Here is a 57,671-nt window from a genome sequence, read left to right as displayed (position 1 = left end):
GCCGCTCAGCACTGCGGGAAGTGGCCGGTTGAAGGGCGAAAGGATGAGCGGGTTAGCATATGAGCGCCGCCTAGCTCGAAAGATACTCCTGTGACTGTCAATGACGACTCGTTCACCAATTGGAAGAACCGCGAGGAGATCGCGGAGTCGATGATCCCGATCATCGGGAAGCTGCACCGCGAGCGGGACGTGACGGTCCTGCTGCACAGCCGCTCCTTGGTGAACAAGTCGGTGGTCAGCATTCTGAAGACCCACCGATTCGCCCGGCAGATCGCCGGCGAGGAGCTCTCGGTCACCGAGACGCTGCCGTTCCTGCGGGCTCTCACCACGCTCGACCTCGGCCCTTCGCAGATCGACATCGGCATGCTCGCCGCGACGTACCGGGCCGACGACCGCGGTCTGAGCGTCGAGGAGTTCACCGCCGAGGCCGTCGCCGGTGCCACGGGCGACAACAAGATCGAGTGCCGCGAGGGCCGCGACGTCGTCCTCTACGGCTTCGGCCGCATCGGCCGCCTCGTCGCCCGCCTGCTCATCGAGAAGTCCGGCTCGGGCAACGGCCTGCGGCTGCGTGCCGTCGTGGTCCGCGGGGGCGGGGGACGGGCCGCCGAGGATCTCGTGAAGCGCGCCTCGCTGCTGCGCCGCGACTCCATCCACGGCCAGTTCCAGGGCACGATCACCGTCGACGAGGCGAACAGCACGATCGTCGCCAACGGCAACGAGATCAAGGTGATCTACGCCAACGACCCCTCCGAGGTCGACTACACGGCGTACGGCATCAAGGACGCCATCCTCATCGACAACACCGGCAAGTGGCGCGACCGCGAGGGCCTCTCCCAGCACCTGCGCCCCGGTATCGACAAGGTCGTCCTGACCGCCCCGGGCAAGGGCGACGTCCCGAACATCGTGCACGGCGTCAACCACGACACGATCAAGCCGGACGAGCAGATCCTGTCCTGCGCCTCCTGCACCACGAACGCGATCGTCCCGCCCCTGAAGGCCATGGCCGACGAGTACGGCGTGCTGCGCGGCCATGTGGAGACCGTCCACTCGTTCACCAACGACCAGAACCTCCTGGACAACTTCCACAAGGCCGACCGCCGCGGCCGCTCCGCGCCGCTGAACATGGTCATCACCGAGACCGGCGCCGCCTCCGCCGTCGCCAAGGCGCTGCCCGACCTCAAGGCGCCCATCACCGGCAGCTCGATCCGCGTCCCCGTCCCGGACGTCTCGATCGCCATCCTGAGCCTGCGCCTGGGCCGTGAGACCACCCGCGAAGAGGTCCTCGAACACCTCCGCGACGTCTCGCTGAACTCGCCGCTGAAGCGCCAGATCGACTTCACGACCGCTCCCGACGCCGTCTCCATGGACTTCGTCGGCTCGCGCCACGCCTCGATCGTCGACGCCGGCGCCACCAAGGTCGACGGCGACAGCGCGATCCTCTACCTGTGGTACGACAACGAGTTCGGCTACTCGTGCCAGGTCATCCGGGTCGTCCAGTACGTCTCCGGAGTCGAGTACCCGACCTACCCGGTACCGGTGGTCTGATCTCCGGTGGATGCCCCGCACGGGAACGTGCGGGGCATCTCCGTACGCCGTACCGGCGCGCCCGGCGTCCTACCGGACCTACCGGACCTACCGGACCTACCGGACCGAGGCGACCCGGAACGAGAGCCCCGACGCCTGAAGCCGCGCGAGCAGCGCGTCGCCCATCGCCACGGCCGTGGTCACCTGCCCCGACGTCGGCGGCAGGGTGTCCAGCGCGAGGCACAGCGCCGACTCGGCCAGCATCCTGGCCGTCTCGTCGTATCCTGGGTCTCCGCCCGAGACCTCGGTGTAGACGCGCTTGCCGCCGCCCTCGCCGACGAACCGCACCGAGAACCACGTCCTGTCCCGCCGCTCCTGGCTCGGCCCGTCGCCGGGCTTCAGCCGGCCCGACAGCCACCGTCGCGCGGGCGGAAGCTGGGCGGCCGCCACCAGACCGCCGAGGGCGACGGTGCCGCCGAGGGCCATGGGCAGCGTCCGCACGGCCGCGTAGTGCCGGTAGCGGAAGTCGGGACCGTACCGCTCCAGGGCACGCGCCGAACGCTGCACCACCTGCGGGTCGATCGTCGGCAGGGGCAGCGCCCACGCGCCGACCTCGCCCGCGTACCTCGGCGCGCTCGGCGGCGCGTACGCCTTGCGGTCCGTCAGACGGGGTTCGCGGCGCCGCCGGTCCTTGGCGGCGGCCAGCATCTGCCGGCCGCGGCCGAACTGGTTGAGCGCGGAGGCGAAGGTGCCGCCGGAGAACTGCCCGTTGGTCCGTACGAAACCGTCGACCCGCAGCGGCACTCCCTCGGGCAGCTGCCGCACGGTGAAGTACGCCCCCAGGTCGTGCGGGATCGAGTCGAAGCCGCAGGCGTGCACGAGGCGCGCGCCGGTCTCCCGCGCGCGGGTGTCGTGCTTCACGTACATGAGGTCGACGAACTCCGGCTCACCCGTGAGGTCCACGTAGTCCGTGCCCGCCTCCGCGCACGCGGCGACCAGTTCCTGTCCGTACGTCAGGTAGGGGCCCACGGTCGTGGCGACCACGCGCGCGTGGTCGGCCATCTCGCGCAGCGAGCCGGCGTCGCCCACATCGGCACGCACCAGCGGGAGTTCGGCGCACGCCGGGTCGATCGAGGCCAGCCGTTCCCGCAGCCGTTCCAGTTTTCCGGTGTCGCGTCCCGCGATCGCCCACCGCAGCCCTTCCGGGGCGTGCGCGGCGAGGTACTCCGCGGTGAGCACCCCCACGAAGCCGGTCGCTCCGAAGAGCACGATGTCGTACGCGCGATCCGTCTTCGCGCCGGTCTCGTCGTTCCCGGCGCTCGCGCCGTGCTGACTGGTCATGGCACCTCTCCGCTGTACGCCCCCGTGCGGTCGTGGGTGGCCGAGGCTAGCGTGCGCGTCCGGCGGGCGCGCCTACACCCCCGGCGCGGACCGCACCACGATGCCGTTCCGCTCGAACAGGGCCGCGGTGACTCCGTCGCCGGCCACCAGCTCCCCGCCGAACGATCCGTCGTGGACCGCGCCGCGGCCGCACGAGGGGCTGCGCGGCATCAGCAGCGCCTCCGTGCACCCGGCGTGCCGCGCGGCCGCCAGCGCGCGCCTCGCGCCGTCCACGAACTGGGCCGTCACGTCGCGCCCGGTGTCCTCGACCACCCGCGCGGTGCCGTCCAGGACGTCGTGTCCGTCGCCGCCGACGAGCTCGGCGGGGCGGCGCGGCGTCGGCAGGCCGCCCGCGGCCTCGGGGCAGAACGACACGACCGTGCGGCCCGCCACCGCCTCGTCGAGTTCGGGTGAGGCCTTGTCGCGGCCGTCGTAGCGGCACGGCACTCCCCGCAGGCACGCGCTGACCAGTACGGAATCCATGCCTTCAGGCTAGGCGCCGCGCGCCCGGAGTCCGGCGGCGGCCCGAAATTGGCTAAGCGCTTGCTCGCCAGGGGCTTGTGCACGGTGGAACACGTTCTTAGCATCACTGGTGTTACATCAGTTGTGTCATAGCTGTGTCATAGCGCTGGGGGCTCAATGGCAGTGCCGGGCAAGGGCGTTCACGGACCGCTCGCCGGAGTACGCGTGGTGGAACTGGCGGGCATCGGGCCCGGCCCGTTCGCCGCCATGCTGCTGGCCGATCTCGGCGCCGACGTCGTGCGCGTCGACCGCCCGCGCGGTGGCGGCCTCGCGATCAACCCTGAGTACGACGTGACCAACCGCAACAAGCGCTCCGTCGTCATCGACCTCAAGGCCGATGACGGCGCGGACCGCGTCCTCGACCTGGTCGAGCGCGCCGACGTCCTCATCGAGGGCTACCGCCCCGGTGTGGCCGAGCGTCTCGGCGTCGGTCCCGAAGCCTGCCACGCCCGCAATCCGAGGCTGGTCTACGGCCGAATGACCGGCTGGGGCCAGGAAGGGCCGCTCGCCCGACGCGCCGGGCACGACATCGCGTACATCGCCATCACCGGCACCCTCGGCATGATCGGCAACCCCGACGAGCCACCCGCGATCCCCGCGAACCTCGTGGGTGACTACGCGGGCGGTTCGCTCTACCTCGTCGTCGGCATCCTCGCGGCGCTGAACCACGCGCGCGTGCACGGCGCCGGACAGGTCGTGGACGCCGCGATCGTCGACGGCGCGGCCCACCTCTCCGCGATGATCCACGGCATGCTCGCCGCCGGCGGCTGGCAGGACCGGCGAGGCGCCAACCTCCTCGACGGCGGCTGCCCCTTCTACGGCACCTACGAGACCGCGGACGGCGGCTACATGGCGGTCGGCTCCCTGGAGCAGCAGTTCTACGACGAGTTCATCACCCTGCTCGGCCTCGCCGACGTGGCACCCGCCCGCAAGGACCTGGCCCGCTGGGACGAGTTGCGTGAGGCGATCGCCGCCCGCTTCAGGGAACGTACGCGCGACGAATGGACGGCCGTCTTCGAGGAGTCCGACGCGTGCGTGGCGCCCGTGCTGTCCCTGCGCGAGGCCCCCGCCCACCCGCACCTCGCCGCGCGCGGCACGTTCGTCGACCACGGTGGCATCACCCAGCCCGCCCCCGCGCCCCGCTTCTCCGCGACCCCGACGCAGATCCGCACCGGCCCCGCGCAGCCCGGCGCCGATACCGCCGAAGTGGCCCACGACTGGGACATACCGGCCCTCGCGACAGAGCAGACAGAGCAGACAGAGAAGGAAGACGACTGATGGAGCTGTCCTCACCTCTCGCCTACGCGGGCGACCCGCGCGAGGCGGCCGACGCCGTCGCCGCCCTGGAGTCCGCGGGCCTGGACGCGGTGTGGGTCGCGGAGGCGTACGGCTTCGACTCGCCCACGATCATGGGCTACCTGGCGGCGCGCACGGAACGCATGAAGATCGGCGCCGCCATCCTCAACGTCTACTCCCGCACCCCCGCCCTGATCGCCCAGACCGCCGCCGGACTCGACGCGGTCTCCGGCGGGCGCGCGATCATCGGGCTCGGCGCCTCGGGCCCGCAGGTCGTCGAGGGCTGGCACGGCAAGGCGTACGACAAGCCGCTCGGCCGCACCCGCGAGACCATCGAGCTGACCCGCCGCATCCTGCGCCGCGAGGTCATCGACCACCACGGGATCACGGACATGCCGCTCCCTCCGGAGAAGGGCGGCAGGCTCGGCAAGCCCCTGAAGATCCTCACCAGGCCGGTGCGCCCCGAAGTCCCGCTGTACGTCGCCTCCCTGGGGCCCGCCAACGTCCGTATGACCGCCGAGATCGCCGACGGCTGGCTGCCCACTCTCTTCATTCCGGAGAAGGCCCACCAGGTGTGGGGTGCCGCGCTCGCCGACGGCAAGGAGAAGCGTGATCCGGCCCTCGGACCGCTGGAGACCGTCGCCGGGGGACTGCTGGCCATCGGTGACGACGCGGCGGCCGTACGGGACCTCGCCCGCCCCCAGATCGCCCTCTACGTAGGCGGCATGGGCGCCAAGGGGAAGAACTTCTACAACGACCTCGCGGTCGCGTACGGCTACGAGAAGGAGGCCGCACGCATCCAGGAGCTCTACCTGTCAGGGAAGAAGAAGGAGGCCGAGGCCGCCGTCCCGGACGAGTTCTGCGAGCTCATGTCGCTGTGCGGGCCCGCGGGTTACGTGCGCGAGCGCGTCGAGGCCTTCCGGGCGGCGGGCGTCACCATGCTCAACGTCATTCCCGTCGGCCCCGAGCCGGCCAAGTCGATCGAAACCGTCAAGGGCTGGCTCTAGGAGGCCGTACGTGAAGCGACAGATCTTCTCCGCGGAACACGAGGCGTTCCGCGAGACCGTCCGCACCTTCCTCGCCAAGGAGGTGCTGCCTCACTACGAGCAGTGGGAGAAGGACGGCATCGTCTCCCGCGACGCCTGGCTCGCCGCCGGCAAACAGGGGCTGCTCGGCCTCGCCGTCCCGGAGGAGTACGGCGGCGGCGGGAACGCCGACTTCCGCTACTCCGCGGTCCTCGCCGAGGAGTTCACCCGCGAGGGCGCCGCCGGACTCGCGCTCGGCCTCCACAACGACATCATCGGCCCCTACCTGACCTCGCTCGCCACCGAGGAGCAGAAGCGGCGATGGCTGCCCGGCTTCTGCAGCGGCGAGATCATCACGGCCATCGCGATGACCGAGCCCGGCGCGGGCTCCGACCTCCAGGGCGTCCGCACGAGCGCCGAGGACCGGGGCGACCACTGGGTGCTCAACGGTTCCAAGACGTTCATCTCGAACGGCATCCTCGCCGACCTCGTCATCGTCGTCGCCAAGACGGCCCCCGAGGGGGGCGCCCACGGCCTGTCCCTCCTTGTCGTCGAGCGCGGCATGGAGGGCTTCGAGCGGGGCCGCAACCTCGACAAGATCGGCCAGAAGGCCCAGGACACCGCCGAGCTCTTCTTCAACGACGTACGCGTCCCCAAGGAGAACCTGCTCGGCGAGCTCAACGGCGCCTTCATCCACCTGATGACGAACCTCGCGCAGGAGCGCATGGGCATCGCCGTCGCCGGGATCGCCGCCGCCGAGCACCTCCTGGACATCACCACGACGTACGTGAAGGAGCGCGAGGCGTTCGGACGGCCGCTGGCCAAGCTCCAGCACATCCGCTTCGAGATAGCGGAGATGGCCACGGAGTGCGCCGTCACCCGCACGTTCCTCGACCGGTGCATCGTCGATCACTCGAACGGGGAACTCGACGCCGTGCACGCGTCGATGGCGAAGTGGTGGGCCACCGAGCTGCAGAAGCGCGTCGCCGACCGCTGCCTGCAACTGCACGGCGGCTACGGCTACATGACCGAGTACCGCGTGGCCAAGGCCTTCACCGACGGACGCATCCAGACCATCTACGGCGGCACGACCGAGATCATGAAGGAGATCATCGGTCGCTCGCTCCTCGGCTGACCCTCATCCTCACCTCCCGGACATTCCCGAAAGGCTCACGCGTGACCACCGAAGCGTACGTATACGACGCGATCCGCACCCCGCGCGGACGCGGCAAGGCCGGCGGCGCCCTGCACGGCACCAAGCCGATCGACCTCGTCGTCGGCCTGATCCACGAGCTGCAGGCGCGGTTCCCCGGCCTCGACCCGGCCGCCATCGACGACATCGTCCTCGGCGTGGTGGGCCCGGTCGGCGACCAGGGCTCCGACATCGCGCGGATCGCCGCCATCGCCGCGGGGCTGCCCGACACGGTCGCCGGCGTCCAGGAGAACCGCTTCTGTGCCTCGGGTCTCGAGGCCGTCAATCTCGCCGCGATGAAGGTCCGTTCGGGCTGGGAGGACCTGGTGCTCGCGGGCGGCGTCGAGTCCATGTCACGCGTCCCGATGGCCTCCGACGGCGGCGCCTGGTTCAACGACCCGATGACCAACTTCGAGACCGGCTTCGCGCCGCAGGGCATCGGCGCCGACCTCATCGCCACCGTCGAGGGCTTCTCGCGGCGCGATGTCGACGAGTACGCGGCCCTCTCCCAGGAGCGCGCGGCCGCGGCCTGGAAGGACGGCCGCTTCGGGAAGTCCGTCGTGCCCGTGAAGGACCGCAACGGCCTCGTCGTCCTCGACCACGACGAGCACATGCGCCCCGGCACCACCGCCGACTCCCTCGCCAAGCTGAAGCCGTCCTTCAAGGACATCGGCGACCTGGGCGGCTTCGACGCGGTCGCGCTGCAGAAGTACCACTGGATCGAGCAGATCGACCACGTCCACCACGCGGGCAACTCCTCCGGAATCGTCGACGGCGCCTCACTCGTCGCCGTCGGCACGAAGGAGGTCGGTGAGCGCTACGGCCTCACCCCGCGCGCGCGGATCGTCTCCGCGGCTGTCTCCGGCTCCGAGCCGCTGATCATGCTGACCGGGCCCGCGCCCGCGACGCGCAAGGCGCTCGCCAAGGCGGGCCTCACCATCGACGACATCGACCTCGTCGAGATCAACGAGGCGTTCGCGGCGGTCGTGCTGCGCTTCGTCAAGGACATGGGGCTGTCGCTGGACAAGGTCAACGTCAACGGTGGTGCGATCGCGCTCGGTCACCCGCTTGGGGCGACCGGCGCGATGATCCTCGGGACGCTGGTGGATGAGCTGGAGCGGCGGGATCTCCGGTACGGATTGGCCACGTTGTGCGTGGGCGGCGGGATGGGCATCGCCACGATCGTGGAACGGCTCTAGGGCTACGCGCCGTTGGGGCTCGGGGTGCGTCGCCCACCGCGGGTGCGCCGTGGTTGCTCCCGCAGTTCCCCGCGCCCCTGAAGGCGCGACCAGCCCCCGCCGGTGGTCGGACGGCCATGGTCCCCGCCGCCCTCCCCGGATTCCGCCCCCCTCATCAGACTTCACGGAGAAACGAACATGACCACAAGCACGACCATCCGCTGGGAGCAGGACGACACCGGTGTCGTCACCCTCGTCCTCGACGACCCCAACCAGTCCGCGAACACCATGAACCAGGCGTTCAAGGACTCCATCGCGGCGATCGCCGACCGCGCGGAGGCCGCCGTCCAGGCCGACAAGGATGCCATCCGCGGGTTCATCTACACCTCCGCCAAGAAGACCTTCTTCGCGGGCGGCGACCTCAAGGACATGATCAAGGTCGGTCCGGAGAACGCGCAGCAGGCGTTCGAGACGGGCAACGCCATCAAGAACTCGCTGCGCCGCATCGAGACCCTCGGCAAGCCCGTCGTCGCCGCCATCAACGGCGCGGCGCTCGGCGGCGGGTACGAGATCGCCCTCGCCTCCCACCACCGCGTCGCCCTCGACGCCCCCGGCTCCAAGATCGGCCTGCCCGAGGTCACCCTCGGCCTGCTCCCGGCCGGCGGCGGCGTCACCCGCACCGTGCGCCTCATGGGCATCACCGACGCACTCCTGAAGGTGCTGCTCCAGGGCACCCAGTACAACCCGAAGCGCGCCCTGGAGAACGCCCTCGTCCATGAACTGGCGGCCACCCCCGAGGAGATGATCGAGAAGGCCCGCGCCTTCATCGACGCCAACCCCGAGTCGCAGCAGCCCTGGGACAAGCCCGGTTACCGCATCCCGGGCGGCACCCCGGCCCACCCGAAGTTCGCGGCGAACCTGCCGGCGTTCCCCGCCAACCTCAAGAAGCAGACGGCGGGCGCCAACTACCCGGCCCCGCGCAACATCCTCGCCGCGGCCGTCGAGGGCTCCCAGGTCGATTTCGAGACCGCGCTGACCATCGAGGCCCGGTACTTCACCGAGCTGGTCACGGGCCAGGTCGCCAAGAACATGATCCAGGCGTTCTTCTTCGACCTCCAGGCCGTCAACTCCGGCGCCAACCGCCCGAAGGACGTCGAACCGCGCCAGGTCCGCAAGGTCGCGGTGCTCGGCGCCGGGATGATGGGCGCGGGCATCGCGTACTCGTGCGCACGCGCGGGCATCGAGGTCGTCCTCAAGGACGTGTCGGCCGAGGCGGCGCAGAGGGGCAAGGGCTACTCAGAGAAGCTCTGCGCCAAGGCCGTCCAGCGGGGCCGTACGACCCAGGAGAAGGCGGACGCGCTGCTCGCCCGCATCACGCCGACCGCGGACCCGCAGGCCCTCGCGGGCTGTGACGCCGTGATCGAGGCGGTCTTCGAGGACACCTCGCTCAAGCACAAGGTGTTCCAGGAGATCCAGGACGTCGTCGAGCCGGACGCGCTGCTCTGCTCCAACACCTCCACCCTGCCGATCACCACGCTGGCGGAGGGCGTCTCGCGCCCCGTCGACTTCATCGGTCTGCACTTCTTCTCGCCCGTCGACAAGATGCCGCTCGTCGAGATCATCAAGGGCGAGCGCACCGGCGCCGAGGCGCTGGCCCGCGCCTTCGACCTCGTACGCCAGATCAACAAGACGCCGATCGTCGTCAACGACTCGCGCGGCTTCTTCACCTCGCGCGTCATCGGGCACTTCATCAACGAAGGCGTCGCGATGGTCGGCGAGGGCGTCGAGCCGGCCTCCGTCGAGCAGGCGGCGGCCCAGGCCGGGTATCCGGCGAAGGTCCTCTCCCTCATGGACGAGCTGACCCTCACCCTGCCCCGCAAGATCCGCAACGAGACCCGGCGGGCCGTCGAGGAGGCGGGCGGCACCTGGGCCACTCACCCCTCGGACACCGTCATCGACCGGATGGTCGACGAGTTCGGGCGCCCCGGAAGGAGCGGCGGAGCGGGCTTCTACGACTACGTGGACGGCAAGCGCGACCGTCTCTGGCCGGGCCTGCGCGAGCACTTCACCAAGCCGGGGTACGAGATCCCCTTCAGGGACATGCAAGAGCGGATGCTCTTCTCCGAAGCGCTCGACACCGTACGCCTGGTGGAGGAGGGCGTCCTGACGTCGGTCGCCGACGCCAACATCGGTTCCATCCTCGGCATCGGCTTCCCCGGGTGGACGGGCGGCGTACTGCAGTACATCAACGGCTACGAAGGCGGCCTGCCCGGCTTCGTAGCCCGCGCGCGTGAGCTCGCCGAGCGCTACGGAGAGCGGTTCGCGCCGCCCGCGCTGCTCGTCGAGAAGGCGGAGAAGGGGGAGAAGTTCAGCGACGGCTGATGTCGCGGGAGCCGCCGGTTCCGCCTGTTCGGCGGCGGCACCGGCGGCTCCTTCCGTGCGTCGTGTCCTGCCGTAGAGCATGATCACGACAAGCGAAGGGTGGCCGCTGTGCGGCGCGCACAGCCGCGCCAAGGCGCCCTCCGTGTGCAAGGACCCGGGAGCCAAGTGCAAGGGCACCGCGGCCACATCACGGTGCCGTAGGGGCAGGGGGGCGGTCAGCCCTCCAGAGGGGCGCTCAGCCTTCCTTGAGCCACTCCCGCAGCTCCTCCTTGAGGGAGCGCTGGAACGCGGTCACCAGCGCCTGCACCACCATCGGCTGCATGTGGGCGGAGAGCGACCGCATCGCCGCCACGTGCTCGGGGTCCGACCCGCGCTCGCGGCAGGGCCCCCGGACCTCGTCACGGAAGAGCCGGGACAACTCGTGCGCGGCCTCGCGGGTGTGCTCCATCAGGACCGTGCGCGCCGCCAGGATCGTCTCGTGCGCGATGGGCACGTCCAGGAGCTGCACCCCCAGGCGCAGCAGTCCCAGGTCCACGCGGTAGGTCCCCGGGGCCGGGGTCCGGGCGATCACGCCCATCGCCGCGAGCCGGTCCAGGTCCTCGTCGCCGAGCGGGCGGCCCGCCCTGCGCTCCAGCTCGGCGTGCGGGGCGTCCTCCGCCGAGTCGGGCGCCCAGGAGGCCACCACGGCACGGTGGATGGCCAGATCGTGCGCGTTCAGGTCGGCGGGCAACTGCTCCAGATACCGCTCGATCGCGGCGAGCGTCATGCCCTGGTGCTGCAACTCCTCGATGAGCGCGAGCCGGGACAGGTGCTCCTGGCCGTAGTGACCCACGCGACGCGGCCCGATCACCGGAGGCGGCAGCAGCCCCTTGGTGCTGTAGAAGCGGATGGTGCGGACCGTGACACCCGCGCGCGCGGCGAGTTCGTCGACCGTGAGCGTCGGCTCCTCGGCCCCGGTCGTGACGGCCTCGATGTCGGTTGCCATGGCGGCGCCATCCCTCCCCGGTCGGCTCGGGGGACGTCTCCCCGCTTCGTGCGTCAATCCGGTGCAACAGTATTGCTGGCACACCAGTGTTGTGAAACCCTCCGGCCCAACCGATGGCACCAGGAGGCGGTCATGACCACGATCCTGCGACTCCCCGGGAACCCTGCCGACATCACGCTCCCCGCCCTGCTGCTCCGCAACGCCGAGGACCACGGCGAACTTCCCGCGCTCTCCTGGCGCGTGGGGGAGGAGTGGTCGACGCTCACCTGGCGCGAGGCACGGCGCAAGGTCGCCGCCCTGGCCGCCGGTTACGCCGCACTCGGTGTCGAGCGCGGCGAACACGTCCTGATGATGATGGGGAACCGTCCCGAGCACTGGCTGAGCGACCTCGCCCTGGTGCACCTCGGCGCCGTCCCCGTCACCGTGTACGGCACCTCGGCCCCCGAGCAGGTCGCGCACATCGTCCGGCACAGCAGGGCCCGCTTCGCGATCGTCGAGGGCGCCCGCGAACTGCCGCGGTGGGAGCCCCTCCTGACCGACGACACCGCCCCGCTGGAGCGCCTCGTCGTCGTGGAGGCGGCCGAGGCGGGCGAGCACCGCACGTACGGCTCCCTGCACGCCACCGGCAGCCGCCTCTTCGACCCGGACGCGTTCGAGAAGGCATGGCGCGAGAACCGGCCGACCGACGCGCTCACCGTCGTCTACACCTCGGGCACCACCGGCGACCCCAAGGGCGTCCGCCTCACCCACCGCAACGTGCTCCTGGGCGGCATCGCCCTGGACGGCGTCATCGACTTCCCCGACCACGTCGGGCACATCTGCTACCTGCCCTTCGCCCACATCGCCGAGCGGCTGCTCGGCATCTACCTGCCGGTGCTGCGCGCCGCCCACGTCTACCTGTGCGCCGACCCCACGCACGTGGCCGCCACCGCGCGCGAGCTGCATCCCTTCCAGTTCTTCGGCGTGCCGCGCGTGTGGGAGAAGCTGGCCGCGTCCGTGCGGGCCGCGCTCGCCGGACTGCCCGAGGAGCAGCGCCGCGCCATCGAGGCGGCGAACGAGACGGCACGCGCACACGTCGCCTGCCGGGAGCGCGGGGAGGAGCCGTCGAAAGAGCTGCGAGCCGCGTACGAGCGGGCCAGGCTGGACGTCCTCGACCCGCTGCTCGCCCTGGCCGGATTCGACCGGCTGGTGTGGACCGCGAGCGCCTCCGCGCCGATGCCGCCGGACGTGACCCGGTTCTGGGCCGGCTTCGGCCTCGTGATCATGGACGCCTGGGGGCTCACCGAGACCTCCGGCGTGGTCACGACGAACACTCCCGACGGGTTCCGCCTCGGATCGGTGGGGCGGCCCCTCGAAGGGCTCGGCGTACGCATCGCCGACGACGGCGAGATCCTCGTGCGCGGGGCGACGGTCTTCGACGGCTATCTGCGTCCCGACGGCGGGCTCGACGACGCCAGGGACGCGGACGGATGGTTCGCCACCGGGGACATCGGGCGCCTCGACGAGGACGGCTACCTCTGGCTCACCGACCGCAAGAAGGAAATGATCGTGACCTCGACGGGCAAGAACGTCTCGCCCGCCCTCGTCGAGAGCACGCTCAAGGAGCACCCGCTGATCGGGCAGGCCCTCGTCCACGGAGACGGCCGCTCCTACCTGGTGGCGCTGCTCGTCCTCGACCCGGAGATGGCACCCGCCTGGGCCGCCGCCCGCGGGATCGAGGGGGACCTGGTCACCCACGAGGCCGTGCTGGCAGAGGTGGCCCGCGCGGTTCAGGCCGCCAACGCGCGCCTGAACCGCACGGAACAGATCAAGCGCTACAGGCTGCTCGCCGAGGAATGGGGACCCGAGACGGGTGAGCTGACGCCGTCCCTGAAGCTGCGCCGCCGGGTGATCCGTGACAAGTACATGCAGGTCATCGACGGTCTGTACACCCCCTGACCAGCATGTGAGAAGTGCCGCTATGTGACGTGTGCCACCGCGTGGAAGGCGATCTCTGGGGGAAGGTGTCCCGTCGGTTCGCGCGCGTCAGGGGTGTCGCGGGCCGGAGCACATCCGGACCCCGGAGCTCTTCCGGGCACCAGAGAGTAGATCCACCACGTGAGCAAGGAAGCCGTAGATTCGGCCGCCCTGGACGCATCCCGCACCGATGCGAACCAGGCCCCCGCGGACGCGGGCGACGCCGGATACAGCAAGGACCTCAAGGCCCGTCACGTCAACATGATCGCGATCGGTGGAGCGATCGGCACCGGCCTCTTCCTGGGGGCGGGCGGCCGCCTCCACTCGGCGGGCCCCGCGCTCGCCCTCGCGTACCTCGTGTGCGGCATCTTCGCGTTCTTCGTCGTCAGGGCGCTCGGCGAGATGGTCCTCTACCGGCCCTCGTCCGGTTCGTTCGTCTCGTACGCGCGTGAGTTCCTCGGCGAGAAGGGCGCCTTCTTCGCCGGTTGGATGTACTTCCTGAACTGGTCGACCACCTGCATCGCCGACATCACGGCGATCGCGCTCTACACGCACTACTGGAGCTTCTTCACCGACATACCCCAGTGGGTGCTCGCGCTGATCGCCCTCGCGGTCGTGCTGGCGGTGAACCTCGTCTCGGTGAAGTACTTCGGCGAGATGGAGTTCTGGTTCTCGATCATCAAGGTGGCCGCGCTGAGCGCCTTCATGATCATTGGCATCTGGCTGCTGGCCAGCCAGCACAAGGTGGGCGGCGAGACGCCCGGCCTCAACATGATCACCGACCACGGCGGCCTCATGCCGAACGGTCTGATGCCGGTCGTGATCGTGATGCAGGGCGTCGTCTTCGCGTACGCCTCGCTGGAGCTGGTCGGCGTCGCGGCGGGCGAGACCGCCGAGCCGCACAAGATCGTCCCGCGCGCGGTGAACTCGATCATGTGGCGCGTGGGCGTCTTCTACGTCGGTTCCGTGGTCCTGCTCGCGCTGCTGCTGCCGGGCGTCATGTACTCGGCCGACCAGAGCCCGTTCGTGACGGTCCTCTCCAAGATCGGTGTGCCGGCCGCCGGCGACGTGATGAACTTCGTGGTCCTCACCGCGGCCATGTCCTCGCTCAACTCCGGTCTCTACTCCACCGGCCGCATCCTGCGCTCGATGGCGATGGCGGGCTCCGCCCCGAGGTTCACGGCGAAGATGAACCGCAACCAGGTTCCCTACGGCGGCATCCTTCTCACCGCCTCCCTCGGCGTCGTCGGCGTCGGCCTCAACAAGGTGGTTCCGGGCAAGGCCTTCGAGATCGTCCTGAACGTGGCCTCGCTCGGCATCATCGGCACCTGGATCACGATCATGGTCTGCCACCTGGCCTTCGTGCGCAGCGCGAAGCGCGGCGAGATCACCCGGCCGCACTTCCGGCTGCCCTTCAGCGGTGTCACCGAGTACGTGACGATCGCGTTCCTGCTCGCCGTCCTCGGCCTGATGTGGAAGGACGCAGAGGTCGGCCGCAAGACGCTGTTCCTCATCCCGGTCGTGGGCGCGGCCCTGGTCGTGGGCTGGTTCGGCGTCCGGCGCCGGGTGGAGCGCGAGGCGCAGGGCCTCACGGTGCCGCAGGACCGATAGCAGCACAGCGGCCACTGTCAGTGGCGGCCCGTACGGTGGCGTCATGTCGGAGATCACGTATGTCCGGGGTGACGCCACCGCGCCGTTCGGCAAGGGCGTCAAGCTGATCGCCCACGTCTGCAACGACCTCGGGGGCTGGGGGAAGGGCTTCGTGCTCGCGCTGTCGCGCCGCTGGCCCGAGCCGGAGAAGGCGTACCGCGCCTGGCACAGACAGCGCGCCAAGAACGACTTCGGTCTCGGCGCCGTCCAGTTCGTCGACGTCGGCCGGGGCATCTGGGTGGCCAACATGGTGGGGCAGCGGGGCATGCGCACGGGCAGCAAGGGCGTCCCTGTGCGGTACGAAGCGATCGACACCGCCCTGGCCGCCCTGGCCGCCAAGGCCGAGGAACTCGGCGCCTCCGTGCACATGCCGCGCATCGGCTGCGGGCTCGCCGGAGGCAAGTGGTCCCGGATCGAGCCGCTGATAGCCGAGCGCCTGGTGGCGCGCGGGATCGCCGTGACGGTGTACGACTTCGGGGCGTGAGGGTGTACGGCTTCGGGGTGCGGGCGGTGGACGGCTGCGGGGCGTGATGGTGTACGGCTTCGGGGTGCGGGCGGTGTACGGCTTCGGGGTGTGATGGCGGATGGCTGCGGGGTGTGACGGCGGGCGGCTTCGGGGCGTGGCGGTGTACGACTTCGGGGTGTGACGGCGGGCGGCTTCGGGTGTGCGGCGGGCGACTGCGGGGCGTGACGGTGGACGGCTTCGGGGCGTGGCGGCGGACGGCTCCGGGGTGTGGCGGTGGACGGCTTCGGGGCGTGCCGGCGGGCGGCTGCGAGGCGTGATGGCGGACGGCTTCGGGGGCTGAGGCGTCGCTGGAGGGGCGTGTGGGCGGTGGTCTGGCCCGGTCGGTCAACTGCCCCGCATGTGTGCGTTGTTGCGCACGGATGAGCGGGTAGAGCTCCGGCATGCAGCTCATCTCCGTGCAGCTCGGCACCCTCCGCACCCTCGGCCTTCTCGCCCTCTGCCTCCTGCTCCTCGGCCTCCTCGCGCTCTGCTTCTTCGCGCTCTGCCTCTTCGCCGTGCGCTTCCGGCCGCTGGGCGGACGGGCCCTGGGCGGACGGGGCCTGGTGCTCGCGGAGGTGCCGTCTCCCGGCAGCCCGCGGGGGAGGCCGGGGCTGTTGCTCTCCGAGGTTGGTGCGGACGGCCCGTGGGAAGAGGACGGCCTCTGGGAAGAGGACGGACCCCTCGCCACCGGGCAGGCCAGGGAGGAGGCGGAGCGCGCCGAGGCGGAGGCCGAACTGCGCCGCCAGATCTCCGAGTGGGCGTCCGAGGTGGCGAGCCGTATCGCGGCCGCCCCGCTCACCGGCCCGTCCCCAGAGCCGCCCACCCCACCCGGCGCCGCCCCGCCCACGGACGCGCGGACCGATCCATGGACCGATCCATGGACCGATCCGACGGGTTCCGGTCGCTAGGCCTACGCATTCACGCCCTCGTCCGCCGCCCCCACTGGTGGCCCGGTCCCCACGACCGGAGACTCGGGGACATGGACGTCATGGTGTCGGTCAAGGACGGCGAACTGTGGTCGCACGACTCGGGTGACCCGAGCGGCACGGGCGGCGAAGGCCTCCCCCTGGTCCTGGTGCATCCGGGAGTCGGCGACTCCCGCATCTGGGACGGCATCCTGCCGCGCCTCACGGAGCGGCACCGGGTGATCCGCTACGACGCGCGGGGGTACGGCAGGTCGCCGGCCCCGACCACCTCGTACTCACTGGTCGAGGACCTGATCGCCGTCCTCGACCACTACGGGATCGCCCGCGCGGCCCTGGCCGGATCGAGCATGGGCGGCGCGACGGCCATCAGCCTCGCGCTCCGCGACCCCGCACGGGTGGCGAGCCTCGCCCTGGTGGTCCCGGGCGTCACCGGAGCCGACGACGAACTCGTCCCGGCGGAGTTCATGGCCGAGATGGGCCGCCTCGCCGAGGCGCACGACCTGGACGGCATCGTGGCCCTCCTGCGGCGCACCTCGGGCGCCGCGGGCACCGGGAAGGACGACCCCGAGGTCGAGGCGCACATCAGGGCGGTGATCCCGGCCTGGTTCGCCAACCACCCGCACAACGTGCCCGACCCGCCCGCCTACGACCGGCTCGGCGAGCTCGACGTCCCGTGCGTCCTGGCCCTCGGCGAGCTCGACCAGCCCGCGGTGGTCCGCGTGAACGAGACGATGGCGCGACGCATCCCGGGCTGCCGCCTGGTGCGCCTCGCACACAGCGACCACTTCCCGACCGTGCGGGAACCCGACGCGGTCCTCGACGTCATCCTGGAGGCGTACGCCCTGGCGCGCTGACGGCCACCACGCCCGCGGTCGCATGCTGGAACACGCACGCACCGGGGCACGGCCGAGGAGCACGTCACATGAACCACCCAGCCGCCGGCCGCGACCCGGAACCGCCCCCGCCCGGCGGCATCCTCTGGAGCATCGCGGGCGACATCCGCATGTTCCTCATGCTGCCGCCCGCGCTCACCATGCAGGTGGCACACCCGGCGGTCGGCGCGGGCGTCGACGAGCACTCGGTGTTCCGCACCGACCCGTGGGGGAGGGGCGAGCACTCGGTGCGCTCGGTCCTGCTGTGGGTGTACGGCGGGGACGAGGCCGCCGCGGAGGGCCGCAGGCTGCGCGTGCTGCACCGCACCATCCAGGGCACGGACACGCGGGGCCGCCGCTACCACGCGCTGACTCCCGCGAACTACGCGTGGGTCCACGCCACCGGCTTCCCCGTCTACCGGCACGCGCAGCAGTACCTCGGCCGCCCCTTCACCGAGGCGCAGGAACGACAGCTGTACGCGGAGTGGCTCCGGGTCGGGCGCGTCCTCGGCCTCCACGACCGGGACATGCCGCAGACGCTGGAGGAGTTCTGGCCCTACTACCGCAAGGTCCTCGCCGACGAGCTCGAACTGACCCCGGTCGCCGCGGAACTGACCGCCACCGGGCAGCCCGTACCGCCGCCGGACCGCGGCCCGCTCCCCGTACGCCTGCTGCTGCGCGCCCTGTGGCCCGTACTGCTGCCCCCGCTGGCCCGCTTCCGCCGCTTCGTCACGATCGGCCTGATGCCGCCGGACGCCCGCGAGGCGATCGGCCTGCCGTGGACCGCCGCGCAGGAGCGCAGGCTGCGCCGGTTCGGCCGGGTGGTCCGCACGGTGGTGCCGCTCCTGCCGGAGCGGCTGCACTACCTGCCCGTGGCCCGGCGGGCCCGCGCACGGCACCGCGCCGCCGGACGGTAGGCCCGGACGGCGCGGCGCACCCGGTCGTCAGTGACCGTGCTCGTGCTTGTCGTGCTTGTCGTGCTTGTCGTGCTTGTTGTTCTTCGCGTGCTCCTGGCCGTGTCCGTGGTCGTGCACCCCGTTCGTCGCGGCGATCTCCTTCCACGACTTCGGCTTGACCGGCGCGGCCTTCGAGCGGGCGATCCCGGCCTCCCGCACGGCGGGGGCGTCCGGGCGCGACGGCTGGTAGAGCCAGGTGTCGAACAGCTCGGCGAGCGGCTTGCCGGAGATCTTCTCGGCGTACTTCACGAAGTCGCCGACCTTGGCGTTGCCGTAGGCGTGCTTCTGCGGCCACCCCTTCAGGATCGCGAAGAACGCGTCGTCGCCGATCTCGTTGCGCAGCGCCTGCAGAGCCAGCGCGCCCCGGTCGTAGACCGCGCCGTGGAACTGGTTGTCGGGGCCCGGGTCGCCCGGCTTGACCTTCCAGAACGGGTCGTCCGCGGGGCGCAGGGAGTACACGTAGTCCGCCAGCTCCTGCGCGGTGCCCTCGCCCTCCTTCTCCGACCACAGCCACTGGCTGTAGCGGGCGAAGCCCTCGTTGACCCAGATGTCCTTCCAGCCGTCGACGGAGACGCTGTCGCCGTACCACTGGTGGGCGATCTCGTGGACGACGATCGACGCGTTGGAGCCGTTCGCGAACGCGGCGGGGCTGTAGAAGGGCCGGGTCTGGGTCTCCAGGGCGTAACTGCTCTTCACGTTCGGCACGTACCCGCCGAGCGCGTTGAAGGGGTACTTCCCGAAGACCGTCTCGAGCCACTCGGTGATCTCGGTGGTCCGCTCGATGCTCGCCCGCGCCGCACCGGCGTTGTCGCCCAGATCCTTGCTGTACGCGTTGAGGACGGGCAGACCGCTCTCGGTCTTGTCGGTCGTGATGTCGAACTTGCCGACCGCGAGCGTCGCGAGGTAGCTGGCCTGCGGCTTGTTCGACCGCCAGTTGTAGCGGGTCCAGCCGAGGCGCGAACTCTGCGACTGGAGCACGCCGTTGGAGATCGCCTGAGTGCCGTCGGGCACGGAGACGGACACGTCGTACGTGGCCTTGTCCAGCGGGTGGTCGTTGGAGGGGAACCACCACACGGCGGCCTCCGGCTCCTGCGCCGCGACACCGCCGTCCGGCGTCCGGTGCCAGGCCGTGTAGCCGTTGATCTTCAGCTCGGACGGCTTGCCCGCGTACCGTACGACGACCGTGATCGGCGTGCCCTTGGGCAGCCCGGCCGGCGGCGTGATCTCCAGCTCCTGGTCGCCGGTCTTCTTGAACTTCGCCTTCTTGCCGTTGACCCGCACCTCGGAGACCTTGAGCCCGAAGTCGAGGTTGAAGCGCGAGAGGTCCTGCGTGGTGCGGGCGTTGAGCGTCGCCGTGCCTTCGAGAAGGTCCGTCTTGGGCTGGTACTTCAGCCGCAGGTCGTAGTGCGAGACGTCGTATCCGCCGTTGCCGCTCGCCGGGTAGTAGGGGTCGCCGATGCCCGGCGCCCCGGGCGAGAAGTCCGCGGCCGATGCCGGGATCGCCAGCAGAAGAGAGGCCGCGAGCGCGCCCGGGGCGATGAGTCTGCGGTGCACAAGAGCTCCAAGTCGTAGGGGCAAAACATCTGTTCGTCTTGGTCGTGAAGCCTATTCAGCCCCGCCCGTACCCGTCATGTCCATGGCCCCGGACGTCACACGATCGCCATTCGGCCGACATGTGCCTGGATGTCCCACGCACCTGTCATTGCCGCGTGCGGCCCCCTGTCGCACGGGAGTTCACCGGTGTACCTTCCGCGCCATGCCGATACGTGCGCGACGCACCCGCGTCCTGTGGAGAACGCTGCTGACGGCGGCCCTGGCCGCCCTGATGGCCACCCTCATGTCCCCGGGCGCGGCGCAGGGGGCCGGTCCGGCCCCGCGCACACCGGGCGAGAGCAGACCCGTGTACTCGTACGAGGACGCGATACGCGAATCCGTATGGGTCGACACCAGGATCGACGGCGACGCGGACGGCAGGACCGACCGCGTCGCCGTCGACATCGTCAGACCCCGTGAACTCGACCGCACGGGCCGCCGCATACCCGTGATCATGGACGCGAGTCCGTACTACGCCTGCTGCGGACGAGGCAACGAGAGCCAGAAGAAGACGTACGACGAGAACGGGAACCCCGTCCGCTTCCCGCTGTACTACGACAACTACTTCGTGCCCCGGGGCTACGGCTATGTCGCCGTCGACCTCGCCGGCACCAACCGCTCCGACGGCTGCGTCGACGTAGGCGGCCGCTCCGACGTCCAGTCGGCCAAGGCCGTCGTCGACTGGCTGAACGGCCGCGCCCGCGGCTACACCACCCGCACCGGGAAGGAGCGCACGAACGCGTCCTGGTCCAACGGCGCCACCGGAATGATCGGCAAGAGCTACGACGGAACCGTCGCGCAGGGCGTGGCCGCCACCGGAGTGCCGGGGCTCAAGACCATCGTGCCGATCGGCGCCATCTCCTCCTGGTACGACTACTACTTCGCCAAGGGCGCCCCCCTCTACGACGGCGGCCCCGAGTGGCTCTCGGACTACGTGGAGAGCCCCGAGGCCCGCGCCCGCTGCGGCGCCGTGCAGCAGCGGCTGATCGACGGGGCGCCCCGCACCGGCGACTGGACCAGGCTGTGGAGCGAGCGCAACCACGTCCCGGACGCCGACAAGGTGCGCGCCAGCGTCTTCGTCGTCCACGGCATGCAGGACCTCAACGTCCGCACCAAGCACTTCGGCCAGTGGTGGGACGCGCTCGCGGAGAACGGCGTCGACCGCAAGATCTGGCTCAGCCAGACCGGCCACGTCGACCCGTTCGACTTCCGCCGCGCCGACTGGGTGCGCACGCTGCACCGCTGGTTCGACCACGAACTCCTCGGCTACGACAACGGCGTCGACCGCGAACCGATGGCCGACATCGAGCGCGCCCCGGACCGCTGGAGCACCGACCGCGTCTGGCCCCCGCGCTCCACGCACGCCGTCAAGCTCCGCCCCGCCAAGGGCGCTGCACCCGGCGTCGGCACCCTCGGCACCCGCCCCGGCAAGGGCACCGAGACCTTCACCGACGACCCGGCCCTGAGCGAGACCGACTGGGCCGCCCGGATCGACACATCGACACCCGGCAAGGCCGGCTTCGTCAGCAAGCCCCTCGCGCGCGACCTGCGCCTGTCCGGCTCCTCCAAGGTGACCGTCACCGCGACCCCGACGACCCGCACCGCCCACCTCTCAGCGGTCCTCGTCGACCTCGGACCCGACACCATCCGCGACTACGCCGCGGCGGGCGAGGGCATCACCACCCTCCCCGAACGCACCTGCTGGGGCGCGAGCACCACGGGTGACAGCTCCTGCTTCAAGGAGACGCGCGCGAAATCCGCCGACGTCGACTACACCATCTTCAGCCGTGGCTGGGCCGACCTCGGCAACTGGGCCGACGCCCGGCGCGGCCGCCCCCTCACCCCGGGCAAGCCGCACACCATCACCCTCGACCTCGCCGCGACCGACCACGTCGTGCCGAAGGGGCACCGGCTCGCGCTGATCGTCGCGGGCACCGACAAGAACCTGATCGAACCTCCCGCCGATACCCCGACGCTCACCCTCGACCTGGCCCGTACGTCGGCGAAACTCCCGCTGGTCGGTGGCCTCGGCGCGTTCACCACCTCCGCACCCGTCCCGCCCGCCGACTCCCGTCTCGACGGCGTGGCCCCGCCGCGTCAGCTCACCCCCATCCCCGGAGGCACCACTTCATGACACCGCGCATCCGCACCCTGGCGCTCGCCTGTGCCGCCACCGCGCTCGCCGCACCGCTCCTGACGGCGCCCGCACAGGCGACGCCGACCCCGCCCCGTACCGGATTCGAGGAGACGAACGGCGCGCGCTGGACCAGCCAGCCCGAGGAACAGGACCTGCTCGCCACCGTGGACAGGTCCGCGAAGAGAGTCTCGGTCGCCCGAATAGGCACCACCAAGCAGGACCGCCCTGTTCAGCTGGTCCGCATCGGCGAACGGCAGACGAAGAACACCGTGTTGCTGATCTGCAGCCAGCACGGCGACGAGCCCTCGGGCCGCGAGGCATGCCTCTCCACGATCCGCGACCTCGCCTACGCGAAGGACAAGAAGACCAAACGTTTCCTCTCCCGCACCACGCTCCTCGTCGTGCCCACCGCCAACCCGGACGGTCGCGCCGCCGACACCCGCGGCAACTCCGACGGCGTCGACATCAACCGAGACCACCTCTCCTTGCAGACCGCTGAGGCCCGCGCCATGGCCGCCGTCATCCGCGACCACAAGCCGGACGTCATCTACGACCTGCACGAGTATGGCGCCACCCCCAAGTACTACGACAAGGACCTGTTCGACCTCTGGCCGCGCAACCTCAACACCGACGAGGCCGTGCACGGCGAGGCGCAGACCCTGTCGAAGGCGTATGTGCGACCGGCGGCCGAGCACGACGGCTACACCACCGGCACGTACGGCATCTGGACCGACCCCGTCACCGGTGAGCCGATCAAGCAGGTCGCGGGCGACGGCCAGGAGCGCATCCTGCGCAACATGTCCGGCATCAAGCACGCCGCGGGCCTGCTGATAGAGAGCCGCGTCGACGCCCTCACCGAGGCCGAGAAGAAGGACGAGGCGCTGAACAACCGGCGCCGCGTCACCTCCCAGCGCTCGGCGCTCGGCGGCCTGTTCGACTACACGGACGAACGCCGCCGGCAGCTGGAGGCGGCCACCGGCGCGGCCCGCGCGGAGGGCTACCGCGACCGCGGCCCTGTCTACGTCGGCGGCGCCGACAACGACCCCGCCGAGCCGTCCGAGACGATCCAGAACCCGCCCTGCGGCTACCGCCTGAACGCCGCCCAGTACACCGACATCAAGGACGAACTGGCCCTGCACGGCGTCACCGTGAAGCGCCTCAAGTCCGGCGCGTACGTCCCGCTGCTGCAATCGGCACGGGCCCTCGTACCGCTGCTGCTCGACGAACGTGCGCCGTATCACATGGTCACAGGTCGACCCGACATGGTCTGTTGAGAAGGTGAGAGGTGCGTCACATGTGGTAGGGGGTAGCGGAGAACAAAGTCTCGACCCAATCGACCCCTTGAAAGGTGTCACTTGTGACGCAGGATCAGCATAAAGCGGACGACGGAGGAGGGTCGCAGGAGATCATGGCGCCCGCCTCCGGCGGCCGTTCCCCACAGACGGACCGGGTGGTCTTCGGCGTCACAGCCGTACTCACCCTCGCGTTCGTGATCTGGGGCGCGGTCTCCACGGACTCGCTCGAGAATGTCTCCACGGACATGCTCAACGGTCTGATGCACAACGGCGGTTGGTTCTTCATGCTGACCGCCACCGGATTCGTGGTCTTCGCGCTCTGGCTGGCGGTCAGCCGGTACGGGAAGATCACGCTCGGCCGTGAGGGCGAGGACCCGGAGTTCCGCACCATCTCGTGGGTCGCCATGATGTTCAGCGCCGGTATGGGCATCGGCCTGATGTTCTACGGGGTCAGCGAACCCCTGGCCCACTTCACCACGCCACCGCCGGGCACCGACCCGGCGGACGCGCCCGCGGCGATGGAGACCGCTATGGCCACCACCCTCTTCCACTGGACGCTCCACCCGTGGGCGATCTACGCGGTCGTGGGCCTCGCCATCGCCTACAGCACCTTCCGCCGCAACCGGCGCCAGACCATCAGCGCCGTCTTCGAGCCGCTCATCGGCAAGAAGCACGCCCGCGGCGCCTGGGGCCGGGTCATCGACATCCTCGCCATCTTCGCCACGCTCTTCGGCTCCGCCGCCTCGCTGGGCCTCGGCGCCCTGCAGATCGGCAGCGGCATGGAAGAGCTCGACTGGATGGAGACCGCGGGCACCGGCCTGCTCGTCGTGATCATCGCCGTGCTGTCCCTGGCGTTCGTGGCGTCCGCCGTCTCCGGTGTGGAGAAGGGCGTGCAGTGGCTCTCCAACATCAACATGGTGCTTGCCGGGCTCCTCGTCCTCTTCGTCTTCATCGCGGGCCCGACGGTCATCATCCTCGACATGGTGCCCACGTCGATCGGCGCCTACCTCAACGACCTGCCGCAGCTCATCGGCCGCACCGAGGCCTCCAGCGGCAAGGGCGTGGCGGACTGGCTGAGCAGCTGGACGGTCTTCTACTGGGCCTGGTGGATCTCCTGGACGCCCTTCGTCGGCATGTTCATCGCGCGCATCAGCCGCGGCCGTACGGTCCGTCAGTTCGTCGGCGGCGTCATGCTGGTGCCCAGCACCGTCAGCCTCATCTGGTTCGCGGTGTTCGGCGGCAGCGCCATGACCGTCTCCGAGCGCGGCGGGCTCAAGGGCGACATGTCGCAGGAGGCGCAGCTCTTCGGCCTGCTCAACGAGTATCCGATCGCCACCGTGACCAGCCTCCTCGTGATGATCCTCGTCGGCATCTTCTTCGTCTCCGGAGCCGACGCCGCGTCCATCGTGATGGGCACGCTCTCCCAGAAGGGCGCCCTCGAACCCGGCCGGTTCGTCGTCATCTTCTGGGGCATCGTGACAGGCGCCGTAGCCGCGGTCATGCTGCTGATCGGCGACGGCTCGGACGACGCGCTGACCGGTCTGCGCAACCTCACGATCCTGGTCGCCGCACCGTTCACCCTCGTCATGATCGGCATGTGCGTCTCCCTGATGCGGGACCTGCGCCACGACCCGCTGATCGTGCGCGGCGAGCACGGCACGGAGGTCCTGGAGAAGGCCGTCATCGCCGGCCACGAGCACCACGACGGTGACTTCGAGCTCCGGATCGGCCCCGCCACTGACGACAACGGCGACGGCCCGGAACAGGACAACGACCCGGCCGAGACCCGCTGACCGGCAGCCTCAGGAGGCGGCGCCGCCCAGCCGCGCCGCCTCCTGGGGGCACCCACGAGGCCGCTCGTCCAGCCACGTCCCGACACGTAAACCATCGACCATGCGTACGCCCCACGCCCCCAGCCCCCCAAACACGGCACCCGCGAGCTCTCCCGGTCCGCGGAATCTGAGATGCCGTGCTCACATCAGGCGTCAGGTGGGGATACTCACAGCATGTCTGCCGAGTACGCGACCTTCGGTCTGGCACCGGCCATGCGCGCCGGTGGAGTTCTCGCCAACGGTGACTACCAAGTGCACCGCGATTTCGTCGACTTCATCGTGAACGGGCGCCCCCTCCTCTTTCAGCTGTCCGACCTCGACGCGGTGTCGCCGCTGGCCGCCGACATCCCGCCGGCGATCTTCACCGCCCACGTCCGCAGGCTGCTCCTGGAGGCACAGGCGCCGCTGAGCGACGGGCGGTACGTCATCTACGGCTGCCCCGAGTGCGAGGGGCTCGAGTGCGGCGCGGTCACGGCGGTGATCGAGCGAACCACCGACGGCGAGGACGGCAGCGACGACTTCGTATGGCGCGACTTCGCCTGGCAGACGGCCGAACCCGCCGACCTGGAGCTCAACGGCTACCACGGCATAGGGCCCTTCCGCTTCCGGGGCGCCGAATACCGGGCCGCGCTCGGCCAGTTGCTCTCCGAGGGGGAGCGGCAGGTCCGCCGCCGGGTCCTGCTGATCGGCGCCCGCGTGGCGGTCCTCGCCAAGCTGGCGGCGGCGCTCCGCACGATCGGCATCGGCGCGGAGATCGCCGCGGACGCGACGGGAGTCCCACGGGACGAACTCCGCACGTACGGAGCGGTCGCCTTCGGCCCCACGATCCCCGACGACACCCGCCGGTCCGTACGGTCGGCGTTCGACGCGGCCGGCGTCCAGGTCGCCTACGTCGACGGTCTCGCCCCGATCATCCCGCTCCTCGTCGCCCAGATCGAGTACGCGCTGGACAGCAGCCCCCAGGAACAACGCCGCCTCACCCGCCTCACGGCGGACCCGACCTCGGCGGAACTGGACATCACGTCGACGTGCCGCGTCCAGCTGACGGCATACCGGACGGACCGCCTGTCCCGCACCCACATCCACGAGGTCTTCGACGAGGTCCTGGAACCGGGCCACCACACCGTCCCCCTCACCCCCAAGGCCACCAAGGGCAACGCCTACGTAGTGGCCCGAACCTCCACAAGCGTCCTGGTGACCCCCACCACCCCCTAGACAGCCCGGACCCCGTGACGCCCGGGCACAGGCACCCCCACCGGCGGTCAGCCGCGAAACCGGCCCGAGGACCATGGCGCCCGGGCATCGGCACCCCCACAGGGCCGCATCCGCGACTCCGCCCCGAGGGGCCGTGGGACCGGGCGCAGACACGCCCCACCGGGCCGCAGCCGCAAACGCGTCCCGAGGGGCCGTGGGCCGGGCGCCGCCAGCCCCCACCGGGCCGCAGTCGCGCAACCGGCCCGAGGGGACGTGGGGGTATGTGCGCACGGAGCACCGAGCACACTGTGGCGTCTTTGGACTTGAGGCGTGACGCAGGGATAGCGAGTACGTACATACCCCCACGGCCCCGCCCCACAGACGCAGCAGGCGCAGGACCCGCCCAAGGCGCCCCCGCCAGACCACGCCAGACCCCGCCAGCCCCCGACCGAAATCCGGTGCACCCCCCACCCACCCCTCACCTACAATCACCCCTTGATGACCGCTACTCTCGTCGCCAAAGATCTCGCCGCCGGCCACGGCGACCGCACCCTGTTCTCCGGACTCGACCTGGTCGTCGCCCCCGGCGACGTCATCGGCCTGGTCGGTGCCAACGGGGCGGGCAAGTCCACCCTGCTCAGGCTGCTCGCGGGGCTCGACACCCCCGAGGGAGGCGAGCTGAGGCTCTCGCCACCCACCGCGTCCGTGGGACACCTCCCACAGGAGCCGGACCGCCGCCCCGGCGAGAGCATCCGCGCCTTCCTGGCCCGCCGCACCGGCGTGGCCGAGGCGCAGCGCCTCATGGACGACGCCACGCAAGGCCTCGTGGACGGCGCCCCCGGCGCGGACGACGCGTACGCCGTCAGCCTGGAGCGCTGGCTGGCGCTAGGCGGCGCGGACCTCGACGAGCGCGCCGAGGAGGTCGCCGACTCGCTCGGCCTCGCCGTGGGCCTGGACCAGCCGATGACATCGCTCTCCGGAGGCCAGGCGGCCCGCGCGGGCCTCGCCTCCCTCCTCCTCTCCCGCTACGACGTGTTCCTCCTGGACGAGCCGACCAACGACCTCGACCTGGCGGGCCTGGAACGCCTGGAGGGCTTCGTACGAGGGCTGCGCGCCGGCACCGTCGTCGTCAGCCACGACCGCGAGTTCCTCACCCGCACCGTCACCAAGGTCCTCGAACTCGACCTGGCCCAGCAGCAGATCAACATCTACGGCGGCGGCTACGACGCGTACCTGGAGGAGCGGGAGACGGCCCGCCGGCACGCCCGCGACGACTTCGAGGAGTACGCGGACAAGAAGGCCGCGCTCCAGAGCCGCGCCCAGATGCAGCGCTCCTGGATGGACAAGGGCGTCAAGAACGCCCGCCGAAAGGCGGGCGACAACGACAAGATCGGCCGGAAGTTCCGCAGCGACGCCAGCGAGAAGCAGGCCGCCAAGGCCCGCCAGACGCAGCGCATGCTGGAGCGCCTCGACGTCGTCGAGGAACCCCGCAAGGAGTGGGAGCTCCACATGGAGATCGCGGCGGCCCCGCGCTCCGGCACGGTCGTCGCGAGCCTGCGCGACGCGGAGGTGCACCGGGGCGCGTTCACGCTCGGCCCCGTCACCCTGCAGATCGACTGGGCGGACCGCGTGGCGATCACGGGTGCGAACGGCTCGGGCAAGTCGACGCTGCTGGCCGCTCTCCTGGAACGCGTCCCGCTGGACGCGGGCCACGCCGCTCTCGGCTCGGGCGTCCTGGTGGGCGAGGTCGACCAGGCCCGCGCGCTGTTCCACGGCAAGGAGTCCTTGCTGGACGCGTTCTGCGCGGCCGTCCCGGACACGGAACCCGCCGAGGTCCGCACGCTGCTCGCCAAGTTCGGCCTGAAGGCGGATCACGTGCTGCGCTCGGCGGCCACGCTTTCTCCCGGCGAGCGGACCCGCGCGGCCCTCGCCCTGCTCCAGGGCCGCGGCGTCAACCTCCTGGTCCTCGACGAGCCGACGAACCACCTGGACCTGCCCGCGATCGAGCAGTTGGAGTCGGCCCTGGAGTCCTATGAGGGCACGCTGCTCCTGGTCACGCACGACCGCAGGATGCTCGACGCGGTCCGGGTGACCCGCCGCCTGGAGGTGGCGGAGGGCAAAGTGGCAGAACTGCCCCTCTGACCTCCGCCGCTTCAACCGGCCCCGGTTCAACCCACTCCGGATTCAACCGGCCCCGAGATCCGGCGCGTCAGCGCCGCTTCGGGTCCACGAGCCCGGCCCGCCGCAGCGCCTCGGCCATCGCGTCGTTGGCGGGCGGCGGCCCCTGCCGCTGCCGCTTCTGCCCGCGCTGCCCCTGCCCCTGACCCTGCTGGCGCCGGCCCTGACCGCCGCCCTGGCTCTGCTGCCGCTGCTGGGGCGGGCGGCCCCCGCCCCGCTTCGGCTGCTCGTCGCCCGGGGCCGACGCGTTCGCCTCGTCGTCCAGACGGAGCGTCAGCGAGATCCGCTTGCGCGGGATGTCGACGTCCATGACCTTCACCTTGACGATGTCGCCGGGCTTCACGACATCCCGCGGGTCCTTGACGAACGTCTTGGACATGGCGGACACGTGCACCAGGCCGTCCTGGTGGACGCCCACGTCCACGAAGGCGCCGAACGCCGCCACGTTCGTGACGACGCCTTCGAGCACCATTCCGGCGGCCAGGTCGGAGATCTTCTCCACGCCGTCCTTGAACGTCGCCGTCTTGAAGGCGGGACGCGGGTCGCGCCCGGGCTTCTCCAGCTCCTTCAGGATGTCGGTGACCGTGGGCAGTCCGAAGACGTCGTCCACGAACTCGTCGGCCTTCAGCGAGCGCAGCGTGGCCGTGTTGCCGATCAGCGAAGCGACCTGGCCGCCCGCCGACTTCACCATCTTGCGCACCACGGGGTACGCCTCGGGGTGCACGCTGGAGGCGTCCAGCGGGTCGTCGCCGCCGCGGATGCGGAGGAAGCCCGCACACTGCTCGTACGCCTTCGGGCCGAGCCGGGCCACGTCCTTGAGGCCCTTGCGGCTCTTGAAGGGGCCGTTCGCGTCGCGGTGCGCCACGATGTTCTCCGCGAGGCCCGCGCCGATACCGGAGACACGGGCGAGGAGCGGGGCGGACGCGGTGTTCACGTCCACGCCCACGCCGTTCACACAGTCCTCGACGACCGCGTCGAGCGAGCGCGACAGCTTCACTTCCGACAGGTCGTGCTGGTACTGGCCGACGCCGATCGACTTGGGGTCGATCTTCACGAGCTCGGCCAGCGGGTCCTGGAGGCGCCGCGCGATGGAGACCGCGCCGCGGATCGACACATCGAGGTCCGGCAGCTCCTGCGAGGCGAAGGCCGACGCCGAGTACACGGATGCGCCCGCCTCGGAGACCATCACCTTGGTGAGGTTCAACTCCGGGTGCTTGGCGATGAGTTCACCGGCGAGCTTGTCGGTCTCGCGCGATGCCGTGCCGTTCCCGATGGCGATCAGGTCGACCGAGTGCTCCTGGGCGAGCCTCGCGAGCGTCGCGAGGGACTGGTCCCACTTGTTCGCCGGGACGTGCGGGTGGATCGTGTCGGTCGCGACGACCTTGCCGGTGGCGTCGACGACGGCGACCTTCACCCCCGTACGGAACCCGGGGTCGAGGCCCAGCGTCGCGCGCGTGCCCGCGGGCGCCGCGAGCAGCAGGTCGCGCAGGTTCGACGCGAAGACCCGGACCGCCTCGTCCTCGGCGGCCGTCCGCAGCCGCAGCCGCAGGTCGATCCCGAGGTGCACGAGAATCCGGGTGCGCCAGGACCAACGCACCGTGTCCTGGAGCCACTTGTCGCCCGGGCGCCCCCGGTCGGCGACCCCGAAGCGCTGGGCGACGATGCCCTCGTAGGAGGACGGGCCCTCCGTGGCTTCCTCCGGTTCGAGGACGAGATCCAGGACGTCCTCCTTCTCGCCGCGCAGCATGGCGAGGATGCGGTGCGAGGGCAGCTCGGTGAAGGGCTCGGCGAAGTCGAAGTAGTCGGCGAACTTGGCGCCCGCCTCCTCCTTGCCGTCCCGGACCTTCGCGGCGAGGCGGCCGCGCACCCACATGCGCTCGCGCAGCTCACCGATCAGGTCGGCGTCCTCGGAGAACCGCTCGGCGAGGATCGCCCGCGCCCCGTCCAGGGCGGCCTGCGGGTCCGCGACGCCCTTGTCGGCGTCCACGAACGCGGCGGCCGCGGCCTGCGGTTCCACGGTCGGGTCCGAGAGCAGCCCGTCGGCCAGCGGCTCCAGGCCCGCCTCGCGGGCGATCTGTGCCTTCGTACGCCGCTTCGGCTTGAACGGCAGGTAGATGTCCTCGAGCCGCGCCTTGGTGTCCGCCTCGCGGATGCGCGCCTCGAGATCGTCGGTGAGCTTGCCCTGCTCACGGACGGATTCGAGGATCGCGGCGCGCCGGTCCTCCAGTTCGCGCAGGTAGCGCAGCCGCTCCTCGAGCGTGCGCAGCTGCGCGTCGTCGAGCATCTCGGTCGCTTCCTTGCGGTAGCGCGCGATGAAGGGCACCGTGGAGCCGCCGTCGAGCAGGTCGACGGCGGCCTTCACCTGCCGCTCCCGTACGCCGAGCTCCTCGGCGATCCTGCTTTCGATGGACGCTGGGGTGGACGTCTTCAAAGCTGCCACGTTCCGGTACCGCCTTCTCGCTGAGGTTGCCGGGCAATTGTGGCAGGTGGCGCCGACAGAGGGTGATCAGACCCGGCGGGCCCGGCCCATGCGCCCCGATCGGCGGCCGGTACTGCGCCCGCCACGCCTGGTGGAACTGGAAGCCCCGCCGAACAGCCGGGCCACGGCCCGGAACGGCAGGGTGACGACGGTGGCGATGGCGGCGGCTATCTGGCGCAGGACGTCCGCGATGGCACGGAACATGTGAACTCCCCTTTCGTCCCCGGCGCCGCCGGGTTGGCGGGGCCGGTGGACGAACGGGTACCTCGGACGCTCCAAGGCATGCGCGCCGGGCGTGCCCGACCGGCGCGGGGCCGCTCAGCGCTTGCCGAGCAGATCCGCGGGGAACGCCCCGGCTTGCATCGCCGTGCCGATGATGAGGGTGCCGAGTTCGGTGAGCCGCTCGACGCCCGCCGCGCCCAGGTGCTCGTACGGGGCCCGGTCCAGGTGGTCGGTCCGCGACTCGATGTCCCGGCGCAGCGCCACGCCCTCCTCCGTCAACTCGCCCTCGCCGTCGAGCAGTCCGCGCCCCCGCAGCCGTTGCACGGCGGCGTCCCACTCCTCCTGGTTCCAGCCGCGGGTGGAGAAGACCCACTTCGGCCTGGTGCCCTTGCCGGTCGCGGTGTGGCTCACCAGGGCTTCGATGCCGTCGAGTCCGGCGTCGAGCAGCACGGTCAGGTGCCCGTCGCCGCGGTGCTCGCGCAGCAGCGTCGCCGCGTGCCAGTAGGCGAGGTGCGGCTCATCGGGGACGGGCAGGTCGGCGTGGGCGGCGTACAGCGGACGCGCGTCGCGGGTGCAGGCCTCGGCGGCGCGCAGCGCGAGTCCCGCGGCCTCCGCCATCTCCGGTGAGGCGATGAGCTCGTCGCCGAGGAGGCGCCGCAGCGTCGTGTCGACGGCCCGCAGACGGGCCGCGAGGACGTCCTCGGGCGAGGCGGTCCGCCACACCCGGGGGACGTGGGCGGCGACGAGCTCGTACTTGTAGTTGTAGAAGGTGGCGGCCACGGTTCCGGGGCCGACGGCTCCCAGGGCCGCCGCGCGGACGGCGAAGTTGACGGCGTGGGAATCGGTTATGCCCAAGGCGCCCAGTTCCCGTGCCACGTCGGGCGAGAAGTAGTGCGTCGAGTGCAGCGGGTTCAGCACGTTGTGACAGCGGCGTCCGGCGCGTGGTTCCAGCGCGGCGGGCACTGCCGAGGCCGTCGAGGAAGTCGTCGAAGAGGTCATGCGGGCACGATACCTACTGGTTGGTATGGGGCCACTGGGGCGGGACAGACGGATGGCAGGAAAGGTGGGTTCTTCGTCATTGCGGCCATCGCCCCGGGGGCCAAGAATCGAGGGCATGACGCAGCGAACCGTCCTGGTCGTCCTCTTCGACGACGTCCAGAGTCTCGACGTCTCGGGCCCCGCGGAGGTGTTCGCGGGCGCGGGGCACTGCCTCGGCGACCCCGGCGGCGGCTACCTCATCCGCACCGCTTCCCTGGACGGCCGCCCCGTCCGCACGTCCAGCGGCCTCACCCTGATCCCGGACTCCGCGCTCGCGGACGCCCCCACTCCGCACACGCTGCTCGTGCCGGGCGGCCCGGGCACCCGCCCGGCGGACCCGGAGCTGACCGGCTGGCTGCGCGAGAACGGCCCGCGCGCACAGCGCCTGGTGTCGGTCTGTACCGGGGCGCTCCGGCTCGCCGAGGCGGGCCTCCTGGAGGGACGCCGGGCGACGACCCACTGGGCGTACTGCGAGCGCCTCGCCGCCATGCACCCGGGCGTCGAGGTGGACCCGGACCCCATCTACGTACGCGACGGTCATGTCGCGACGTCCGCCGGTGTCACCGCGGGCATCGACCTCGCCCTGGCGCTCGTGGAGGAGGATCTGGGGCGCGAGGTGGCGCTCACGGTCGCCCGCCACCTCGTGGTCTTCCTGCGTCGCCCCGGGAACCAGGCCCAGTTCAGCGTCCAGCTCGCCGCACAGACCGCGCAGCGTGAACCGCTGCGCGAGGTCCAGCAGTGGATCACCGAGCATCCGGCCGACGACCTCTGCGTCGACGCGCTGGCCGCGCGCGCCCAGCTCTCGCCGCGTCACTTCGCCCGCGCCTTCCAGGCGGACACCGGTCTGACGCCGGGCAAGTACGTCGAGCGCGTCCGCGTCGAACACGCCCGCCGGCTCCTGGAGGACACCTCCGACGGGGTCGAGGAGATCTCGCGGGCCTGCGGCTACGGCACTCCGGAGGCCATGCGCCGCGCCTTCGTCAAGGTCCTCGGCACGGCGCCCGCCGAGTACCGCCGCCGTTTCCGCCCCGTACCGACCGCTGCATCCGCCACTTCACACCGATAGGGACACCATGCAGATAGCCATCGCCCTGTACGAGCGCTTCACCGTCCTCGACGCCATCGGCCCCTACCAGATGCTGAGCAGCCTCCCGGGCGCCGAAACCGTCTTCGTGGCCGAGCAGGCGGGCCCGGTGCGCGACGACAACGGCACCCTCGCCCTCGTCGCCGACAAGTCCTTCGCGGAGGTCCGGCGCCCCGACATCGTCGTCGTGCCCGGCGGCCCCGGACAGAGCGACCAGATGGAGAACGAGGCACTCCTCGGCTGGCTCCGCGCGGTCGACGCCACGACCACCTGGACGACGTCGGTGTGCACGGGCTCCCTCGCGCTGGCCGCCGCCGGCCTCCTGAAGGGCCGCCGCGCCACCTCGCACTGGCTCGCGCTGGCCGAACTGGACCGGCTCGGCGTCGAGTCGACGGGGGAGCGGGTCGTCTTCGACGGCAAGTACGTCACCGGGGCCGGTGTCTCCGCGGGCATCGACATGGGCCTCACCCTGGCCGGCAGGATCGCGGGCGACGAGCACGCGCAGACCGTACAGCTGCTGACCGAGTACGACCCGCGGCCGCCCTACGACGCCGGGTCCCCGGAGAAGGCGCCCGCGCACATCGTCGCGAAGTTCCGCGGCAGCAGCCGCTTCGACCAGTAGGCCATCAGCCGGCCGGCGGGCTCCAGGTGAACTCCGGCCGCCTGCGCTCCAGGAAGGCGGCGACACCCTCGGCGGTGTCGCCGCTGCCTCGCGCCTGCTCGGTCCAGTACGCGTCCCGGTCCGTGCGCCCCGTCGTGAACTCCTTCGCCGCCGCCTGCGTCAGCTGTGAGCGCGAGGCGAGGACGCGGGTGAACTCCGTGACCCGCTTGTCCAGGTCGCCCGACGGCAGCACCTCGTCCACGAGACCGGTGCGCAGCGCCCGTTCCGCGCCGATCAACTCGCCCGAGAACAGCAGGTACTTGGCGGTCGCGGGCCCCACCAGGGAGACCAGGCGCCGGGTGGACGACGCCGGATAGACGATGCCCAGCTTGGCCGGCGTGACGCCGAACGAGGCACCCTCGTCCGCGAACCGCAGATCGCACGCCCCCGCCAGCTGGGCGCCACCGCCCACGCAGTAGCCACGCACCGCCGCGAGCGTCGGCTTGGGGAAGGCCGCCAGCGCCTCCTCGGCCCGCACGGCGAGGTCCTGCGCCGTGCCGGGGGACCCGCGCAGCGAGGAGATGTCGGCGCCCGCGCAGAAGGTGTCGCCCGCGCCGGTGAGCACGACGGCGCGCACGGCCGGGTCGGCGGCGAGCGCCGCGCAGAGCGGCGGCACCTGGCGCCACATGTCCGCGGTCATGGCGTTGCGCTTGGCCGGATGGTCGATGAGGACGGTGGCGACGCCGTCCGTGACGGTGTGCCTCAGCTGCGGCTCCATGCGCCGGATGCTATCCGCACCCCTCGAACGTACGATCAAGAAGGGGTGGCACGGAAGGCTCTGCCGAGCGAGACGGAGACGCTGATGGCCGGACCGAAGGACGCCAGTACCGACAGGACCACCAGGCCCGGACCCGGCAGCGCCGGTGCCCAGGGCGACCGCCTCAGCCGCAGCTTCGGCTGGCTCGCCCTGCTCGGCGTCATCCTCGCGGTGGCCGGGATCGTGGGTCTCGTCTACACCGGCCTCGCCACCCTGACCTCGATGCTCCTGTTCGGCTGGCTCCTGCTGGTCGGCGGCATCGTCGGCCTGCTGCACGCCGTCCAGTCGCGGGGCAGCAGCTTCTTCTGGCTGGGCGTCGTGGTGGCAGCGCTGAACCTCGCGGCGGGCGTCGTGATCATCCGCAGGCCCGACGTGGCGGCGGAGGCGCTGACGATGTTCGCGGCCCTGCTCTTCCTCACCGGCGGGGTGTTCCGGCTGGTCGGCAGCCTGGTGGTGCGCGGCCCGCAGTTCGCGCTGACGCTTCTGCAGGGCGCCTTCGGGCTGCTGATCGGCATCCTGGTGCTCGCCGAGTGGCCCAGCAGCAGTCAGTACGTCATCGGGTGCTTCTTCTCCCTGACCCTGCTCTTCGACGGCCTCGGCCTGCTCGCCACGGGCATCGGCGGGCGCCGCATCGTCAGCCTCGTACAACCTGAAGAACACTTTAAGGCGGCACATCGAGGGCAGGGCGGGCAGGACCAGTCGCACAACTGACGGTGTCATGCGGCGGCGGTCAAAATGCGTCGATAGTCGCTGACTTCTGGTCAGTGGCGCGGTCCGGATCAGGGCGTTCCCAACACTCGATGTGTGGCGACAATCGAGCGCAAGGGCGGCGACCGGACGATGGAGAGCGAAGGGAGCGGGCCCGATCCACTCCCCAGAGGCGGCGGACCCGTGCCGTACGAGGGGGTGTGGCGCTTCACCGCCCCCGCCGTCGACGCCTCCGTGCCCCAGGCGCGGCACGCGGTGCGCGACCTGCTGGCCCGGCAGGGCGTACCGGCGCCGGACGATCTCATTCAGGGCCTGTTGCTCATCGTCTCCGAGCTGGTCACCAACGCGGTGCGCCATGCGGCCCTGCTCTCGCCGATGCTCGCGGTGGAGGTCGCGGTCGGCGCCGAGTGGGTGCGGGTCTCCGTCGAGGACAACCACCCCTACCGCCCGACGGCCCTGGTGGCGGACCACGGTCAGACCGGCGGGCGGGGACTGCTCCTCGTCCGCGAGATCACGGCGGAAGCGGGCGGGGCCTGCGACGTCGAGCACACCGCGAGCGGGGGCAAGGTCATCTGGGCGGCCCTGCCCCTGAAGCCCGATCCCCTGCGCTGAGGGTGCGGCTACCAGCCCGCGGAGGGACCGGTCAGCTCCTTGATCGCGGGACGTGCCGCGTCGAGCACGGTCATGAACCACGCGGAGAACGGCTCCCGTTCATGCCGCTCGGCCAGCTCCCCGGCCGTCACGAACGCGGTCCCGCCGATCTCGTCGGGGTCGGGGCGCAGCGGGGACTGCACCATCCCGACGAACAGGTGGTTGAACTCCTGCTCCACGAGCCCCGAGTCGGGATCCGGGTGGTTGTAGCGCACCGTGCCCGCCTCGGCGAGCAGCGACGGCGAGACCCCCAGCTCCTCGTACGTACGCCGGGCGGCCGCGGCGAACGGCGCCTCGCCCGGGTAGGGGTGGCCGCAGCAGGTGTTCGACCAGACGCCGGGGGAGTGGTACTTGCCGAGGGCGCGCTGCTGGAGCAGCAGCCGCCCCTGCTCGTCGAAGAGGAAGACGGAGAACGCCCGGTGCAGCTGCCCGGGCGCCTGATGCGCGGAGAGTTTCTCCGCTGTGCCGATCGTCCTGCCGTCCTCGTCGACGAGTTCGAGCAAGATCGCTTCTCCGGTGCCGCTCGACGAGGTGTTCGCCGCGGTGGCAGGTGTGATCGGCATACGCATCCTTCGCTTCGGTCTTAGAACCCCAAGTCTGCCGTACGTTCCGGACACCTCGGGCACTCCGAGGGCCCGCATGTCCCGCCGAGCCGAAGCACGGCGGGACACGCGGCGGGCGCGCTCTCACGCGTGCGCCCGAGGGGCCTCAGACCCCGAAGGCGGCCGGATAGCGGATCGTGCCCCGCGGCAGCGGCCCGGAATCGTCGGCCCCGTTCAGGACGAGCGCCATCATGGCCTCGTCGGGCACCTCGAAACCTGGCCGGATCCCGTACCCGGAAGCGGGCCGGAAACCGAACCGCGGATAGTACGCGGGATGCCCGAGCACGAGGACGAGCCGCTCCCCGCGCGCGCGTGCCGCGTCGAGCACGGCCCGTACGACGGCCGAACCGGCCCCCGTCCGCTGGTGCTCGGGCAGGGTGGCGACCGGCGCGAGCGCCAGCGCGGGCGCGCCGTCCACCCGGCAGCGGGTGATCAGCGCGTACGCGGCGACCGAGCCGTCCGGCGCCTCCGCGACGTACGACAGACCCGGAAGCCACGCCTCGGGGTCGGTGCGCAACGCGTCGACCAGGTCGGCCTCCGCCTCCGTCTCGAAGGCGGCGGCGTTCACCGCGCGCACGGCGGCGACGTCGGCCGCCGTCTCCGGGCGGGTCGGCCAGGAGTCCGCGGGCCGCAGAACGTAGCCCGTGTAGCCGTACTCGCTGCCGTGCTCGCGCCGCATCGCGATCTCCTCGCGGGTGGCGGCGAGCGCCTCGGCCATGCCGGGAGCGGCTGCCTTCTCGGCCGATACCGCGTCCGCACGCGCGGCCAAGGGGCCGTAGTACTCCTCCCAGTCGGACTCGGGTTGCGTGTGCACGCCGAGCACCGAGTACCCGGCGCCGGTGGCGGCCCGGGTGTTCGCCTCGCTCGTGCGCAGCGTGTAGTGCCGCTCCCAGAAGGCGCGGGCCTCGGCGGACGGCTCGGCGGTCGTCCACTCGCACTCGGTGAGGACGAGCGCCCCGCCGGGTGCGAGCAGCCGCCGCCAGGCGTGCAGCGCGGTGTCGAAGCCGATGCCGTAGACCGAGCTCTCGGCCCAGACGAGGTCGAACGAGCCGTCCGGGCAGGGGAGTTCGGCCATGTCGGCCTTGAGGGTGGTGATCGATCCGGTGAGGCCGCGGGCCTCGGCGGACGCACGGAGCTCGTCGAGGAACGGCTCGTGCAGATCGACGGCGGTCACCCGGGCGCCGGCCTCGGCGGCGAGCAGGAGCGCGGCCCTGCCGGGCCCGCAGCCCAGGTCGAGGGCGCGCGGCCGCTCGGGCAGCGCACCCGCGAGGGAGAGCAGCCGACGAGTGGTGTCGTCGGAGCCGGGACCCTGCCGGGGAAGCCCGTGGTGCAGGGCGAAGAAGGCATGGGTGATGGAGGTGCTGTCAGTCAACGTGGAAATCCTTGAGTGAAGGACCCGCGGACCTGACGTACGACTTGTGGTGTACGTGAAGTCAGACGCGCGCCCGGAGAGTGGGGATGCACGTGTCGCCGCGCAGGGCAGCGTCAGCCGTGACAGTCATCAACCCACCTCCTGTGATCTCAAGAACTCCCGCGACTATAACACCGGCTGTCATACCGGTACTGGGGCCGGGGCCGGGGCGGAGCCGCCGTCAGTGGCAGAGCTTCGCCTCGTGCTCCGCGTGGCCGCTCGGCTCCAGCTGGAAGGTGCAGTGCTCGACGTCGAAGTGGTCGCCCAGGCAGCCCTGCAGCTCGTGCAGCATCTTCTCGTGCCCGATCGAGTCGAGGGTGCCCGAGCCCACCACGACGTGGGCGGAGAGCACGGGCAGGCCCGAGGTGATCGTCCAGGCGTGCAGATCGTGGACCTCCTCGACGCCCGGCAGGTGGAGTATGTGGGCCCGCACCTCCGCCATGTCGATGCCCTTGGGTGCCGACTCCAGGAGCACGTTCAGGGTCTCCTTGAGGAGCTTGACCGTACGCGGGACGATCATGAGGCCGATGACGAGCGAGGCGATCGGGTCGGCGGCCTGCCAGCCGGTGAGCATGATCACGATCGACGCGACGATGACCGCCACCGAGCCGAGGGTGTCCGCGACGACCTCCAGGAAGGCGCCCCGCACATTGAGGCTGTCCTTCTGGCCGCGCATGAGCAGCGTGAGGGAGACCATGTTCGCGACGAGACCGAAGACACCGAAGTAGAGGGCGAGACCGCCCTCGGTCTCCGCGGGTGTGATGAACCGCTCGACCGCCTCGAACAGCACGTACCCGCCCACGCCGAGCAGCAGCAGACAGTTGGCGAGCGCGGCGAGTATCTCGGCGCGGGCGTAGCCGAACGTGCGGTTCTCGGTGGGTGGCCTGTTCGCGAAGTGGATCGCGAGCAGGGCCATGCCGAGCCCCAGGGCGTCCGTGGCCATATGGGTCGCGTCCGCGATGAGCGCGAGCGAGTCCGCCACGATGCCGCCCACGATCTGGGCCAGCATCACCGTGACCGTGATGCCGAGCGCTGTGCGGAGCCGCCCCTTGTAGGCGTTGGCCGCGGTTCCCGTGGCCGGTGCCCCGTGCGTGTGTCCGTGATCGTGCCCTGCCCCCATGGAGCGTCCTCCCGCGTCGGTCACCGGTCAGCTGTTCGCTGCTCGCGCGACCACAGTGAACTACGGGTGGGGGGTATCTGGCAACGCGGCACTGAACACCGTTATCACTCCACTGACCTGCGAAAATGGCAACGATTCCCGGCAAGGGGAGGGGTGCAGGTCAGGGGCAGGAGTGATCAGTCGCGGCGCGCTCCGGGGTGGTGCAGACACCATCCCGCCCAGGCCGACTCGACCATCTCGCGCACCCCGCGCCGAGCCGTCCAGCCGAGCTCCTCGGCCGCCAGACTCGCGTCGGCCACGGCGCGCGGCGAGTCACCGGCGCGGGCCGGCTCGACGAGCGCGGGACGGGTGTCCCCGCTCACCTCACCGATGAGCGTGACCAGTTCGCGTACGGAAACACCGCGTCCCCGGCCGATGTTCACCGTCAGATCGCCCTCGGCCCCGGACGCGACCCGGCGGGCCGCCGCGAGGTGGGCCTCGGCGAGATCGGAGACGTGGACATAGTCACGGACACAGGTGCCGTCCGGCGTCGGATGGGTGTCACCGAAGATCCGCGGCGCCTCGTCGCGCCGCAGCCGGTCGAAGACCATCGGGATCACGTTGAAGACGCCGGTGTCCGCGAGCTCGGGGGCCGCGGCGCCCGCCACGTTGAAGTAGCGCAGGCAGACGGTCGAGATGCCGTGCGCCCGCCCGGCGGCCCGCACCAGCCACTCCCCGGCGAGCTTGGTCTCGCCATAAGGGCTGACCGGGACGCAGGGCGCGTCCTCCCGCACGAGCTCGGCGTCCGGCGGGTCGCCGTACACCGCGGCCGACGAGGAGAACACGAAGCGCTTGATACCGGCCTCGGCGACCGCTTCGAGCAGCGTCGTCAGACCGCCCACGTTCTCCCGGTAGTAGCGCAGCGGCTGCTCCACCGACTCCCCGACCTGCTTGCGGGCCGCGAGATGCACCACACCGGTGACGCCGTGCTCGGCGAAGACCCGGCGCAGCAGCTCCCCGTCCAGCGAGGAGCCCTTGACGAGGGTCATGTCCGCGGGCAGCCGCTGCGGCACCCCCGACGAGATGTCGTCGAGTACGACGACGTCCTCCCCGGCACCGGCCATGACCCGCGCCACATGTGCCCCGATATATCCAGCCCCGCCTGTGATCAGCCATGTCATGGACGCCCACCCTAAGCGAACGCCCTGTGGGGCACGGGCCGGCGGGCATCCGGCCGCTATGCGGGCAAGCCGGGCACAGCGCGGGCGCGGTTTGTGGGCGCGGCCCCCCATCCACCATGATGATCGCGAAGGCCGAGGCCTCGCAGGCCGCCCTGAGAGCCTGCGTCACAACCCCGGCCGGGGTTATGACACAGGCTCTATCGGGGCGTGAACGGGCGATGAACGCCCGCTTCCCGTCATCCGATAGCCTCAGCCGACGTGCCGCCCGGCCGCCATGGCCAGGGGCGCTCCCCTTACGCATGTGCCCGGCGCGAGCCGCGCCGGTACTCAAGGAGTGAGTTCGTCTGTCGACCGCCATCCTCACCGGTCAGCCGGTCCCCGGGTCGCCGCTCGAAGGCGATCTGCGGTCCCTCGGCTTCGACGTGCGGGTCGCCTCCGACGCGGCGGACGCCGAGGCGCTGCTCGCCGCCGTACCCGGCGACCAGCGGGTCGCGGTCGTCGACGCCCGCTTCGTCGGACACGTCCACGCGCTGCGCCTCGCCCTCACTGACCCCCGCTTCGCCGCGTCCGCCGTGCCCGGCGCCGTCACGGCCAAGCCGGCGGCCCGCGCGGCACTGACGCGCGCCCTGCGGGCGACCGCGGGAACCGCCGGGACCGCGGGCGGCGCCGTGACGCTCGACGCACTCCCGGACGACCTCGCCGCGGCCATGGAGTCCGGCGCCACCGACGTGCACCGCCCCGAGCTCGGCACCCTCGTCGCCACCGTGCCCAGCGACCCGCAGACGCGCAACGAAGCGCGCCAGGCCGTGGCGGCCGTGGACGACGAGGCGGTACGCCTGCGCACCGCGGTCAAGTCGCGGGACGGCTTCTTCACGACGTACTGCATCTCCCCGTACTCGCGCTACATCGCCCGCTGGTGCGCGCGCCGCGGCCTCACCCCGAACCAGGTCACCACGGCCTCGCTGCTCACCGCCCTGATCGCGGCGGGCTGCGCGGCGACCGGCACGCGCGGCGGCTTCGTCGCGGCCGGCCTGCTGCTGCTCTTCTCCTTCGTCCTGGACTGCACCGACGGGCAGCTCGCCCGCTACTCCCTGCAGTACTCGACGCTCGGCGCCTGGCTGGACGCGACGTTCGACCGCGCCAAGGAGTACGCCTACTACGCCGGCCTCGCACTCGGCGCCGCACGCGGCGGCGATGACGTATGGGCGCTCGCGCTCGGCGCGATGGTCCTGCAGACCTGCCGGCACGTCGTGGACTTCTCCTTCAACGAGGCGAATCACGATGCGAGTGCCAACACCAGCCCCACCGCGGCCCTCTCGGACAAGCTCGACAGCGTCGGCTGGACGGTCTGGGTGCGCCGGATGATAGTCCTGCCCATCGGCGAACGCTGGGCGATGATCGCGGTGCTCACCGCGCTCACCACCCCGCGCATCACCCTCGTCGTCCTGCTCATCGGCTGCGCGCTCGCCGCCTGCTACACCACCGCCGGACGCGTCCTGCGCTCGCTGACCCGCAAGGCGACCCGCACCGACCGCGCCGCGCTCGCCCTCGCGGACCTCGCCGACAACGGCCCCCTGGCCTCGGCCTTCTCCGCCCTGCGGCCACGGGTGACCTGGCTGCGTCCCGCTCCGGTGCTCGCCTTCGTCGGCGGCGCCGGGCTCGTCGGCACGGCGCTGGCCAACCCCTACGGCAGCCCCGTGGTCGTGGCCGCCGCCGCGCTGTACATCGCCCTGTCGGGCCTCGCCCTGATCATGCCCCTCAAGGGCCCCCTCGACTGGCTGGTCCCGCCGTTCTTCCGCGCCGCCGAGTACGGCACGATCCTGGTCCTTGCGGCCAAGGCCGATGTGAACGGAGCCCTTCCCGCGGCTTTCGGACTGGTGGCCGCGGTCGCCTACCATCACTACGACACGGTGTACCGCATCAAGGGCGGCACCGGCGCGCCTCCGCGCTGGCTGGTGCGGGCGATCGGCGGCCAGGAATGCCGGACCCTCGTGGTCGCGCTGGCCGCAGCCCTGCTGTCCACCACAGATTTTCCCGTCGCGCTCACGGCACTCGCCGTGGCCGTGGCACTGGTGGTGCTCGTCGAGAGCATCCGCTTCTGGGTCGCCGCCGAGAAAAAGGGCGCACCCGCCGTACACGATGAAGGAGAACCCGCATGATCGGCCTCGTGCTGGCGGCCGGCGCCGGACGGCGTCTTCGCCCTTACACGGACACGCTGCCCAAGGCCCTGGTGCCCGTCGATGGTGAGACCACCATCCTCGACCTGACGCTCGGCAACTTCGCCGAGATCGGTCTCACCGAGGTCGCGATCATCGTCGGCTACAAGAAGGAGGCCGTCTACGAGCGCAAGGCGGCGCTCGAGGCGAAGTACGGCCTCAAGCTGACCCTGATCGACAACGACAAGGCCGAGGAGTGGAACAACGCCTACTCCCTGTGGTGCGGCCGTGACGCCATCAAGCACGACGTGATCCTCGCCAACGGCGACACCGTGCACCCGGTCTCCGTCGAGAAGACGCTGCTCGCCGCCCGCGGCAACGGCCAGAAGATCATCCTCGCCCTCGACACGGTGAAGCAGCTCGCCGACGAGGAGATGAAGGTCATCGTCGACGACGCCAAGGGCGTGCAGCGCATCACCAAGCTGATGGACCCCTCCGAGGCCACCGGTGAGTACATCGGCGTCACCCTCATCGAGGGCTCCGCGGCCGACGAGCTCGCCGACGCGCTGAAGACCACCTTCGAGCGCGACCCCGACCTCTACTACGAGGACGGCTACCAGGAGCTCGTCAACCGCGGCTTCAAGGTCGACGTGGCCCCGATCGGCGACGTCAAGTGGGTCGAGATCGACAACCACGACGACCTCGCCAAGGGCCGGGAGATCGCGTGCCTGTACTGACGAGGCTCATCCCCTCGCCGGTCGTCGTCGACATCCGGCCGGGGGCGATCGACGACCTGGCCGGTGTCCTCGCCGACCAGCGGATCTGCTCGTCGACCGGCAAGCTCGCCATCGCCATCAGCGGTGGCTCGGGCGCGGTGCTCCGCGAGCGGCTGATGCCCTCGCTGAGCGGCGCGGAGTGGTTCGAGGTCGGTGGCGGCACGCTCGACGACGCCATCAAGCTCGGCGAAGACATCAGGAAGTCGGGCCGCTACGACGCGATCGTCGGCCTCGGCGGCGGCAAGATCATCGACTGCGCCAAGTTCGCCGCGGCGCGCGTGGGTCTGCCGCTGGTCGCCGTCGCGACGAACCTGTCGCACGACGGCCTCTGCTCGCCCGTCGCCACCCTGGACAACGACGCGGGCCGCGGTTCGTACGGCGTGCCGAACCCGATCGCGGTCGTCATCGACCTCGACATCATCCGTGAGGCCCCGGTCCGCTTCGTCCGCTCCGGCATCGGCGACGCGCTGTCCAACATCTCCGCGATCCGCGACTGGGAGCTCGCCGCCCGCGAGCGCGGCGAGGACATCGACGGCCTCGCGGCCGCCATGGCCCGCCAGGCGGGCGAGGCGGTGCTGCGCCACCCCGGCGGCGTCGGCGACGACGGCTTCCTCCAGGTGCTCGCCGAGGGCCTGGTCCTCACCGGCATCGCGATGTCCATCTCGGGCGACTCCCGCCCCGCGTCGGGCGCCTGCCACGAGATCAACCACGCCTTCGACCTGCTCTTCCCCAAGCGCGCCGCCAGCCACGGCGAGCAGTGCGGCCTGGGCGCGGCGTTCGCGATGCACCTGCGCGGTGCCCGCGAGGAGTCGGCGTACATGGCCTCGGTGCTGCGTCGCCACGGCCTGCCCGTACTGCCGGAGGAGATCGGGTTCACCGTGGAGGAGTTCGTGAAGGTCGTGGAGTTCGCTCCGCAGACCCGGCCGGGCCGCTACACGATCCTCGAACACCTCGACCTGTCCACCGACCAGATCAGGGACGCATACGCCGACTATGCAAAAGCCATCGGTAGCTGAGCTCCGCCCGGTTGTTCACCCCCCGGGGGTGAAGGACCGGCGCAGCGGCGAACACTGGGCCGGCCGGCTCTACATGCGCGAGGTCTCCCTCCGCATCGACCGGCACCTGGTGAACACGCGGGTCACGCCCAACCAGCTGACCTACGTGATGACCGTCGCCGGCGCCCTCGCCGCCCCCGCCCTGCTGGTGCCGGGCATCACGGGCGCCGTGCTCGGCGTGCTCGCGGTCCAGCTCTACCTGCTGCTCGACTGCGTGGACGGTGAGATCGCCCGCTGGAAGAAGCAGTACTCGATGGCCGGCGTCTACCTCGACCGGGTCGCCGCCTACCTGTGCGACGCCGCGGTCCTGGTCGGCTTCGGTCTGCGCGCCGCCGACATCTGGGGCTCGGGACGCATCGACTGGCTGTGGGCCTTCCTCGGCACCCTGGCCGCCCTCGGCGCGATCCTGATCAAGGCCGAGACCGACCTGGTCGGCGTCGCCCGTCACCAGACGGGCAAGGAGCCGGTCAAGGAGTCCGCGGCCGAGCCGCGCTCCTCCGGCATGGCGCTGGCCCGCAGGGCCGCCGCCGCGCTGAAGTTCCACCGGCTCATCCTCGGGGTCGAGGCGTCCCTGCTGATCCTGGTCATCGCGTTCGTGGACCAGGCCCGGGGCGACCTGTTCTTCTCGCGTCTCGGTGTCGCCGTCCTCGCGGGCATCGCGCTGCTGCAGACCCTGCTCCACCTCGTGTCCATCCTCGTATCGAGCAGGTTGAAGTGAGCACCCCGAGCACCCCGGCCACCCCGGCCACCCCGGCAGAGAAGCTGAAGGTCGGCGCCGTCATCATCACGATGGGCAACCGGCCGCAGGAGCTGCGCGCCCTCCTCGACTCGGTCGCCAAGCAGGAGGGCGACCCGGTCGAGGTGGTCGTGGTCGGCAACGGCGCCCCCGTGCCCGAGGTCCCCGAAGGGGTGCGCACCGTCGAACTCCCCGAGAACCTCGGCATCCCCGGCGGCCGCAACGTCGGCATCGAGGCCTTCGGCCCCGGCGGCACCGACGTCGACATCCTGCTCTTCCTGGACGACGACGGCCTGCTCGCCACCCTGGACACGGCGCGGCTGTGCCGCGAGGCGTTCGCCGCCGACCCGGAGCTCGGCATCATCAGCTTCCGCATCGCGGACCCGGACACGGGGGAGACCCAGCGCCGCCACGTGCCGCGCCTGCGGGCCTCCGACCCGATGCGCTCCTCGCGCGTGACGACGTTCCTCGGCGGCGCCAACGCCGTCCGTACGAAGGTCATCGCCGAGGTCGGCGGCCTGCCCGGTGAGTTCTTCTACGCACACGAGGAGACCGACCTCGCCTGGCGCGCGCTGAACGCGGGCTGGATGATCGACTACCGCTCCGACATGGTGCTGTTCCACCCCACGACGGCCCCCTCCCGGCACGCCGTCTACCACCGCATGGTGGCCCGCAACCGCGTCTGGCTCGCCCGTCGCAACCTCCCCGCGCTCCTGGTCCCGGTCTACCTCGGCGTCTGGATGCTGCTCACCCTCGCCCGGCGTCCCTCGGGCCCGGCCCTGAAGGCGTGGTTCGGCGGTTTCAAGGAGGGCTGGACCACGCCCTGCGGCCCTCGCAAGCCGATGAAGTGGCGTACGGTGTGGCGGCTGACCCGACTGGGCCGACCTCCTGTCATCTGACAAGCTCGGGTCTGAGAGCATTCGGGCCATACCCCGGTCCCTGGCCCACGCCTACGCCCGACCGGCTGCGCATCTGAAGACGAAAGTTTCCACTCGTGAGTGAGACAACGCATGACGGCGGAGTCGCGGTGACAGCATCCCCGTCGACACCGCCGCCCGATGACGGGCTCTCCCGCGCCGACCTCGCCGCCAAGTACGGTCTGACCGTCAGCGGCGCCCGGCCCGGACTTTTCGAGTACGTCCGCCAGCTCTGGGGACGGCGCCACTTCATCCTCGCCTTCTCCCAGGCGAAGCTCACCGCCCAGTACAGCCAGGCCAAGCTCGGCCAGCTGTGGCAGGTGGCGACGCCGCTGCTGAACGCGGCGGTCTACTTCTTCATCTTCGGGCTGCTGCTCGGCGCCAGGGAGGGCATCCCGCACGAGATCTACGTGCCGTTCCTGGTGACGGGGGTCTTCGTCTTCACGTTCACGCAGAGCTCGGTCATGGCGGGCGTGCGGGCGATCTCCGGCAACCTCGGGCTCGTCAGGGCCCTGCACTTCCCGCGCGCCTCACTGCCGATCTCCTTCGCGCTGCAGCAGCTCCAGCAGCTGCTCTTCTCGATGATCGTGCTCGTCGTGATCATGTGTGCGTTCGGGATCTTCCCCGCCCTGTCCTGGCTGCTCGTCCTGCCCGCGCTTGTCCTGCAGTTCGTCTTCAACATGGGCCTGGCGCTGATCTTCGCCAGGATGGGCAGCAAGACGCCCGACCTGGCACAGCTGATGCCGTTCGTGATGCGGACCTGGATGTACGCGTCGGGCGTCATGTTCAGCATCCCCGCGATGCTCGCGACCAAGAAGGACGTGCCCAGCTGGGTCGGGGACGTGCTCCAGTGGAATCCGGCCTCGATCTACATGGACCTGATCCGCTTCGCCATGATCGACAAGTACGACTCCTCGTATCTGCCGCCGCACGTGTGGCTCTTCGCCGTCGGCTGGGCCGTCGTGATCGGCCTCGTGGGCTTCGTGTACTTCTGGAAGGCTGAGGAGCGGTACGGCCGTGGCTGACGACAAGACGCCCGACAAGGGCGACGCGAACGCGGGCAAGGGGCACATCCCCACCGTTATCGCCGACGAGCTGCACATCGTCTACCGCGTCAACGGTGCGAGGACGGGCAAGGGCAGCGCCACCTCTGCGCTCAGCCGCATGCTGCGGCGCGGCGAGGAGCGGGGTGTGCGCAAGGTGCACGCCGTGCGCGGCGTCAGCTTCACCGCCTACCGCGGCGAGGCCATCGGCCTGATCGGCTCGAACGGCTCCGGCAAGTCCACCCTGCTCCGCGCCATCGCGGGCCTGCTCCCCGCCGAGCAGGGCAAGGTCTACACCGACGGCCAGCCCTCGCTGCTCGGCGTCAACGCGGCCCTGATGAACGACCTGACGGGCGAGCGGAACGTCATCCTCGGCGGTCTCGCGATGGGCATGTCCCGCGAGCAGATCAGGGAGCGCTACCAGGAGATCGTCGATTTCTCCGGGATCAACGAGAAGGGCGACTTCATCACCCTTCCGATGCGGACGTACTCCTCGGGCATGGCGGCGCGCCTGCGCTTCTCCATCGCGGCCGCCAAGGATCACGACGTCCTCATGATCGACGAGGCCCTTGCCACCGGCGACCGCAAGTTCCAGAAGCGGTCCGAGGCGCGCATCCGCGAGCTCCGCAAGGAGGCCGGCACGGTCTTCCTGGTCAGCCACAACAACAAGTCCATCCGCGACACCTGCGACCGCGTGCTGTGGCTGGAGCGCGGCGAGCTGCGCATGGACGGGCCGACCGACGAGGTCATAAAGGAGTACGAGAAGTTCACGGGCAAGTAGCCCGATCGAGCCACCGGGCAAGCACCCGTTCGGCAGCAGTGCCCCGCCGGGAGGAATCCGGCGGGGCACTGTCGTGACATGGTGTCCCAGGGGCCTCTCGCGTCCCTCAACTCGCCGCTGGGGAAGGAAGATTGACACCAATCGGTGTGTTGTTGTGATGCGCCGAACACCCCGACGATGCGTGAGGGGTTGTACAACGTAAGCTGTACAGGTGCTGATTCGCGGCAAGTGGGGCGATATCGCGCGGCGTCCCGGCCCGGAGCACGGCCCACCCCGGAGAGTGCCGGGCGGCGTGTCCGAAATAGGATGTATTGGGTCGGCAGTGTAGAACGGGAGATGTGACGGCAATGGCTACGGATGATCTCCAGCTCCGCGATGCATCCGCCGTCCTCGACAAGGCCGCGGACGAGAACTTCCCGGTGGCGCCCTTCTTCCTGCCCCGGTCCTGGCGCGACGACCTCATGGCCGTCTACGGCGTCGTGCGCCTGATCGACGACATCGGCGACGGCGACCTGGCACCCGAGGCCGATCACGCCCGCCTTCTCGGCCTCGAAGGCCGCGACGCCGACGACCCGCTGAAGCTCCTCGACGCCGTCGAAGCGGACCTCGGCAAGGTCTTCGGCGGCAAGGACCCCGGCCATCCGCTGGTGCGGGCGCTGCGCCCGGCCGCCGAGCGCGGCACCCTGACGGCCGCCCCCTTCCTCGCCCTGATCGAGGCCAACCGCCAGGACCAGCGCGTCACGCGCTACGAGACCTACGACGACCTCGTGGCGTACTGCGCGCTCTCCGCCAACCCGATCGGCCGTCTCGTCCTGGCCATCACGGGCACGGAGACCCCCGAGCGCGTCCGGCGCTCGGACGCCGTCTGCACCGCGCTGCAGATCGTCGAGCACATTCAGGACGTCGCCGAAGACCTGCGGCGCGGCCGCATCTACCTGCCCGTCGAGGACATGAAGCGGTTCCACGTGAGCGAGTCAGACCTGGCCATGCCGACAGCGGGCGCGTCGGTGCGCGCGCTGGTCGCGTTCGAAGCGGAACGCGCCCGCGGCCTGCTGAATGAAGGCACCCCCCTGGTGGGTAGCGTCCACGGCAGGCTGAAGCTGCTGCTTGCCGGGTTCGTGGGAGGGGGGAGGGCGGCGGTCCGGGCGATCGTCGACACCGGATACGACGTACTTCCCGGACCACCCAGACCCACCAAGCTCCGCTTGGTGTGCGAGGCGGGTGCAGTGCTGCGAGGAGAGGGGTGAGCCGGGCCGTGGATTCAGAGCTGCGCATGTCCCCGCCGGTGCTCGCCGCGTACAGCTACTGCGAGGCCGTGACCGGTCAGCAGGCACGCAACTTCGCGTACGGCATCAGGCTGCTGCCGACGCCCAAGCGCCGGGCCATGTCCGCGCTGTACGCCCTCTCGCGGCGGGTGGACGACATCGGGGACGGCGCGCTCGCTCCGGACGTCAAGGCCGAGCGGCTCGACGACACCCGGGCCCTGGTCGCCCGGGTCCGTGCGGGCGGTGTGCGGGAGGACGACACCGACCCGGTCGCGGTCGCCCTCGCGCACGCCGCCTCGCACTTCCCCATCCCCATGGACGGCCTCGACGAACTGATCGACGGGGTCCTCATGGACGTACGCGGCGCGTCGTACGAGACGTGGGAGGACCTGAAGGTCTACTGCCGCTGTGTGGCCGGGGCGATCGGACGGCTCTCGCTCGGCGTGTTCGGCACGGAACGGGGGGCGCTCCATGCCGAGCGCGCGCCGGAGTATGCCGACACGCTCGGTCTCGCACTCCAACTGACCAACATCCTCCGGGACGTTCGCGAGGACGCGCAGGACGGACGGACCTACCTGCCCGCCGACGACCTCGCCAAGTTCGGCTGCTCCGCCGGGTTCGCGGGCTCCGAGCCGCCCGCCGGTTCCGACTTCGCGGGACTCATCCACTTCGAAGTGCGCCGCGCACGTGCCCTGTTCGCCGAGGGCTACCACCTGCTGCCGATGCTGGACCGGCGCAGTGGTGCCTGTGTGGCGGCCATGGCCGGCATCTACCGCAGACTCCTCGACCGCATCGAGCGGGAACCCGAGGCTGTCCTGCGCGGCCGCGTCTCGCTGCCGGGGCGAGAGAAGGCGTACGTAGCCGTGCGCGGACTGTCCGGGCTCGACGCGCGGAACGTGTCACGGCAGACCGTCCGGAGGCGTGTGTGATGCGCATCCGGAGCGATCGTGGGACAGCTGGGACAACGTTCGCAAAGCGGCGGGCAACCCTCCGCTCCATGGTCGCGTCCCAGACTGCAACGGCCGAAGGGGTGGGTGCGTGAAGAGGGAAGACATGCAGCCCGAAGGGCTGACCGAGGACGCCGAAGGCCGCTCCGCAGGGGCGGCCGCCGTGGTGGTCGGCGGCGGCCTCGCCGGCATCACCGCCGCCCTCGCGCTCGCCGACGCGGGACTGCGCGTGACGCTGCTCGAAGGGCGGCCGCGCCTCGGCGGCCTCGCGTTCTCCTTCCGGCGCGGCGCGCTGACCGTCGACAACGGCCAGCACGTCTATCTGCGCTGCTGCACCGCCTACCGCTGGTTCCTTGACCGCGTCGAGGCCGCACATCTCGCGCCCTTGCAGGAACGTCTCGACGTGCCCGTCCTGGACGCCGACCGCAACCGGCTCGGACGGCTGCGGCGCACCGCCCTGCCCGTACCGCTGCATCTCGCGGCGAGCCTCGCCACGTACCCGCATCTGTCGGTCGCCGAGCGCGCCAAGGTGGGCCGCGCGGCGCTCGCCCTCAAGGGGCTCGACCCGTCCGATCCCGTGCTCGACAACCAGGACTTCGGCAGCTGGCTCGCCGGGCACGGTCAGTCGGCGCGCGCCATCGAGGCACTCTGGGACCTCGTGGGCGTCGCCACGCTCAACGCCGTCGCGGGCGACGCCTCCCTCGGACTCGCCGCGATGGTGTTCAAGACCGGACTGCTCTCGGAACCCGGCGCCGCCGACATCGGCTGGGCCCGGGCACCCCTCGGTGATCTGCACGACAAACTCGCCCGCAAGGCGCTCGACGCCGCGGGAGTCCGTACGGAACTGAAGACACGAGCCACCTCCATCTCCCGTACGGAGAACGGTGGTTGGCGCGTGGAGGTTCCCGGCGAGACCATCGAGGCCAGAACCGTCGTGCTCGCCGTGCCGCAGCACGAGACGCACGACCTCCTCCCCGACGGCGCGCTCGACAAGCCCGACCGGCTGCTCGACATCGACAACGCGCCGATCCTCAACATCCACGTCGTCTACGACCGCAAGGTGTTGAAGCGGCCGTTCTTCGCCGCCATCGGCTCGCCCGTCCAGTGGGTCTTCGACCGGACCGAGGCCTCCGGACTCACCGAGGGACAGTACCTGGCGCTCTCCCAGTCGGCCGCCCAGGACGAGATCGACGCGCCCGTCGCCGCCCTGCGCGAGCGCTACCTGCCGGAGCTGGAGCGGCTGCTGCCCGCGGCGCACGGCGCCGAGGTGCGGGACTTCTTCGTCACCCGCGAGCGCACGGCGACGTTCGCGCCCACCCCCGGCGTCGGCAGGCTCCGCCCCGGCGCCCGCACCAAGGCCCGCGGCCTGTACCTCGCGGGCGCGTGGACCGCCACCGGGTGGCCCGCGACCATGGAGGGCGCCGTGCGCAGCGGCATCAGCGCGGCCGAAGCCGCCCTCTCCACCCTCGACCGCCCCCGTGATCACCTCTTCGCGTTCGAGGGGGCGGTGGCGTGAAGCTCGACCATCTGGGGTCAGGTCCCCGGAGAACCAGCACCGGAACAAGAGGAGAAACTGTGCCGACTGTGCCCTCGGCCGAGAAAACGGCTGCCGACACGGTGGACGTGACCTCACTGCTCGAAAGAGGAAGGACGCTGGCCACCCCGGTGCTGCGGGCCGCGGTGGACCGCCTCGCGCCGCCCATGGACACCGTCGCCGCCTACCACTTCGGCTGGATCGACGCCGAGGGCAACCCGTCCGACGGCGACGGCGGCAAGGCCGTGCGTCCCGCGCTCGCCCTGCTCTCCGCCGAGGCGGCGGGCGCGGCCCCCGAGATCGGCGTCCCCGGCGCGGTCGCCGTCGAGCTCGTGCACAACTTCTCGCTGCTGCACGACGATCTGATGGACGGCGACGAGCAGCGCCGGCACCGCGACACGGTATGGAAGGTGCACGGCCCCGCGCAGGCCATCCTCGTCGGCGACGCCCTCTTCGCGCTCGGCAACGAGATCCTCCTCGAACTCGGCACGGTCGAGGCGGGCCGCGCCACCCGCCGCCTCATCACCGCCACGCGCGCGCTGATCGACGGCCAGGCACAGGACATCAGCTACGAGCACCGCGACCGGGTCACCGTCGAGGAGTGCCTGGAGATGGAGGGCAGGAAGACCGGCGCCCTGCTCGCCTGCGCCGTCTCCATCGGCGCCGTCCTCGGCGGCGCGGACGACCGCACCGCCGACACGCTGGAGAAGTACGGCTACCACCTCGGCCTCGCCTTCCAGGCCGTGGACGACCTGCTCGGCATCTGGGGCGACCCGGAGGCCACCGGAAAGCAGACGTGGAGCGATCTGCGCCAGCGCAAGAAGTCGCTGCCCGTGGTGGCCGCGCTCGCCGCGGGCGGCCCGGCCTCCGAGCGTCTTGGGGAGCTGCTCACCGCCGACTCCAAGAGCAGTGACTTCGAGAACTTCTCCGAGGACGAGTTCGCCGCGCGTGCCGCCCTCATCGAGGAGGCGGGCGGCCGCGAGTGGACCGCCAAGGAGGCCCGGCGCCAGCACGCCGTCGCCATCGAGGCGCTGGACCACATCCAGATGCCGGAACAGGTGCGGGCGCAGCTCGTCGCGCTCGCCGACTTCGTCGTCGTACGAGAGAGATGATCACTATCGCGCGGATATCCGAGCTGTCCGAGGGGTGACCCCCGGACTCCCAGGCAGTCGCCGGCCGGCGCCCCGCGCCGGCCGACGGCGGACCCACAGCAGACGTAGCCACTGCACTGCACGAAGGGGAAGCCATGACAGCGACGACCGACGGAAGCACCGGAGCGGCCACGCCCCGCGCAGCCTCGGCCAGCCAGTCCACCGAACCGACCGACTCCACCGACCCCACCGAACTCACCGAACAGATCGACCGGATCGAGCCGCTCGACCGCATCGACCGGCTCGACACGACCGCCGCGCCGGCCGGCGTCCGGGATGCCGCCGAGCGTGCCATACAGCGCTCCACCGCCTTCCTGCTCTCCCGCCAGGACGCCCAGGGCTGGTGGAAGGGCGACCTCGAGACCAACGTGACGATGGACGCCGAGGACCTCCTCCTGCGGCAGTTCCTCGGCATCAGGGACGAGCACACCACGCACGCCGCCGCGCTCTTCATCCGCGGCGAGCAGCGCGACGACGGCACCTGGGCCACCTTCTTCGGCGGGCCCGGTGACCTCTCCGCCACCATCGAGGCGTACGTCGCACTGCGCCTGGCCGGTGACGAGCCCGACGAGCCGCACATGGCCAGGGCCTCCGCCTGGATCCGCGACCGGGGCGGCATCGCCGGGGCCCGCGTCTTCACCCGGATCTGGCTCGCCCTCTTCGGCTGGTGGAAGTGGGACGACCTGCCCGAACTCCCGCCGGAGCTCATCTACTTCCCCAAGTGGGTCCCGCTCAACATCTACGACTTCGGCTGCTGGGCGCGGCAGACGATAGTGCCGCTCACCATCGTGTCCGCCAAGCGGCCCGTGCGGCCCGCGCCGTTCGCCCTGGACGAGCTGCACACCGACGCGTGCGACCCGAGCCCCGCCAAGCCGCTCGCTCCCGTGGCGAGTTGGGACGGAATCTTCCAGCGGCTCGACAAGGCGCTGCACGTCTACCACAAGGTCGCGCCGCGCCGGCTGCGCAAGGCCGCGATGAACAGCGCCGCCCGCTGGATCATCGAGCGGCAGGAGAACGACGGCTGCTGGGGCGGCATCCAGCCGCCCGCCGTGTACTCCGTCATCGCGCTGCACCTGCTCGGCTACGACCTGGAGCACCCCGTCCTCAAGGCCGGACTCGCCTCGCTCGACCGGTTCGCCGTGTGGCGCGAGGACGGGGCGCGGATGATCGAGGCCTGCCAGTCGCCCGTCTGGGACACCTGTCTGGCGACCATCGCCCTCGCGGACGCCGGACTGCCCGCGGACCACCCGCAGTTGGTCAAGGCCGCCGACTGGATGCTCAGCGAGCAGATCGTGCGGCCGGGCGACTGGTCGGTGCGCAGGCCCGAACTGGCGCCCGGCGGCTGGGCGTTCGAGTTCCACAACGACAACTACCCCGACATCGACGACACCGCCGAGGTCGTCCTCGCGCTGCGCCGGGTCGCGCACCCGGACAAGGCACGCCTGGAGAACGCCATCGACCGCGGGGTGCGCTGGAACCTCGGCATGCAGTCGAAGAACGGCGCCTGGGGCGCCTTCGACGTCGACAACACCAGCGCCTTCCCCAACCGGCTGCCGTTCTGCGACTTCGGCGAGGTCATCGACCCGCCCTCCGCCGACGTCACCGGCCACGTCGTGGAGATGCTCGCCGTCGAGGGCAGGACGCACGACCCGCGCACCCGGCGCGGCATCGAGTGGCTGCTGGCCGAACAGGAGCCGGACGGCGCCTGGTTCGGACGCTGGGGCGTCAACTACCTGTACGGCACCGGGTCGGTGGTGCCGGCGCTCGTCACGGCGGGCCTGCCCGCCGCCCACCCGGCGATCCGCCGGGCCGTGCGCTGGGTGGAGTCGGTACAGAACGACGACGGCGGCTGGGGCGAGGACCTGCGCTCCTACCGCGACCGCGGCTGGGCGGGGCAGGGCGCCTCGACCGCGTCACAGACCGCGTGGGCACTGCTCACGCTGCTCTCGGCCGGTGAGGGCGAGGGCAAGGCCGTGGAGCGGGGCGTCGCCTGGCTGACCGCGACCCAGCGCGAGGACGGCTCCTGGGACGAGCCGTACTTCACCGGCACCGGCTTCCCCTGGGATTTCTCCATCAACTACCACCTGTACCGGCAGGTGTTCCCGCTCACCGCCCTCGGCAGGTACATCAACGGAGAGCCCTTCGCGGGCGGCTCCGGTGCCCACCCCGGCAAGGGCAGCTGATGGACCGGACCCCGGCCCCGCGGCCGGGTCCCGCGCCGCTGCTGATCGCCTGCGCGCTCGGCATCGAGCACCTCGCCCTGCGCACCGGCGGCCGCGGCGGCGCGCCCGCCACCATGACCGTGCTGCGCACCGGCATGGGCCCCAAGAACGCCGAACGCGCCGTCAGCGGTGCGCTCGGAAAGGAAACCCTGCGCGACGCGGCCGTCCTGGCCACCGGCTTCTGCGCCGGACTCGCCCCCGGCATGCACCCCGGCGACATCGTCGTCGCGGCGCAGACGCGGGACGCGCGCGGCAGCACACCCTGTACGGGAACCGGGCTGCTGGTCGAGGAGCTGGTGCGGGCCGTGCCCGGCCGCACCGTGCACACCGGACCGCTCACCGGCTCCGACCACGTCGTCCGCGGGCACGAGCGCGGCGCACTCCTCGCCACGGGCGCGATCGCCGTGGACATGGAGTCCGCCGCCACGCTGCACAGTGCCGTACGCGCCGGACAGCGGCCCGTTGCCGCCGTCCGGGTGGTCGTGGATGCCCCACAGCACGAACTCGTCCGCATCGGCACGGTGCGCGGTGGAATATCGGCTTTCCGCGTTCTTCGTGCCCTGCTCCCCGCTTTCTTTGAATGGCACCGTTCTTCGCTGCTCCCCCGGAGGTGAGCCAGATGGCCATGCCGCTTCGTCAGACCATCAAGGTCGCTACATATCTCTTTGAACAGAAGTTGCGCAAGCGTGAAAAGTTCCCGCTGATCGTCGAACTGGAGCCGCTCTTCGCCTGCAACCTGAAGTGCGAGGGGTGCGGGAAGATCCAGCACCCCGCCGGAATCCTCAAGCAGCGCATGCCGGTGGCGCAGGCCGTCGGCGCCGTCCTGGAGTCCGGTGCGCCGATGGTCTCCATCGCCGGCGGCGAGCCGCTGATGCACCCTCAGATCGATGAGATCGTGCGGCAGTTGGTGGCGAAGAAGAAGTACGTGTTCCTCTGCACCAACGCCATGCTGCTGCGCAAGAAGATTGAGAAGTTCCAGCCCTCGCCGTATTTCGCGTTCGCCGTGCACATCGACGGGATGCGGGAGCGGCACGACGAGTCCGTCGCGAAGGAAGGTGTCTTCGACGAGGCGGTGGCCGCCATCAAGGAAGCCAAGAAGCGCGGTTTCCGGGTCACCACCAATTCGACCTTCTTCAACACCGACACCCCGCAGACCATCATCGAGGTCCTGAACTTCCTCAACGACGACCTGAAGGTCGACGAGATGATGCTGTCGCCCGCCTACGCCTACGAGAAGGCACCCGACCAGGAGCACTTCCTGGGCGTCGAGCAGACCCGCGAGCTCTTCAAGAAGGCCTTCGCGGGCGGCAACCGGCTGCGCTGGCGGCTCAATCACTCGCCGCTCTTCCTGGACTTCCTGGAGGGCAAGGCGGACTTCCCGTGCACCGCGTGGGCGATCCCGAACTACTCGCTCTTCGGCTGGCAGCGTCCCTGCTACCTGATGAGCGACGGCTACGTACCCACGTACCGGCAGCTCATCGAGGAGACCGACTGGGACAAGTACGGCCGGGGCAAGGACCCGCGCTGCGCCAACTGCATGGCGCACTGCGGCTACGAGCCGACCGCCGTCCTCGCCACCATGGGCTCCCTCAAGGAATCCATCCGCGCGGCCCGCGAGACCGTCTCGGGAAACCGCGGGTGACGTCATGAACGGGCGGACGAGGGCACTCCGTTCAGGGGTGCCCCCCTCCGCCGTGAGCTGAGAGAAGTAGAGAGGGGGCCCGGACATGACCATTCTCGAGACGATTCGGGGGCCGCGGGATCTGAAGAGGCTTTCAGGGGCCGAGCTCGACGAACTGGCAGGGGAGATCAGGGAGTTCCTGGTGCACGCGGTCGCCAGGACGGGGGGCCATCTCGGGCCCAATCTGGGGGTGGTGGAACTCTCCGTCGCCCTCCACCGCGTCTTCGAGTCGCCGGTCGACCGCCTCGTGTGGGACACCGGCCACCAGAGCTATGTGCACAAGCTGCTCACCGGGCGGCAGGACTTCTCCAAGCTGCGCGGCAAGGGCGGCCTCTCGGGGTACCCCTCGCGCGAGGAGTCCGAGCACGACATCGTCGAGAACAGCCACGCCTCGACCGCGCTCGGCTGGGCGGACGGCCTCGCCAAGGCGCGCGAGGTCCTCGGCGAGCGGGGCCACGTGGTCGCCGTCATCGGGGACGGGGCGCTCACCGGCGGCATGGCCTGGGAGGCGCTGAACAACATCGCGGCCGCGAAGAACAGACCGCTGATCATCGTCGTGAACGACAACGAGCGCTCGTACGCCCCGACCATCGGCGGCCTCGCCAACCACCTCGCCACCCTCCGCACGACGGACGGCTACGAACGGTTCCTCGCCTGGGGGAAGGACATACTTCAGCACACCCCCGTCGTAGGGCAGCCTCTGTACGAGTCGCTGCACGGCGCCAAGAAGGGCTTCAAGGACGCCTTCGCGCCGCAGGGGATGTTCGAGGACCTCGGGCTCAAGTACGTCGGACCGATCGACGGACACGACATCGGCGCCGTCGAGTCGGCGCTGCGCCGTGCGAAACGCTTCCACGGCCCCGTGCTCGTCCACTGCCTGACGGAGAAGGGCCGCGGCTACGAGCCCGCCCTCGCCGACGAGGCGGACCGCTTCCA

The 57,671-nt window shown here is 70.9% G+C and carries 49 protein-coding genes (2 of these 49 running past the window's edge); 37 read left to right on the top strand and 12 right to left on the bottom strand.

Going from position 1 to position 57,671, the window contains the following annotated elements:
* Both AB0N81_RS13945 and AB0N81_RS13940 read left to right on the top strand, forming a co-directional pair.
* Positions 1 to 32, top strand: the 3' portion of a protein-coding gene (locus AB0N81_RS13945; protein WP_365358033.1) for an endonuclease V. It extends 658 nt beyond the left edge of the window; only the last 32 of its 690 coding nucleotides appear in the window; its start codon lies off the left edge, out of view; it ends in the stop codon at positions 30 to 32.
* A 58-nt stretch (positions 33 to 90) separates the two neighbouring features.
* Complete coding sequence (locus AB0N81_RS13940; RefSeq protein ID WP_365358032.1) at positions 91 to 1,545, top strand: glyceraldehyde-3-phosphate dehydrogenase; 1,455 nt, start codon at positions 91 to 93, stop codon at positions 1,543 to 1,545.
* 96 nt (positions 1,546 to 1,641) lie between these two features.
* Here the strand turns inward: AB0N81_RS13940 and AB0N81_RS13935 are convergent, their stop codons facing one another.
* Both AB0N81_RS13935 and AB0N81_RS13930 read right to left on the bottom strand, forming a co-directional pair.
* Positions 1,642 to 2,865, bottom strand: a complete 1,224-nt coding sequence (locus AB0N81_RS13935) for a saccharopine dehydrogenase NADP-binding domain-containing protein (RefSeq protein WP_365358031.1) — start codon at positions 2,863 to 2,865, stop codon at positions 1,642 to 1,644.
* A gap of 72 nt (positions 2,866 to 2,937) precedes the next feature.
* Complete coding sequence (locus AB0N81_RS13930; protein ID WP_365358030.1) at positions 2,938 to 3,387, bottom strand: DUF523 domain-containing protein; 450 nt, start codon at positions 3,385 to 3,387, stop codon at positions 2,938 to 2,940.
* A gap of 156 nt (positions 3,388 to 3,543) precedes the next feature.
* On the opposite strand from AB0N81_RS13930, the gene AB0N81_RS13925 reads away from it, so the two are divergent.
* From AB0N81_RS13925 to AB0N81_RS13905, 5 genes are all read left to right on the top strand, one after another.
* Positions 3,544 to 4,704, top strand: a complete 1,161-nt coding sequence (locus tag AB0N81_RS13925; RefSeq protein ID WP_365358029.1) for a CaiB/BaiF CoA-transferase family protein — start codon at positions 3,544 to 3,546, stop codon at positions 4,702 to 4,704.
* Entirely contained in the window at positions 4,704 to 5,729 is a 1,026-nt protein-coding gene (locus AB0N81_RS13920; protein WP_365358028.1) for an LLM class F420-dependent oxidoreductase, read from the top strand. The genes AB0N81_RS13925 and AB0N81_RS13920 overlap by 1 nt, the downstream gene beginning before the upstream one ends.
* Positions 5,730 to 5,739: 10 nt before the next feature.
* The gene (locus AB0N81_RS13915) at positions 5,740 to 6,882 is read left to right on the top strand and encodes an acyl-CoA dehydrogenase family protein (RefSeq protein ID WP_365358027.1); all 1,143 of its coding nucleotides are present in this window, start codon (positions 5,740 to 5,742) and stop codon (positions 6,880 to 6,882) included.
* A 41-nt stretch (positions 6,883 to 6,923) separates the two neighbouring features.
* Positions 6,924 to 8,138, top strand: a complete 1,215-nt coding sequence (locus AB0N81_RS13910; RefSeq protein ID WP_365358026.1) for an acetyl-CoA C-acetyltransferase — start codon at positions 6,924 to 6,926, stop codon at positions 8,136 to 8,138.
* 177 nt (positions 8,139 to 8,315) lie between these two features.
* Positions 8,316 to 10,499 (top strand): 3-hydroxyacyl-CoA dehydrogenase NAD-binding domain-containing protein, encoded by a 2,184-nt coding sequence (locus AB0N81_RS13905; protein ID WP_365358025.1) that lies wholly within the window; start codon positions 8,316 to 8,318, stop codon positions 10,497 to 10,499.
* Between the two features lie 235 nt (positions 10,500 to 10,734).
* Here AB0N81_RS13905 and AB0N81_RS13900 read toward each other — a convergent pair whose 3' ends face one another.
* On the bottom strand, positions 10,735 to 11,484 hold the full coding sequence (locus tag AB0N81_RS13900; RefSeq protein ID WP_365358024.1) for a MerR family transcriptional regulator: 750 nt from the start codon (positions 11,482 to 11,484) through the stop codon (positions 10,735 to 10,737).
* 132 nt (positions 11,485 to 11,616) lie between these two features.
* Between AB0N81_RS13900 and AB0N81_RS13895 the strand changes: the two genes are divergently transcribed.
* The 6 genes from AB0N81_RS13895 (at position 11,617) to AB0N81_RS13870 (ending at position 18,310) form a co-directional block, all read left to right on the top strand.
* Complete coding sequence (locus tag AB0N81_RS13895) at positions 11,617 to 13,422, top strand: AMP-dependent synthetase/ligase (RefSeq protein ID WP_365358023.1); 1,806 nt, start codon at positions 11,617 to 11,619, stop codon at positions 13,420 to 13,422.
* Positions 13,423 to 13,581: 159 nt separating this feature from the next.
* On the top strand, positions 13,582 to 15,051 hold the full coding sequence (locus tag AB0N81_RS13890; RefSeq protein ID WP_365358022.1) for an amino acid permease: 1,470 nt from the start codon (positions 13,582 to 13,584) through the stop codon (positions 15,049 to 15,051).
* 43 nt (positions 15,052 to 15,094) lie between these two features.
* Positions 15,095 to 15,574, top strand: coding sequence for a macro domain-containing protein (locus tag AB0N81_RS13885; protein WP_365358021.1), 480 nt, complete (start codon positions 15,095 to 15,097; stop codon positions 15,572 to 15,574).
* 422 nt (positions 15,575 to 15,996) lie between these two features.
* Entirely contained in the window at positions 15,997 to 16,503 is a 507-nt protein-coding gene (locus AB0N81_RS13880) for a hypothetical protein (RefSeq protein ID WP_365358020.1), read from the top strand.
* A gap of 71 nt (positions 16,504 to 16,574) precedes the next feature.
* The gene (locus tag AB0N81_RS13875) at positions 16,575 to 17,375 is read left to right on the top strand and encodes an alpha/beta fold hydrolase (RefSeq protein WP_365358019.1); all 801 of its coding nucleotides are present in this window, start codon (positions 16,575 to 16,577) and stop codon (positions 17,373 to 17,375) included.
* 68 nt (positions 17,376 to 17,443) lie between these two features.
* Positions 17,444 to 18,310 (top strand): oxygenase MpaB family protein, encoded by an 867-nt coding sequence (locus tag AB0N81_RS13870; protein ID WP_365358018.1) that lies wholly within the window; start codon positions 17,444 to 17,446, stop codon positions 18,308 to 18,310.
* A gap of 27 nt (positions 18,311 to 18,337) precedes the next feature.
* On the opposite strand, the gene AB0N81_RS13865 is transcribed toward AB0N81_RS13870, so the two are convergent.
* Positions 18,338 to 19,903, bottom strand: a complete 1,566-nt coding sequence (locus AB0N81_RS13865; RefSeq protein ID WP_365358017.1) for a M1 family metallopeptidase — start codon at positions 19,901 to 19,903, stop codon at positions 18,338 to 18,340.
* Between the two features lie 202 nt (positions 19,904 to 20,105).
* On the opposite strand from AB0N81_RS13865, the gene AB0N81_RS13860 reads away from it, so the two are divergent.
* From AB0N81_RS13860 to AB0N81_RS13840, 5 genes are all read left to right on the top strand, one after another.
* A complete protein-coding gene (locus AB0N81_RS13860; protein ID WP_365358016.1) occupies positions 20,106 to 22,076 on the top strand; it encodes a Xaa-Pro dipeptidyl-peptidase in 1,971 nt (656 codons plus the stop codon).
* Entirely contained in the window at positions 22,073 to 23,353 is a 1,281-nt protein-coding gene (locus AB0N81_RS13855) for a M14 family metallocarboxypeptidase (RefSeq protein WP_365358015.1), read from the top strand. The genes AB0N81_RS13860 and AB0N81_RS13855 overlap by 4 nt, the downstream gene beginning before the upstream one ends.
* 134 nt (positions 23,354 to 23,487) lie before the next feature.
* Positions 23,488 to 25,167 carry a BCCT family transporter gene (locus AB0N81_RS13850; protein ID WP_365358104.1) on the top strand — a complete coding sequence of 560 codons (1,680 nt, stop codon included), beginning with the start codon at positions 23,488 to 23,490 and terminating at the stop codon, positions 25,165 to 25,167.
* A gap of 213 nt (positions 25,168 to 25,380) precedes the next feature.
* Positions 25,381 to 26,421, top strand: a complete 1,041-nt coding sequence (locus AB0N81_RS13845) for an oxidoreductase (RefSeq protein WP_365358014.1) — start codon at positions 25,381 to 25,383, stop codon at positions 26,419 to 26,421.
* 477 nt (positions 26,422 to 26,898) lie between these two features.
* Positions 26,899 to 28,542, top strand: coding sequence for an ABC-F family ATP-binding cassette domain-containing protein (locus AB0N81_RS13840; protein ID WP_365358013.1), 1,644 nt, complete (start codon positions 26,899 to 26,901; stop codon positions 28,540 to 28,542).
* Positions 28,543 to 28,609: 67 nt separating this feature from the next.
* Here the strand turns inward: AB0N81_RS13840 and AB0N81_RS13835 are convergent, their stop codons facing one another.
* The 3 genes from AB0N81_RS13835 to AB0N81_RS13825 all read right to left on the bottom strand — a co-directional run bounded on the left by AB0N81_RS13835 (position 28,610) and on the right by AB0N81_RS13825 (position 32,278).
* On the bottom strand, positions 28,610 to 31,018 hold the full coding sequence (locus AB0N81_RS13835) for a Tex family protein (RefSeq protein WP_365358012.1): 2,409 nt from the start codon (positions 31,016 to 31,018) through the stop codon (positions 28,610 to 28,612).
* Positions 31,019 to 31,084: 66 nt separating this feature from the next.
* Positions 31,085 to 31,261: an LPFR motif small protein gene (locus AB0N81_RS13830; RefSeq protein WP_365358011.1), complete on the bottom strand. Its 177-nt coding sequence runs from the start codon at positions 31,259 to 31,261 to the stop codon at positions 31,085 to 31,087.
* A gap of 114 nt (positions 31,262 to 31,375) precedes the next feature.
* Positions 31,376 to 32,278, bottom strand: a complete 903-nt coding sequence (locus AB0N81_RS13825) for a hypothetical protein (RefSeq protein ID WP_365358010.1) — start codon at positions 32,276 to 32,278, stop codon at positions 31,376 to 31,378.
* A gap of 115 nt (positions 32,279 to 32,393) precedes the next feature.
* Here AB0N81_RS13825 and AB0N81_RS13820 point away from each other — a divergent pair, with 115 nt between their 5' ends.
* The gene (locus AB0N81_RS13820; RefSeq protein WP_365358009.1) at positions 32,394 to 33,383 is read left to right on the top strand and encodes a GlxA family transcriptional regulator; all 990 of its coding nucleotides are present in this window, start codon (positions 32,394 to 32,396) and stop codon (positions 33,381 to 33,383) included.
* Positions 33,384 to 33,390: 7 nt separating this feature from the next.
* Positions 33,391 to 34,023: a DJ-1/PfpI family protein gene (locus AB0N81_RS13815; protein ID WP_365358008.1), complete on the top strand. Its 633-nt coding sequence runs from the start codon at positions 33,391 to 33,393 to the stop codon at positions 34,021 to 34,023.
* Between the two features lie 4 nt (positions 34,024 to 34,027).
* Here the strand turns inward: AB0N81_RS13815 and AB0N81_RS13810 are convergent, their stop codons facing one another.
* Complete coding sequence (locus AB0N81_RS13810) at positions 34,028 to 34,780, bottom strand: enoyl-CoA hydratase/isomerase family protein (RefSeq protein WP_365358007.1); 753 nt, start codon at positions 34,778 to 34,780, stop codon at positions 34,028 to 34,030.
* Between the two features lie 84 nt (positions 34,781 to 34,864).
* Between AB0N81_RS13810 and AB0N81_RS13805 the strand changes: the two genes are divergently transcribed.
* Both AB0N81_RS13805 and AB0N81_RS13800 read left to right on the top strand, forming a co-directional pair.
* Positions 34,865 to 35,530, top strand: a complete 666-nt coding sequence (locus tag AB0N81_RS13805; RefSeq protein ID WP_365358103.1) for an HdeD family acid-resistance protein — start codon at positions 34,865 to 34,867, stop codon at positions 35,528 to 35,530.
* 129 nt (positions 35,531 to 35,659) lie between these two features.
* On the top strand, positions 35,660 to 36,139 hold the full coding sequence (locus AB0N81_RS13800) for an ATP-binding protein (protein WP_365358102.1): 480 nt from the start codon (positions 35,660 to 35,662) through the stop codon (positions 36,137 to 36,139).
* Positions 36,140 to 36,147: 8 nt separating this feature from the next.
* On the opposite strand, the gene idi is transcribed toward AB0N81_RS13800, so the two are convergent.
* From idi to galE, 4 genes are all read right to left on the bottom strand, one after another.
* Positions 36,148 to 36,741 carry an isopentenyl-diphosphate Delta-isomerase gene (gene idi, locus AB0N81_RS13795; protein WP_365358006.1) on the bottom strand — a complete coding sequence of 198 codons (594 nt, stop codon included), beginning with the start codon at positions 36,739 to 36,741 and terminating at the stop codon, positions 36,148 to 36,150.
* A gap of 145 nt (positions 36,742 to 36,886) precedes the next feature.
* Positions 36,887 to 38,152: a bifunctional class I SAM-dependent methyltransferase/N-acetyltransferase gene (locus tag AB0N81_RS13790; protein ID WP_365358005.1), complete on the bottom strand. Its 1,266-nt coding sequence runs from the start codon at positions 38,150 to 38,152 to the stop codon at positions 36,887 to 36,889.
* Positions 38,153 to 38,372: 220 nt separating this feature from the next.
* Complete coding sequence (locus AB0N81_RS13785) at positions 38,373 to 39,311, bottom strand: cation diffusion facilitator family transporter (protein ID WP_365358004.1); 939 nt, start codon at positions 39,309 to 39,311, stop codon at positions 38,373 to 38,375.
* 176 nt (positions 39,312 to 39,487) lie between these two features.
* Complete coding sequence (gene galE, locus AB0N81_RS13780) at positions 39,488 to 40,471, bottom strand: UDP-glucose 4-epimerase GalE (RefSeq protein WP_365358003.1); 984 nt, start codon at positions 40,469 to 40,471, stop codon at positions 39,488 to 39,490.
* Between the two features lie 344 nt (positions 40,472 to 40,815).
* Between galE and AB0N81_RS13775 the strand changes: the two genes are divergently transcribed.
* From AB0N81_RS13775 to dxs, 15 genes are all read left to right on the top strand, one after another.
* Complete coding sequence (locus AB0N81_RS13775) at positions 40,816 to 42,630, top strand: DUF5941 domain-containing protein (protein ID WP_365358101.1); 1,815 nt, start codon at positions 40,816 to 40,818, stop codon at positions 42,628 to 42,630.
* The gene (locus tag AB0N81_RS13770) at positions 42,627 to 43,364 is read left to right on the top strand and encodes a phosphocholine cytidylyltransferase family protein (RefSeq protein WP_365358002.1); all 738 of its coding nucleotides are present in this window, start codon (positions 42,627 to 42,629) and stop codon (positions 43,362 to 43,364) included. Before AB0N81_RS13775 ends, AB0N81_RS13770 begins: the two co-directional genes overlap by 4 nt.
* On the top strand, positions 43,352 to 44,419 hold the full coding sequence (locus AB0N81_RS13765; RefSeq protein WP_365358001.1) for an iron-containing alcohol dehydrogenase family protein: 1,068 nt from the start codon (positions 43,352 to 43,354) through the stop codon (positions 44,417 to 44,419). The genes AB0N81_RS13770 and AB0N81_RS13765 overlap by 13 nt, the downstream gene beginning before the upstream one ends.
* Positions 44,397 to 45,176, top strand: a complete 780-nt coding sequence (locus tag AB0N81_RS13760) for a CDP-alcohol phosphatidyltransferase family protein (RefSeq protein ID WP_365358000.1) — start codon at positions 44,397 to 44,399, stop codon at positions 45,174 to 45,176. Before AB0N81_RS13765 ends, AB0N81_RS13760 begins: the two co-directional genes overlap by 23 nt.
* Before the next feature lie 44 nt (positions 45,177 to 45,220).
* Positions 45,221 to 46,093, top strand: coding sequence for a glycosyltransferase (locus AB0N81_RS13755; protein WP_365358100.1), 873 nt, complete (start codon positions 45,221 to 45,223; stop codon positions 46,091 to 46,093).
* Between the two features lie 95 nt (positions 46,094 to 46,188).
* Positions 46,189 to 47,136 (top strand): ABC transporter permease, encoded by a 948-nt coding sequence (locus AB0N81_RS13750; RefSeq protein ID WP_365357999.1) that lies wholly within the window; start codon positions 46,189 to 46,191, stop codon positions 47,134 to 47,136.
* Positions 47,129 to 47,935, top strand: a complete 807-nt coding sequence (locus AB0N81_RS13745) for an ABC transporter ATP-binding protein (protein ID WP_365357998.1) — start codon at positions 47,129 to 47,131, stop codon at positions 47,933 to 47,935. Before AB0N81_RS13750 ends, AB0N81_RS13745 begins: the two co-directional genes overlap by 8 nt.
* A gap of 347 nt (positions 47,936 to 48,282) precedes the next feature.
* Positions 48,283 to 49,182: a squalene synthase HpnC gene (gene hpnC / locus AB0N81_RS13740; RefSeq protein WP_365357997.1), complete on the top strand. Its 900-nt coding sequence runs from the start codon at positions 48,283 to 48,285 to the stop codon at positions 49,180 to 49,182.
* A complete protein-coding gene (hpnD, locus tag AB0N81_RS13735; RefSeq protein ID WP_365357996.1) occupies positions 49,179 to 50,129 on the top strand; it encodes a presqualene diphosphate synthase HpnD in 951 nt (316 codons plus the stop codon). Before hpnC ends, hpnD begins: the two co-directional genes overlap by 4 nt.
* 124 nt (positions 50,130 to 50,253) lie before the next feature.
* Positions 50,254 to 51,663 carry a hydroxysqualene dehydroxylase HpnE gene (gene hpnE, locus AB0N81_RS13730; RefSeq protein WP_365358099.1) on the top strand — a complete coding sequence of 470 codons (1,410 nt, stop codon included), beginning with the start codon at positions 50,254 to 50,256 and terminating at the stop codon, positions 51,661 to 51,663.
* The gene (locus AB0N81_RS13725) at positions 51,660 to 52,793 is read left to right on the top strand and encodes a polyprenyl synthetase family protein (RefSeq protein WP_365357995.1); all 1,134 of its coding nucleotides are present in this window, start codon (positions 51,660 to 51,662) and stop codon (positions 52,791 to 52,793) included. Before hpnE ends, AB0N81_RS13725 begins: the two co-directional genes overlap by 4 nt.
* A 134-nt stretch (positions 52,794 to 52,927) precedes the next feature.
* A complete protein-coding gene (gene shc / locus AB0N81_RS13720) occupies positions 52,928 to 55,015 on the top strand; it encodes a squalene--hopene cyclase (protein WP_365357994.1) in 2,088 nt (695 codons plus the stop codon).
* Positions 55,015 to 55,668 (top strand): 1-hydroxy-2-methyl-2-butenyl 4-diphosphate reductase, encoded by a 654-nt coding sequence (locus tag AB0N81_RS13715; protein ID WP_365357993.1) that lies wholly within the window; start codon positions 55,015 to 55,017, stop codon positions 55,666 to 55,668. Before shc ends, AB0N81_RS13715 begins: the two co-directional genes overlap by 1 nt.
* A gap of 5 nt (positions 55,669 to 55,673) precedes the next feature.
* The gene (hpnH, locus tag AB0N81_RS13710) at positions 55,674 to 56,696 is read left to right on the top strand and encodes an adenosyl-hopene transferase HpnH (RefSeq protein WP_365357992.1); all 1,023 of its coding nucleotides are present in this window, start codon (positions 55,674 to 55,676) and stop codon (positions 56,694 to 56,696) included.
* Between the two features lie 85 nt (positions 56,697 to 56,781).
* Positions 56,782 to 57,671, top strand: the start of a protein-coding gene (gene dxs, locus AB0N81_RS13705) for a 1-deoxy-D-xylulose-5-phosphate synthase (protein ID WP_365357991.1). 1,021 nt of this gene lie beyond the right edge of the window; 890 of the gene's 1,911 nt are visible here — the first part of the coding sequence; its start codon is at positions 56,782 to 56,784; its stop codon lies off the right edge, out of view.

The sequence above is a fragment of the Streptomyces sp. NPDC093510 genome, from assembly GCF_040683555.1.
In the GTDB taxonomy this organism is placed as follows: Bacteria; Actinomycetota; Actinomycetes; order Streptomycetales; family Streptomycetaceae; genus Streptomyces.
The sequence above is the reverse complement of the archived record's forward strand: the minus strand, read 5'-3'. Positions and strand labels throughout refer to the sequence as shown.

Bases quoted from the DNA above. Each gene is read 5' to 3' on its own strand.
- AB0N81_RS13845 (WP_365358014.1), top strand. From the start codon at position 25,381: ATGTCTGCCGAGTACGCGACCTTCGGTCTGGCACCGGCCATGCGCGCC.
- AB0N81_RS13855 (WP_365358015.1), top strand. From the start codon at position 22,073: ATGACACCGCGCATCCGCACCCTGGCGCTCGCCTGTGCCGCCACCGCG.
- AB0N81_RS13880 (WP_365358020.1), top strand. From the start codon at position 15,997: ATGCAGCTCATCTCCGTGCAGCTCGGCACCCTCCGCACCCTCGGCCTT.
- galE (WP_365358003.1), bottom strand. From the start codon at position 40,471: ATGACATGGCTGATCACAGGCGGGGCTGGATATATCGGGGCACATGTG.
- shc (WP_365357994.1), top strand. From the start codon at position 52,928: ATGACAGCGACGACCGACGGAAGCACCGGAGCGGCCACGCCCCGCGCA.
- AB0N81_RS13800 (WP_365358102.1), top strand. From the start codon at position 35,660: ATGGAGAGCGAAGGGAGCGGGCCCGATCCACTCCCCAGAGGCGGCGGA.
- AB0N81_RS13905 (WP_365358025.1), top strand. From the start codon at position 8,316: ATGACCACAAGCACGACCATCCGCTGGGAGCAGGACGACACCGGTGTC.
- AB0N81_RS13785 (WP_365358004.1), bottom strand. From the start codon at position 39,311: ATGGGGGCAGGGCACGATCACGGACACACGCACGGGGCACCGGCCACG.
- AB0N81_RS13870 (WP_365358018.1), top strand. From the start codon at position 17,444: ATGAACCACCCAGCCGCCGGCCGCGACCCGGAACCGCCCCCGCCCGGC.
- AB0N81_RS13770 (WP_365358002.1), top strand. From the start codon at position 42,627: ATGATCGGCCTCGTGCTGGCGGCCGGCGCCGGACGGCGTCTTCGCCCT.
- idi (WP_365358006.1), bottom strand. From the start codon at position 36,741: ATGCCGATCACACCTGCCACCGCGGCGAACACCTCGTCGAGCGGCACC.
- hpnE (WP_365358099.1), top strand. From the start codon at position 50,254: ATGCAGCCCGAAGGGCTGACCGAGGACGCCGAAGGCCGCTCCGCAGGG.
- hpnC (WP_365357997.1), top strand. From the start codon at position 48,283: ATGGCTACGGATGATCTCCAGCTCCGCGATGCATCCGCCGTCCTCGAC.
- AB0N81_RS13760 (WP_365358000.1), top strand. From the start codon at position 44,397: ATGCAAAAGCCATCGGTAGCTGAGCTCCGCCCGGTTGTTCACCCCCCG.
- AB0N81_RS13935 (WP_365358031.1), bottom strand. From the start codon at position 2,865: ATGACCAGTCAGCACGGCGCGAGCGCCGGGAACGACGAGACCGGCGCG.
- AB0N81_RS13860 (WP_365358016.1), top strand. From the start codon at position 20,106: ATGCCGATACGTGCGCGACGCACCCGCGTCCTGTGGAGAACGCTGCTG.
- AB0N81_RS13885 (WP_365358021.1), top strand. From the start codon at position 15,095: ATGTCGGAGATCACGTATGTCCGGGGTGACGCCACCGCGCCGTTCGGC.
- AB0N81_RS13715 (WP_365357993.1), top strand. From the start codon at position 55,015: ATGGACCGGACCCCGGCCCCGCGGCCGGGTCCCGCGCCGCTGCTGATC.
- hpnH (WP_365357992.1), top strand. From the start codon at position 55,674: ATGGCCATGCCGCTTCGTCAGACCATCAAGGTCGCTACATATCTCTTT.
- AB0N81_RS13840 (WP_365358013.1), top strand. From the start codon at position 26,899: ATGACCGCTACTCTCGTCGCCAAAGATCTCGCCGCCGGCCACGGCGAC.
- AB0N81_RS13930 (WP_365358030.1), bottom strand. From the start codon at position 3,387: ATGGATTCCGTACTGGTCAGCGCGTGCCTGCGGGGAGTGCCGTGCCGC.
- AB0N81_RS13895 (WP_365358023.1), top strand. From the start codon at position 11,617: ATGACCACGATCCTGCGACTCCCCGGGAACCCTGCCGACATCACGCTC.
- AB0N81_RS13900 (WP_365358024.1), bottom strand. From the start codon at position 11,484: ATGGCAACCGACATCGAGGCCGTCACGACCGGGGCCGAGGAGCCGACG.
- AB0N81_RS13925 (WP_365358029.1), top strand. From the start codon at position 3,544: ATGGCAGTGCCGGGCAAGGGCGTTCACGGACCGCTCGCCGGAGTACGC.
- AB0N81_RS13830 (WP_365358011.1), bottom strand. From the start codon at position 31,261: ATGTTCCGTGCCATCGCGGACGTCCTGCGCCAGATAGCCGCCGCCATC.
- AB0N81_RS13805 (WP_365358103.1), top strand. From the start codon at position 34,865: ATGGCCGGACCGAAGGACGCCAGTACCGACAGGACCACCAGGCCCGGA.
- AB0N81_RS13815 (WP_365358008.1), top strand. From the start codon at position 33,391: ATGCAGATAGCCATCGCCCTGTACGAGCGCTTCACCGTCCTCGACGCC.
- AB0N81_RS13850 (WP_365358104.1), top strand. From the start codon at position 23,488: ATGGCGCCCGCCTCCGGCGGCCGTTCCCCACAGACGGACCGGGTGGTC.
- AB0N81_RS13810 (WP_365358007.1), bottom strand. From the start codon at position 34,780: ATGGAGCCGCAGCTGAGGCACACCGTCACGGACGGCGTCGCCACCGTC.
- AB0N81_RS13875 (WP_365358019.1), top strand. From the start codon at position 16,575: ATGGACGTCATGGTGTCGGTCAAGGACGGCGAACTGTGGTCGCACGAC.
- AB0N81_RS13920 (WP_365358028.1), top strand. From the start codon at position 4,704: ATGGAGCTGTCCTCACCTCTCGCCTACGCGGGCGACCCGCGCGAGGCG.
- AB0N81_RS13825 (WP_365358010.1), bottom strand. From the start codon at position 32,278: ATGACCTCTTCGACGACTTCCTCGACGGCCTCGGCAGTGCCCGCCGCG.
- AB0N81_RS13820 (WP_365358009.1), top strand. From the start codon at position 32,394: ATGACGCAGCGAACCGTCCTGGTCGTCCTCTTCGACGACGTCCAGAGT.